Origin of the sequence: Corallococcus sp. AB049A (genome assembly GCF_003668885.1) — a bacterium.
GTDB lineage: Bacteria > Myxococcota > Myxococcia > Myxococcales > Myxococcaceae > Corallococcus > Corallococcus interemptor.
The window spans coordinates 1-57,671 of sequence record NZ_RAWL01000005.1 but is presented as its reverse complement, the minus strand read 5'-3'; the positions used below and the strand labels follow the sequence as shown (position 1 = coordinate 57,671).

42 protein-coding genes (1 of these 42 running past the window's edge) are annotated in these 57,671 nt (G+C 70.8%); 12 read left to right on the top strand and 30 right to left on the bottom strand.

The window, feature by feature from the left end:
* Both ligD and D7X55_RS01215 read left to right on the top strand, forming a co-directional pair.
* Positions 1 to 2,403, top strand: partial view of a DNA ligase D gene (gene ligD / locus D7X55_RS01220; protein ID WP_199746823.1) — the 3' portion only. The gene continues 159 nt to the left of window position 1, outside the view; 2,403 of the gene's 2,562 nt are visible here — the last part of the coding sequence; its start codon lies off the left edge, out of view; the stop codon is at positions 2,401 to 2,403.
* A gap of 74 nt (positions 2,404 to 2,477) precedes the next feature.
* The gene (locus D7X55_RS01215; protein WP_120546488.1) at positions 2,478 to 3,431 is read left to right on the top strand and encodes a DMT family transporter; all 954 of its coding nucleotides are present in this window, start codon (positions 2,478 to 2,480) and stop codon (positions 3,429 to 3,431) included.
* Position 3,432: 1 nt separating this feature from the next.
* Here the strand turns inward: D7X55_RS01215 and D7X55_RS01210 are convergent, their stop codons facing one another.
* From D7X55_RS01210 to D7X55_RS01190, 5 genes are read right to left on the bottom strand one after another with little or no spacing between them, the layout of a single operon-like run.
* Positions 3,433 to 7,161, bottom strand: coding sequence for an FG-GAP-like repeat-containing protein (locus tag D7X55_RS01210; RefSeq protein WP_121721960.1), 3,729 nt, complete (start codon positions 7,159 to 7,161; stop codon positions 3,433 to 3,435).
* Between the two features lie 36 nt (positions 7,162 to 7,197).
* Positions 7,198 to 8,760 (bottom strand): hypothetical protein, encoded by a 1,563-nt coding sequence (locus D7X55_RS01205; protein WP_233609454.1) that lies wholly within the window; start codon positions 8,758 to 8,760, stop codon positions 7,198 to 7,200.
* A gap of 6 nt (positions 8,761 to 8,766) precedes the next feature.
* Positions 8,767 to 10,170: a DUF1501 domain-containing protein gene (locus tag D7X55_RS01200; RefSeq protein ID WP_120546490.1), complete on the bottom strand. Its 1,404-nt coding sequence runs from the start codon at positions 10,168 to 10,170 to the stop codon at positions 8,767 to 8,769.
* 17 nt (positions 10,171 to 10,187) lie between these two features.
* Positions 10,188 to 10,859 (bottom strand): hypothetical protein, encoded by a 672-nt coding sequence (locus D7X55_RS01195; RefSeq protein ID WP_120546491.1) that lies wholly within the window; start codon positions 10,857 to 10,859, stop codon positions 10,188 to 10,190.
* Entirely contained in the window at positions 10,859 to 12,661 is a 1,803-nt protein-coding gene (locus D7X55_RS01190) for a DUF1585 domain-containing protein (RefSeq protein ID WP_233609453.1), read from the bottom strand. Before D7X55_RS01190 ends, D7X55_RS01195 begins: the two co-directional genes overlap by 1 nt.
* 333 nt (positions 12,662 to 12,994) lie before the next feature.
* On the opposite strand from D7X55_RS01190, the gene D7X55_RS01185 reads away from it, so the two are divergent.
* Entirely contained in the window at positions 12,995 to 13,564 is a 570-nt protein-coding gene (locus D7X55_RS01185) for a DUF420 domain-containing protein (RefSeq protein WP_121721959.1), read from the top strand.
* Between the two features lie 31 nt (positions 13,565 to 13,595).
* Here D7X55_RS01185 and D7X55_RS01180 read toward each other — a convergent pair whose 3' ends face one another.
* Genes D7X55_RS01180 through D7X55_RS01165 form a run of 4 tightly spaced genes read right to left on the bottom strand, consistent with a single transcriptional unit; the run spans position 13,596 to position 18,082 of the window.
* Positions 13,596 to 14,786: a hybrid sensor histidine kinase/response regulator gene (locus tag D7X55_RS01180; RefSeq protein ID WP_121721958.1), complete on the bottom strand. Its 1,191-nt coding sequence runs from the start codon at positions 14,784 to 14,786 to the stop codon at positions 13,596 to 13,598.
* Positions 14,783 to 15,220, bottom strand: a complete 438-nt coding sequence (locus D7X55_RS01175) for a response regulator (RefSeq protein WP_120546495.1) — start codon at positions 15,218 to 15,220, stop codon at positions 14,783 to 14,785. Before D7X55_RS01175 ends, D7X55_RS01180 begins: the two co-directional genes overlap by 4 nt.
* Complete coding sequence (locus D7X55_RS01170; RefSeq protein ID WP_121721957.1) at positions 15,217 to 17,493, bottom strand: ATP-binding protein; 2,277 nt, start codon at positions 17,491 to 17,493, stop codon at positions 15,217 to 15,219. Before D7X55_RS01170 ends, D7X55_RS01175 begins: the two co-directional genes overlap by 4 nt.
* Positions 17,474 to 18,082, bottom strand: a complete 609-nt coding sequence (locus tag D7X55_RS01165) for a biliverdin-producing heme oxygenase (protein ID WP_233609452.1) — start codon at positions 18,080 to 18,082, stop codon at positions 17,474 to 17,476. Before D7X55_RS01165 ends, D7X55_RS01170 begins: the two co-directional genes overlap by 20 nt.
* Positions 18,083 to 18,358: 276 nt before the next feature.
* On the opposite strand from D7X55_RS01165, the gene gltB reads away from it, so the two are divergent.
* Complete coding sequence (gene gltB, locus D7X55_RS01160) at positions 18,359 to 22,930, top strand: glutamate synthase large subunit (RefSeq protein WP_121721956.1); 4,572 nt, start codon at positions 18,359 to 18,361, stop codon at positions 22,928 to 22,930.
* 3 nt (positions 22,931 to 22,933) lie between these two features.
* Positions 22,934 to 24,394 (top strand): glutamate synthase subunit beta, encoded by a 1,461-nt coding sequence (locus D7X55_RS01155; protein ID WP_121721955.1) that lies wholly within the window; start codon positions 22,934 to 22,936, stop codon positions 24,392 to 24,394.
* 94 nt (positions 24,395 to 24,488) lie between these two features.
* Here D7X55_RS01155 and D7X55_RS01150 read toward each other — a convergent pair whose 3' ends face one another.
* The 11 genes from D7X55_RS01150 to D7X55_RS01100 all read right to left on the bottom strand — a co-directional run bounded on the left by D7X55_RS01150 (position 24,489) and on the right by D7X55_RS01100 (position 39,475).
* Positions 24,489 to 26,654, bottom strand: coding sequence for a hypothetical protein (locus D7X55_RS01150; protein ID WP_233609451.1), 2,166 nt, complete (start codon positions 26,652 to 26,654; stop codon positions 24,489 to 24,491).
* Positions 26,655 to 26,904: 250 nt separating this feature from the next.
* Positions 26,905 to 29,085 carry a hypothetical protein gene (locus tag D7X55_RS01145; RefSeq protein WP_233609450.1) on the bottom strand — a complete coding sequence of 727 codons (2,181 nt, stop codon included), beginning with the start codon at positions 29,083 to 29,085 and terminating at the stop codon, positions 26,905 to 26,907.
* A 237-nt stretch (positions 29,086 to 29,322) separates the two neighbouring features.
* Complete coding sequence (locus tag D7X55_RS01140) at positions 29,323 to 30,711, bottom strand: ammonium transporter (protein WP_121721952.1); 1,389 nt, start codon at positions 30,709 to 30,711, stop codon at positions 29,323 to 29,325.
* A 170-nt stretch (positions 30,712 to 30,881) separates the two neighbouring features.
* Positions 30,882 to 31,304 carry a hypothetical protein gene (locus tag D7X55_RS01135; RefSeq protein WP_121721951.1) on the bottom strand — a complete coding sequence of 141 codons (423 nt, stop codon included), beginning with the start codon at positions 31,302 to 31,304 and terminating at the stop codon, positions 30,882 to 30,884.
* Between the two features lie 22 nt (positions 31,305 to 31,326).
* Positions 31,327 to 32,001, bottom strand: coding sequence for a hypothetical protein (locus D7X55_RS01130; protein ID WP_121721950.1), 675 nt, complete (start codon positions 31,999 to 32,001; stop codon positions 31,327 to 31,329).
* A 108-nt stretch (positions 32,002 to 32,109) separates the two neighbouring features.
* Positions 32,110 to 32,544: a hypothetical protein gene (locus D7X55_RS01125; protein ID WP_147470000.1), complete on the bottom strand. Its 435-nt coding sequence runs from the start codon at positions 32,542 to 32,544 to the stop codon at positions 32,110 to 32,112.
* A gap of 221 nt (positions 32,545 to 32,765) precedes the next feature.
* Positions 32,766 to 33,503: a hypothetical protein gene (locus D7X55_RS01120; RefSeq protein WP_147469999.1), complete on the bottom strand. Its 738-nt coding sequence runs from the start codon at positions 33,501 to 33,503 to the stop codon at positions 32,766 to 32,768.
* A gap of 13 nt (positions 33,504 to 33,516) precedes the next feature.
* Entirely contained in the window at positions 33,517 to 34,224 is a 708-nt protein-coding gene (locus tag D7X55_RS01115; RefSeq protein WP_121721947.1) for a HEAT repeat domain-containing protein, read from the bottom strand.
* Positions 34,225 to 34,277: 53 nt separating this feature from the next.
* Positions 34,278 to 34,664 carry a hypothetical protein gene (locus D7X55_RS01110; protein WP_121721946.1) on the bottom strand — a complete coding sequence of 129 codons (387 nt, stop codon included), beginning with the start codon at positions 34,662 to 34,664 and terminating at the stop codon, positions 34,278 to 34,280.
* Positions 34,665 to 34,676: 12 nt separating this feature from the next.
* Complete coding sequence (locus D7X55_RS01105) at positions 34,677 to 34,937, bottom strand: hypothetical protein (RefSeq protein WP_121721945.1); 261 nt, start codon at positions 34,935 to 34,937, stop codon at positions 34,677 to 34,679.
* 194 nt (positions 34,938 to 35,131) lie between these two features.
* Complete coding sequence (locus D7X55_RS01100; RefSeq protein ID WP_199746822.1) at positions 35,132 to 39,475, bottom strand: DEAD/DEAH box helicase; 4,344 nt, start codon at positions 39,473 to 39,475, stop codon at positions 35,132 to 35,134.
* Positions 39,476 to 39,721: 246 nt separating this feature from the next.
* On the opposite strand from D7X55_RS01100, the gene D7X55_RS01095 reads away from it, so the two are divergent.
* Genes D7X55_RS01095 through D7X55_RS01085 form a run of 3 tightly spaced genes read left to right on the top strand, consistent with a single transcriptional unit; the run spans position 39,722 to position 42,465 of the window.
* Complete coding sequence (locus D7X55_RS01095) at positions 39,722 to 40,969, top strand: hypothetical protein (protein WP_120546505.1); 1,248 nt, start codon at positions 39,722 to 39,724, stop codon at positions 40,967 to 40,969.
* A 54-nt stretch (positions 40,970 to 41,023) separates the two neighbouring features.
* Positions 41,024 to 41,722 (top strand): TIGR02269 family lipoprotein, encoded by a 699-nt coding sequence (locus tag D7X55_RS01090; RefSeq protein ID WP_233609448.1) that lies wholly within the window; start codon positions 41,024 to 41,026, stop codon positions 41,720 to 41,722.
* Positions 41,722 to 42,465: a double-CXXCG motif protein gene (locus tag D7X55_RS01085; RefSeq protein WP_121721942.1), complete on the top strand. Its 744-nt coding sequence runs from the start codon at positions 41,722 to 41,724 to the stop codon at positions 42,463 to 42,465. Before D7X55_RS01090 ends, D7X55_RS01085 begins: the two co-directional genes overlap by 1 nt.
* Here the strand turns inward: D7X55_RS01085 and D7X55_RS01080 are convergent.
* Positions 42,448 to 42,774, bottom strand: a complete 327-nt coding sequence (locus D7X55_RS01080) for a hypothetical protein (RefSeq protein ID WP_121721941.1) — start codon at positions 42,772 to 42,774, stop codon at positions 42,448 to 42,450. The two genes, D7X55_RS01085 and D7X55_RS01080, sit on opposite strands and share 18 nt — an antisense overlap.
* Positions 42,775 to 42,898: 124 nt before the next feature.
* Between D7X55_RS01080 and D7X55_RS01075 the strand changes: the two genes are divergently transcribed.
* On the top strand, positions 42,899 to 43,834 hold the full coding sequence (locus tag D7X55_RS01075) for a pirin family protein (protein ID WP_120546509.1): 936 nt from the start codon (positions 42,899 to 42,901) through the stop codon (positions 43,832 to 43,834).
* On the opposite strand, the gene D7X55_RS01070 is transcribed toward D7X55_RS01075, so the two are convergent.
* Together D7X55_RS01070 and D7X55_RS01065 are read right to left on the bottom strand one after the other, a co-directional pair.
* The gene (locus D7X55_RS01070) at positions 43,825 to 44,433 is read right to left on the bottom strand and encodes a DUF2378 family protein (RefSeq protein ID WP_121721940.1); all 609 of its coding nucleotides are present in this window, start codon (positions 44,431 to 44,433) and stop codon (positions 43,825 to 43,827) included. The two genes, D7X55_RS01075 and D7X55_RS01070, sit on opposite strands and share 10 nt — an antisense overlap.
* An 83-nt stretch (positions 44,434 to 44,516) precedes the next feature.
* A complete protein-coding gene (locus D7X55_RS01065) occupies positions 44,517 to 46,019 on the bottom strand; it encodes an ATP-binding protein (RefSeq protein ID WP_304988864.1) in 1,503 nt (500 codons plus the stop codon).
* 132 nt (positions 46,020 to 46,151) lie between these two features.
* Here D7X55_RS01065 and D7X55_RS01060 point away from each other — a divergent pair, with 132 nt between their 5' ends.
* Positions 46,152 to 47,111 carry a PLP-dependent cysteine synthase family protein gene (locus tag D7X55_RS01060; RefSeq protein WP_121721938.1) on the top strand — a complete coding sequence of 320 codons (960 nt, stop codon included), beginning with the start codon at positions 46,152 to 46,154 and terminating at the stop codon, positions 47,109 to 47,111.
* A gap of 7 nt (positions 47,112 to 47,118) precedes the next feature.
* Here D7X55_RS01060 and D7X55_RS01055 read toward each other — a convergent pair whose 3' ends face one another.
* From D7X55_RS01055 to D7X55_RS01045, 3 genes are all read right to left on the bottom strand, one after another.
* Entirely contained in the window at positions 47,119 to 48,210 is a 1,092-nt protein-coding gene (locus tag D7X55_RS01055) for an aromatic ring-hydroxylating dioxygenase subunit alpha (protein WP_121721937.1), read from the bottom strand.
* 41 nt (positions 48,211 to 48,251) lie between these two features.
* Positions 48,252 to 48,665 (bottom strand): four-helix bundle copper-binding protein, encoded by a 414-nt coding sequence (locus D7X55_RS01050; protein WP_120546514.1) that lies wholly within the window; start codon positions 48,663 to 48,665, stop codon positions 48,252 to 48,254.
* Between the two features lie 100 nt (positions 48,666 to 48,765).
* Positions 48,766 to 51,288 carry a heavy metal translocating P-type ATPase gene (locus D7X55_RS01045; protein ID WP_407921757.1) on the bottom strand — a complete coding sequence of 841 codons (2,523 nt, stop codon included), beginning with the start codon at positions 51,286 to 51,288 and terminating at the stop codon, positions 48,766 to 48,768.
* 244 nt (positions 51,289 to 51,532) lie between these two features.
* Here D7X55_RS01045 and D7X55_RS01040 point away from each other — a divergent pair, with 244 nt between their 5' ends.
* On the top strand, positions 51,533 to 53,581 hold the full coding sequence (locus D7X55_RS01040) for a hypothetical protein (protein ID WP_147469998.1): 2,049 nt from the start codon (positions 51,533 to 51,535) through the stop codon (positions 53,579 to 53,581).
* 13 nt (positions 53,582 to 53,594) lie between these two features.
* Here D7X55_RS01040 and D7X55_RS01035 read toward each other — a convergent pair whose 3' ends face one another.
* Both D7X55_RS01035 and D7X55_RS01030 read right to left on the bottom strand, forming a co-directional pair.
* A complete protein-coding gene (locus tag D7X55_RS01035; RefSeq protein WP_121721934.1) occupies positions 53,595 to 54,167 on the bottom strand; it encodes an RNA polymerase sigma factor in 573 nt (190 codons plus the stop codon).
* A gap of 15 nt (positions 54,168 to 54,182) precedes the next feature.
* Positions 54,183 to 54,761 (bottom strand): hypothetical protein, encoded by a 579-nt coding sequence (locus tag D7X55_RS01030; protein WP_121721933.1) that lies wholly within the window; start codon positions 54,759 to 54,761, stop codon positions 54,183 to 54,185.
* A gap of 124 nt (positions 54,762 to 54,885) precedes the next feature.
* On the opposite strand from D7X55_RS01030, the gene D7X55_RS01025 reads away from it, so the two are divergent.
* Positions 54,886 to 55,350: a tetratricopeptide repeat protein gene (locus D7X55_RS01025; protein WP_233609446.1), complete on the top strand. Its 465-nt coding sequence runs from the start codon at positions 54,886 to 54,888 to the stop codon at positions 55,348 to 55,350.
* 10 nt (positions 55,351 to 55,360) lie between these two features.
* Here the strand turns inward: D7X55_RS01025 and D7X55_RS01020 are convergent, their stop codons facing one another.
* The gene (locus D7X55_RS01020; RefSeq protein WP_121721932.1) at positions 55,361 to 56,767 is read right to left on the bottom strand and encodes a sigma-54 dependent transcriptional regulator; all 1,407 of its coding nucleotides are present in this window, start codon (positions 56,765 to 56,767) and stop codon (positions 55,361 to 55,363) included.
* A partial coding sequence (locus tag D7X55_RS01015; protein ID WP_147469997.1) for a sensor histidine kinase occupies positions 56,764 to 57,671 on the bottom strand: 908 nt, incomplete at its 5' end. The genes D7X55_RS01020 and D7X55_RS01015, both read right to left, overlap by 4 nt.

Below are 57,671 nucleotides of genomic sequence, written 5' to 3'. Positions count from 1 at the left end.
CGGCTGGAGATTGGCGGCGTGCTGGTGAGCTGGGCCATCCCCAAGGGCCCCAGCCACGACCCCGCCGTGAAGCGGCTCGCGGTGCAGACGGAGGACCACCCCCTCTCCTACGGGGACTTCGAGGGCCACATCCCGGATGACCAGTACGGCGGCGGGGATTCGCTGCTCTGGGAGTCCGGCACCTTCGAGACCACCGGTTCAGGAGACGCGGAGGCGCAGCTGAAGCGCGGGCACCTGGAGGTCGTGCTGCACGGCGCGAAGCTCAAGGGGCGCTGGCACCTCATCCGCACGCGGCCGCGCGGCGGCAAGGCGCAGTGGCTCTTCTTCAAGGCGAAGGACGCGTACGCCAAGGCCGGCTACGACGTCACCGTGGAGCGCCCCGAGTCCGTGAAGAGCGGGCAGGTGGAGACCCAGGGGCCGCGCAAGCCCGGCGTGCTGCGGAACAAGAAGCCCGCGGCCCCCGTGCGCAAGGCCGCGAAGAGGAAGCTGGCCCGGGTTCCCGCCAGACCCGAGAAGCTGCTGGAGCGCGTGTGGCCGCCCATGCTGGCGCGGCTGGCGGTGTCCGACGAGGTGCACGACGAGACGCACGCCTACGAGGTGAAATACGACGGCTTCCGCGCCGTGTGCGCCCTCACGAACGGGAAGCTCGCCTTCCAGAGCCGCCGGGGCAACGACCTGTCCAGCCGCTTCGCCCGGCTCGCCGCCGCGCTGCGAGAGCTGCCCGCGAAGGACGTCGTCGTGGATGGGGAGATTGTCGCGCTCGACGCGAAGGGCCGCTCGCGCTTCCAGATTCTGCAGAACACGGAAGAGGGCGCGGAGCAGCGCTTCGTCGTCTTCGACCTCTTGTGGCTGGATGGCGAGGACCTGCGCGAGCTGCCCTATGAAGAGCGCCGCGCGCGGCTGGAGAAGCTGATGGCGAAGGCGCAGCAGCCCCTGCAGCTCTCCGAGAAGGTGGACCTGCCGCTGTCGCGCGCGCTGCTGGAGGCGCGGCGCAAGGGGTGGGAGGGGCTCATCGCCAAGCGCAAGGACTCGCCCTACACGGGCGCGCGCTCCGGGGACTGGTTGAAGCTGAAGGTCGTCGCGGGCCAGGAGGTCGTCATCCTGGGCTACCTGCCCATCAAGAACGAGCGGGCGAAGTCCGAGATTGGAGCGCTGCGCGTGGGCGTGCGCGGCAAGGACGGCTTCCACGACGTGGGCAAGGTGGGCACGGGCTACACGTCCAAGGACCGCCGCGAGCTGCGCTGGCTCCTGGACGCCACGCGCGTGAAGAAGCCCGCCGCCGTGGACGCGCCCTCGAGCTCCGACACCGTCTGGGTGAAGCCGAAGTACGTGGCCCAGGTGAACTTCACCGAGTGGACGAAGGACGGCCGGCTGCGCCACCCCGTGTTCCAGGGCCTGCGCAGCGACAAGGTGCCGCAGGAGGTCGTGCGCGAGCGCCCCGCCCCCATCGAGGGCGCCGCGCGCCGGGGCTCACGCCGCGCGCCGGTGCAGGCCGCCGCGCGCACCGCGAAGGCGCCCTCGGTGAAGACGGCCCGCGGGAAGTCCTCGCGCGCGCCGGAGGTGACCCTCACGCACGGCGACCGCGTGCTGTTCCCCGAGGACGGCCTGACGAAGGCGGACGTGTTCGCGTACTACGAGCAGGTGGCGCCGCTGCTCCTGCCCGTGCTCGCGGACCGGCCCCTGGCCCACCAGCAGTGGCCCGCGGGCATCCAGGCCCCGGGCTTCTTCCGGCACGAGCTGTCCGGCATCCCGTCATGGATGCCCACCCTGCGCGTGCGCCACGAGGACAAGACGCTGCGCCACGTGAACGTGAAGGACACGCCCGCGCTGCTGTGGCTGGCCAACCAGTCCGCGCTCACGGTGCACATGTGGCTGTCGCACGCGCCAAGGCTGGCGCAGCCGGACTTCGTGGTGTTCGACCTGGACCCCGGCGAGGGCGGCTGGAAGGACGTGGTGAGGGTGGCCACCCTGCTGCACGCGCGCCTGGATGAGCTGGGGCTCAAGTCCTTCCCGAAGACGTCCGGCAAGCGCGGCCTGCACGTGCTGGTGCCCCTGGCGCCGGGCCACACGTACGCGCGCACCCAGGCGTTCGCGGACGCGCGGGCGCGCGAGCTGGAGGAGGAGCTGGGGGACATCGCCACCACGGAGCGCTCCATCCGCGAGCGCGGCGGGCGGCTCTACATCGACGCGGGACAGAACGCGCGCGGCAAGACGGTGGTGGCGCCCTACTCCCTGCGCGCCGTGGAGGGCGCGCCCTTCTCCGCGCCGCTCGAGTGGAGCGAGGTGAACGGCCGCCTGGACCCGCACCGCTTCCGCCTGAAGACGCTGAAGAAGCGCCTGGATGCCGTGGGGGACCTGTTCGCCCCCGTGCTCCGGGTGAAGCAGGTGTTGCCGGACGAGTGAGCAGGCGGCTGACGCGCCGCACCCTGAAGGGAGGTCTCCCCGAAGGGGGCGGCGCGTGCTAGTGCCCGCGCGCCATGTCGTCCGTGACCGTCGTGACCCCGGCCGTGCAGCCCGCGCCGCGGTGGAAGGTGTCCCTGGCCTACGCCACCTGCTTCCTCCTGTGGGGCTCCACGTGGGCCGCCGTGAAGGTGGGGCTGGAGGACCTGCCGCCCCTGCGCTTCGTGGGCACGCGCATGCTCGTGGCCGGGGTGGCGCTGTTGCCCTTCGCGCGCTCGCGAGGCACGGCGCTGGGCGGTGGCACCGGGTGGCGCATCGCGGGGCTGGGCGTGCTCCAGCTGGCGGTGCCCTTCGGGCTGCTCTTCGTGGCGCAGCAGTGGATCCCCTCCAGTTGGTCCGCGCTCCTCTTCTCCACCTTCCCCGTGTGGCTGCTCCTGGTGGGGAGAATCGTCTTTCCGGATCAGCCGCTCACCGGGCGCAAGCTCTTCGCCGCGGCGCTGGGCCTGACGGGCGTGGTGGCGCTCCAGCACCAGGAGCTGGTGTCGCTCAGCTTCTCCGGACAGGTGGTGCTGGGCTGCATGATGACGCTGTTCGCGGCGTCGGTGGTGGCGGTGGCCAACGTGCTGGTGCGCCGGCACATGACGCACGTGCCGCCGCACCTGCTCACGCTGGTGCAGACCCTGAGCAGCGCCGCGTTGCTGCTGTCCGCGTCCGCGCTGCTGGAGTGGGACCAGCCGGCGCACTGGACGCCGAAGGCGATTGGCGCGCTGTTGTACCTGGCGTTCGGCGGGACGGTGCTCACCTACCAGTGCCTGTACTGGCTGCTGCCGCGCATCTCGCTGGCGGCGCTGGGGGCCATGGCGCTGCTGGACACGCTGGTGGCGGTGACGCTGGGCGTGGCGCTGCTGGGTGAGCCGCTCACGCCGTCCCTGCTCGCGGGCGGCGCGCTCATCCTCACGGCGGCGGCGCTCGCCAACCGCGACGAGGCCCCGGAGGCGAAGGCGCCTCCGGAAGCCCCGAGCGCGGGGTGAATCAGAACGGCAGGGGCAGCGCGTACGCCGTGCCGTTCTGCGTGCCGGTGCGGTAGCTCCTCGGCGCGCCGATGATGGCCGTGGGCGGCGAGCCTCCGGAGCCGGGGACGACGGAGAGGGACTGGCCCAGGAAGGAGCGCTCGGCGCCGTCGCCCACCACCAGGAGGAAGGGCGCCAGCGGGCCGGTGGACTTCGCGCCACCGGCGAAGAGGAACGCCGCGCCGTCGCCATCCGAGGCCACCGACGCGTTGGGCGCGCCCACCCACAGGTCCGGCACGCCGTCGCCGGTGAGGTCCCTGCCGCCCGACAGCGACGTGCCGAAGCTCACGGCGCGGGTGCGGTAGGTGAGGTTCAGCGGGGCCAGGTCGGCGACGTCCAGCAGCGTCTCACCGGTGGCGGGCGGGGTGAGCTTGCTGGTCTGGATGAGCAGCACCGCCTGCTGGCTCACGCCCTCCACCAGGTAGTTGTTGGCGCTCACCGCCAGGTAGTCCGCGCCGGAGGCTCCCAGGAACTTCCCCGCGCGCGTGGTGGCCACGCCCAGGTTCATCAGCGCGCGCCCCACCTCCGTGTCCGCGGCGATGCGCACGGTGGCGCCCACCGTGCGGCCCCCACACTTCGAGCCGCCCTTGTCGAAGCCGTAGGCAATCACGATGCCCGAGTGCGTGTTGTCCGAGTAGCGCCACGCCACCTCGTCGCAGCCGTCCCCGTTGAGGTCGCCCACCGAGGCGATGGCGGAGGTCGCCGGCATCACGGTGTCTCCCCAGTGCGGCGCGGGCATGGGGGCGCTGGGCCACGAATACGCCGCGTCGCAGGCCAGCGTCATCTTCGCGAAGGACGCGTCCTCCGGCGCGCGGCCCAGGAACACATCCATGCCGCGGTCGCGCAGCACGGCCACGTCCTCCTTGCCGTCGTTGTTGAAGTCGAAGCCGCCCACCACGCCCCGGCCCATGTTGGTGCGCTTGCAGCGGGTGTTCGCCGCGTCATGGCAACCGTCGACCACGGACGGCGCGAACACGCGGTAGGCCGGCTTGAAGGTGCCGTCCGCCTGGCCCACCGACACCAGCAGTCCGCCCAGTGACTGCGTGGCCGTCGTCATGCAGGCGTTCTGCACGTAGGGGTCGCGCTCCGTCGCGGCGGAGTTCGTGGCCGGGATGGTGAGCCCCGTGGCGCCCGCCACCAGGTCCGGCCGCCCGTCGCCGTTGAAGTCCGTGAACGCCACGTCCACGCCCACGTTGCGGCCGCCATACCAAGGCGAGCTGGCGCCCTCGCCGGACACGATGGCCTTGCCCGGCTCCGAGGTGTCGAAGGTGTACGCGCGGCCCACGGTCAGGTCCGCGCCGTCGTTGTTGGGGCCCGGGCCGGAGAAGCCTGGCGAGCCCACCAGGGCCATCACCTTGCCGTTGAGGCGCGACACCGCCACGGTCTCACCGAAGCGCTCCACGCTGGCCTTCGCCGTCACGTCCATGCCGCTGCGCGCCCAGTCCGCCACCGACGCGCCGGCCCGGGTGAAGACATCCACGCGGCCGGTGAACGCCCCCGACGCGGAGGACGCGCGGCCGGAGAAGCCCGCCAGCACCGGGCCGGACGGCAGCTTCCACGCCGCGAGGCCCGCGCCCAGCACCTCCGACTTCGCCGAGCCCCCCAGCGCCGCGAGCGGCTTGTTCATCACCGTGTTCTTGGACAGGCCCGTGAGCGGATACACCAGCACCTTGCCCGCGTTGCCCAGCGTCGTCGTGCCGGCCGTCACCGACGCATACGGCGCGCCCAGCAGCAGCTCCGGCCCCTGCGTGCCGTCCACGTCCATCACCGCCCAGCTCCGGGTGGCGTTGATGCTCCGCGCGTCGCCGTAGAAGCGCGCGAACGCGCTCGAAAGCGCCACCGTCGGAGGGTTCACCGCCGCCGGATCCGCCGCCAGCTTCGCGCCCCGCAGGTCGAAGAGGTACGCGCCGCCCGCGTCCTGCTGTGACGCCCCGCCGCCCGACGCGCTCAGGTTCGGCGAGTCCGCCCGGTCCGCCATCACCAGGAGGAACGGGGGACGGCTGCCCTCGCCGGGAATGGTCCCCAGGCGGAAGGTGCCCTCGTTGGCCATGGACTCCACGGCGGTGTTGGACACCAGCACGTAGAGGTCCGCGGCGGAGCGGTAGCGCGGCGCCGTGTCGCGCGCGAAGTACACCGCCACGGCCATCTGCTGCCCGTTGGTGGTGCCATCCGCGTTGAAGCGCGTCAGCCGGTGCAGCGCCGCCAGGTCCGGTCGGCCGTCGTCGTTGAGGTCCGCCACCGCGAGCGCGCGGCCCAGCTCCGTGGTGCTCTTCAGCGTGAACTTCCCGTCCTTGTCCAGGTCCTGGCCGCCCAGGCGCACCGCCGGCAGGTCCGGGAGGGCCTGTCCCTTGTTGAGGATGAAGATGTCCACGACGCCGCGCCGGCTGATGCCGGAGAGCGTGGACAGGTCTCCGCCGGGCGAGCCGACGAACAGATCCATGTCCCCGTCGCCATCCGCGTCCGCGATGGCCATGCCCGTGCCGAACCCGCCCCGGCCCAGGCCGGTGAGCGCGGGCCGCAGCAGCGCGGGCCCCTGCCCTGGCTTGAACGAATAGAGATACACCGCGCCCGAGTCACCGATGGTGACGTCCGCGCCCGGCGAGGACACCGCCAGGTCGGAGATGCCGTCGCCGTCCAGGTCGCCCACCGCCAGCATGTCGCCGAAGAGCGCGCCCTCCGTCTCACCCGTCAGCACCCAGGTGGGCTTCGCGGGCAGGCCGGAGGAAGCGCCCTTGTAGACGAACACCGCGCCGCCCGTGGGGCGCGAAAGCTCACTCTCGCGCTGGCCCACCGCCAGGTCCTGGATGCCGTCGCCGTCGAAGTCCGCGGTCACCAGCGTGGCCACGTCCGACAGCTTGCCGTGCGCCAGGAGGGGCCGCGTCAATTCATCCAGCACGCGCACCGACACCGGGGCCACGTCGCCGGTGAAGGCGTCCTTCGCCTCCAGCACGACCGTGCCCGTCGCGCCGGCCTCCACCACGATGCGGCCGTTCACCACGGAGCCCGGGCCGGACTTCTTCGTCCACGTCACGCGGTCGGTGCCGCCCGCCGCGGCCAGCGGCGCGGAGGAACCCGACGGCACGCCCAGGTACTGCGGGTCCCCCACCAGCTTCGCCGCCTTGCTCACGGTGTACTGGAGCGCCACGGTGTCGCCGGACTTCGTGTCGCGCACCGTGATGACGTCCTGCGCCTCCACCTGCCCCGCCGTGTAGACGCCCGTGTCGCTGAGCGTGGCGCCGGAGCCGTTGGTGGTGAGCGTGAAGACCGCCGTGCCCACCAGGCCCTCGATGAGGATCTGGAAGGACGTGCCCGGCCGCAGCATCGCGCGCGCGGGCGAGACGCCGAAGCCGGCGATCACCTTCACCCGCACGCTGGTGGCGCCGCCGCACTGGTCGTCCACGACCGTCAGCGTGTCCTCGCCGGGCGTGGCGCCCGCGACGAAGCGGTTGCCTCGCATGTCGCCGGAGGATCCGCCCGCCTCCACGCGGTAGGAGTAGTGGCCGCTGCCGCCGCCGGCCGTCAGCGTGGCCACGCTGCCGGAGCGCACCGTGGTGGGCTCCGCCGACAGCGTCAGCGGGGCCAGGCCCTCACAGGGGCCCACGTAGGGGAGCTGATCCGCGGGCTTCAGCTCGCCGTCACAGCCCAGGGTCAGCAGCGCGGCGAGGGGGGTCGCGCGAAGAAGACGTTTCATGGAGGGTGCCTCGGAAGCAGTCGTGACGCGGGGATTTCAGGGCAGCGCGCCGGAGGACACCCAGCGCTGGATGAGGGCGAGGCCCTGCTGATCCAACGGCCCGTCCGCGGGCATGCGCAGGTCGCGCACCGCCGCGTTGATGAGCTGGGCGTTGGACTTCCACAGCTCATAGGTGTTCAGCGGCCGGCCCGGGCTGGTGGTGTGGCACTTGGCGCAGCGGGCCTCGTGGATGGGCCGGATGTCGCGCGCCCAGCTGGGGACGGTGGCGAGCGGCTGGTACACGAAGGGCAGCTGCCGGCGCGCCTCCTTGCCGTCCTCGAAGCGGGACACGACGCTCAGCGTGTGCCCGCCCGGGGTCAGGGAGGAGAAGGAGAACGCCTTGAGCGTCTCACCGTCCGCCTCCAGGCCGCCCATGCTGAACGCGGGCCCGGTGGCTTCGACCTCCTTGCCCTCCAGCTGGAAGAGGACGCTCCTGGGCGCGGTCCCCGGGGGCAGGCGGGCCTGGACCACCAGCCCGTCCTCCACCACCAGCATGCCCTGGTGCATGCCCGTCACGCGCGGCACCGGCGTCTGGCTGATGGCCAGGGCCTGCTCGCCCACGCGGATCCACGCACAGCCGCTCTCGTCCGCGGCCAGCAGCGTCACGCTCCCGGAGGGCAGCCCCTCCGCGGAGCCCCACACCTTCGCGTCCGCGTCGTAGGTGAAGAGCCGGTTGCCGGCGCGGGCCCAGAGGAAGCGCCCCGCGCCCAGGAGCTGCTCGGGCAGCGCCGGCAGGTCCACCGGGCTCCAGCCCTCCGCGTTGCGGCGCAGGAGGCGGGTGCTGGTGAGCACCCAGACCTCGCCCGCCACGCCCGTGCCCGCGCTCAGCCCCGCGAGCGCCCGCACCGTCTCACCGCCGGCGAGCGGCGCGTCCGAGCCGCGCACCTGGTAGACGCCCGGCGCGGAGGCCACTACGACGTTGAGGCGGCCCTCGCGCGTGAACCACAGGCCCGCGAGGCCGTCCTCCGCGGGCGCGGCCGTCATGGCGGTGATGTTGTTGAGCGGCTGCCCGGACAGCTTCAGCGACGCGAGCACGCCGCCCTGGATTTGAAACAGGCCGGTGGGGTGGGCAATCCACGCCGCGCCGTCCGCCGTCTGCGCGGTGGCGACGATGCCGGTGCCCAGCACCTCCTGCCACAGCGGCTCGATGAGCCAGCCCTGGTCCGCGAGGAACAGGCCGCGGTCCGTCTCCACCAGGGCGCTGTGCGGCCCCAGGCGGAAGGTGGCGCGCACGGAGCCCAGCACCGCGGTGTTCTGCGGGTGGGCGGCGAGCGCTGCCCGGGTGCCGTCCAGGCGCAGGCGCACGGCCTCGCCGCCAGCGGTGGCGAAGATGCCGCCGCCGGACTGGTCCGCGAAGCCGGGCACCGCGGCCAGCGACTGCGCCGTGGTGACCTGGGTGGCCGTGAAGGCCGCGGGCTTCGCCGGGTCGCTGCCCGGGGGTGCGTCCTCGCCGCACGCGGAAGCCAGCGCCGCGGACATCAGCAGGAGCGAGGTGGACAGGAAGCGCGCCACGGCGGGGGAACCGTGGCGCGGATGGGGACGCAGGAGGGGAGTGCTCATCAAGGTTCAGGCAAGGATGAACCGCAGCGGGTCCACCCGGGTGATGCTGTAGTCCAGCTTCGCCGAGGCCAGCACCGTCGCGATGATGTGCTCGGGGAAGATGTTGGAGCCGTTCGGGTCGTTGGCGCCCGTGCGCAGGTCCACCAGGCCCGGCGACATGCCGATGTCACCGCTGCGGCCCACCACCCGGTTGTGCTTGATGCCCGCGCCCATCAGCAGGCAGCTGTTGGACAGGTGGTGGTCGCGCCCGCCCGTGGCGTTGATGGTGGGCGTGCGAGCGAACTCGCTGAACACCAGGATGGTGGTGTGGTCCATGAAGTTGCCGCCGCCGGGGTGCGCCGTCTGGCGCAGGTCATTCACCAGCAGGTTCAGCGCGTCGAAGCCCGCCCGCTGGTTGGTCGCGTGCGTCTGCTGCGTGCCGAAGTGGGTGTCCAGGCCGCCGGCCAGGTTGATGGACACGCACTGGCTGATGCCCTTCTTCAGGGCGGTGGCCACCATGGCGGCGCGGCCCGCGGCGCTGTTGTACGGGTAGGACTGGTTGTTGAGCCCGTAGAAGTCGCGCACGGACTGGTTGGCCGCCAGCTGGAAGCGGAACGAGTCCGACAGCTTGTTCTCCATCACCGTCTGCATCTGGCCGCGGCTGCTCTCATAGGCCGTGCCCACGCCCCGGGCGGTGAGCGCCTGCTCCTCGCAGGTGATGGGCTGGCCGTTGAGGTCGATGAGGCTCTTCTCGATTTCGCTGTCCAGCTGGCGCGACGCCACGGGCGGGTCCAGCGTGAGCACCAGGTCCGCCAGGCCGCTGACGCGCAGCGCGTTGGCGTAGCCGCCGTAGCGGTCGTTGTAGGACTCGACACCTTGAGCGATGGAGGGGATGGGCACCGCGGGCTTCATCTGGCCCACGATCTCCGTGGCGGTGGAGGAGCCGCGCGCCGCGCTGCCAATGGGCATCTTCCCGGTGAGGAAGTAGCGGTAGCCCACCTCGTGGGTGAGCGTGCTCATGTTGATGCCGCGCACCACCGTCATCAGGTCGTAGTGGTCCGACAGCGCGCCCACCGCGGGCCCGAAGGTCATGGCCGCGGGGCCGGCGCCCGCGCGCTCCTTGGGGACGATGGGCACCTGCTGGAAGCGCGAGTCGGTGAGCAGGCTGTAGCCCGGCATGATGCGCGTCTCGCTGACGCGGTCGGCGGTGAACACCGCCGGGTCACGCGGGTCCAGCGCGAGCAGCTGGTCCCACCCGCCGCTGAAATACACGAAGACGAAGCAGCGGTCCGGCGGGGCCAGGTTCGTCGCCTGGGCCACGGCCTTGAAGGGGATGCCTCCCAGCAGGAGCGAGCCCATGAAGCCGGCTCCGGCCTTGAGGAAGGTGCGGCGCTCGGGGCAGCAGGTGTCGTCTTGGCGCGTCTTCTTCATCGCGGGCACCGTCAAGGTCAGTAGGTGATGAAGCGCGAGTCCGTCAGCATGGCGATGCACACCACCGCCAGCGCCTGGTCGCGCTTCTTGAGGGTTTCGGCCCGGGCGGCGGCCTTGCGGAAGAACGTCGCGTAGCGCGTCAGCTCCTCACCGGACAGGGGCGCGCCCCAGAACCGCGTGGAGAGGTACACGAGCGTTTCGTTCACCTGCGCGTCCGTGAGCTTCGTCAAATCGCTCATGGGCGAGGGCAGCGTGCGCCCCAGGGTGCGCAAGCTCACGTCCGCCTGCGCGATGTCCTTCTGCGCCTGGGCGATGCAGACCTTGCGCGCGCCGTCGTCCAGGAAGCGGGCGAAGACGAGGTTGGGCTCCGTGTTCTCCGAGGTAATCAGCGCGTAGTCCGCGCGGCCCAGCGACTGGGCGCGCGACTCCAGCTCATCCCACTCCATGCCCACGGCGACGCGGATGGACTCCTTGAGCTGCGCGACGGTGAGGCGGCGGGGCGCGCGGCCCACGCTGCCCCCCTGGGCCTCCGGGTCCGGCAGCGGATCAATCTGGTCCGTGTTGCCGTGCGGGTTGGGCACCGGGTCCAGCTGGGCGTCCAGCGGGACGGGCTTGGCGGGGACGTCCACGGAGCCCTGGGTGCAGCCCGTGGCGAGCGCGAGCAGCGCGGTCAGCAGAAGGCGGCGCATCAGTCGATCCTCCGGTACGCGTCGGACATCACCACCTGCTCGATGAGGCCCTTGAGGCTGTGGTTGTTCTTGGCGAAGTCCTGCGACAGCTGCTGGAGGTAGAGGCGCTGCTCCTCGGCCGTCATGGCGCGGCCCAGGAACTCGTTCCAGACGCGCTTGACGGTGCAGCGCTCCAGGTCGCCCGTCTCCATCATGCGCTTGACCAGCGCCTGCGGACCGCCCTCGATGTTCTTCTCCTCGTCCGCGGTGCGGTAGAGGTAGGTCTTCAGGAGGCCCAGCGAGTTGGCGCCGTCGCCGTCGAAGGCCTGCATCACGTACTGGCTGCACTCGCCGCCGCAGCTGGTGTCACCGGCGATGGCGCAGTCGCGGCACTTCACGTCCAGGCGGGGGAACTGGTCCGGGGACAGGAACTGCGCGGAGCGCTCCGCGTAGCGGCCCCAGTGCGCGCCCGTGGGCTCGATGGTGGCGTGGCAGTAGTTGCAGCCGCAGCGCCTGGCCAGGTTGTTCTCGCGGTTGCAGGCGTCATCCGGGGGCGGCAGGTTCGCGTCCGCGGCCGGGGCGAAGTGCTTGCAGAGGAACGCCTCGTAGAACTCGTTCACGCGGGCGCGCTGCGTGGGGAAGCGGTAGAGGAACGCGGGCGTGGTGAGCACGCCGGAGTGGGTGCTGTCGCGGACGTACTCGTTCCACTGGGTGGTGCTGGCGTACGTCACGGTGGGCAGCACGGCGTTGTCCGCCGGGGCCTTGATGCTGAAGACGCCCACGCCCTGGCGCTGCTTGTAGAACTCCGACAGCGGGCCGTTCACGAAGGAGCGGCGGGTGGTGAGGATGTTGAAGTAGGGCTCGTCGTTGCGCACCACGGAGTCCGTGATGAAGAGCGGCTCCTCGTTGAAGGCGGCGACGCGGGCGTTGTGCACGTCGCTGATTTCGCAGCGGCGCATCTTGTCGCCGCAGCCGCAGGTGCGGTCGCCGTTGAAGCGGCCCGTCTCACAGGACTGGCCGTTGTACGGGTTCGTCGCGCGGTTCTGCGCCTCGATGGCGCACACCTTCACCGGCTCCGTGGTGGTGGACCAGTAGGGCTGCACCGTGGTGGTGACGTAGCCCTCGCGGTGCACGCAGCCCTGCTTCGGCGTCCAGGGGGTGTTGGCGTCCGTCGCGTCGAACTTGCAGCGGTTCAGCTTCAGCGAGCCCGTCCCGCCCGCCGGCTGCACCCAGGCGGTGATGACGCCCGTGGCCGGCTCCGGCACCAGCACGTTGGTGGTGTTCTTGTTCGGGTCCGGCAGGCAGAGGTAGCCCACGGACCTGCCCGCGGAGGCCAGGTAGCGGTTGTCGCAGAAGTTCACGTACCTGCCGTACGTCGGGCTGGCCTTCAGCGCGTTGCAGTCCGCGAACTTCAGCTCCGGCTCCGTGGCGTTCACGTCCAGCTGGCGGCACTGGTAGAAGTTCGTGTCGTAGTCGTAGCTGACCGGCATGGGCACGCCCTGCGCGTCGCGGCAGACGGAGGGCGTGGAGCTGTCCTGGTGCGGGTCCTGCGGGCTCGCCTTGCAGCTGTCCTGGGCAATCTCCCCGTCACAGCGCTGGCTCTGGCCGCCGCGCAGGCTGTTGGAGTTGTTGCCCGCGAAGCTCAGCGGCGTGCCGGACACGCGGTAGTCGCCGTTGCCCTGCACGCTGCCGCTGATGTTCGAGCGAAGCAGCGCGCGGTGGTAGTCGCGCATCCGCGCGTAGAAGGACTCGTCCTTCATCATCGCGCGGACGTCCTCCGCCGTGACGGAGCCCTTCGCCTGGAACGCCTTGTACTCCTCCATGGTCGGAGGACGTCCCAGCAAGTCGAGAGAAAGCTGTCTTAGATGCCGCTCCAAGGGAACCTTCGCCACGGGCGCGCACACCGCTTCTTCAGCGGCTGCGGGCAGGGCGAGCAGGAGGGCGGCGCTCGCCAGGGGGGCAAGGCAACGCACGCTGAACACGGGGAACCTCCGAGAGGGGGGGTCGGGGGTGACGCAGTGGTCCGAAGTATGAAGGAATTTCCGGTTTGATATCCAGTTGACCTAACCGATTCCATTCGACCGACATGTAGGCCTTCGCGGGATTCTGCTTGAGCGGCCTGTTGCAAGCGGCCCGGGCGCGGTCCAGAAGAAGGCATGTCCAACGCCGCTTCCGGGCTGACGCCCTCTCCCGCGTCCACGAATGACCGCTCCTTCTTCGTCGCGATCGGCGTGGTGTCCGCCGGCGCGCTGGCGCTCTTGGCGTGGCTGCTGCTCATCCGGCGCGGAGGCGCGGGGATGGGCATGGACCTGCGCTTCATGCCGGCGGTGAACGCGGGGCTCAACGCGACGGCGGCGGCGCTGCTGCTGTCCGGGTGGGTGGCCATCAAGCGGGGCGCGCGCAAGGCGCACCAGAACCTGATGGTGAGCGCGTTCGCCGCGTCCGCGCTGTTCCTGGTGGGCTACCTCGCGTACCACTACGTGCACGGGGACACGCGCTACGTGGGCGGCTTCCGCGGGCTGTACCTGACGCTCTTGGCCAGCCACGTCATCCTGTCCATGCCGGTGCTGCCCATGGCGCTGGTGGCCTTCTACTTCTCCTGGCGGCAGCAGTTTGGCCGGCACCGCAAGGTGACGCGGTGGCTGGCGCCCATGTGGCTCTACGTGAGCGTGACGGGCGTGGTGGTGTTCTTCATGCTGCGCGGCAGCGTGCCCGCGGTGCCCTGAGGTTCCGGACGCCGCGCCCCGGCTCCGGCACCTACGGCGCCAGCTGTTCAGGCGTGGAGCGCACGGACTCCGTGGGCAGCGCGATGCCCCGGGGCAGGCGCACGGTGAAGGTGGAGCCCTGACCCTCCACGCTGCGCACGGCGAGCGAGCCGCCGTGCAGCTCCACCATGCGGCGCGCGCTGGCCAGGCCCACGCCGCTGCCGGACACGTCCCGGGACACGTTGCGGCCGCGGTGGAAGCGCTCGAAGACGAAGGGCAGGTCCGCGGCCGGGATGCCAATGCCCTGGTCCGTCACGGCGAGCAGCACGAACTGCTGCGCGTCACCGTCCTCCACCGTCAGGCGCACGGTGACGGTGGAGCCCGCGGCGCTGTACTTCACCGCGTTGCCCATCAGGTTCTCCAGCACGCGCTCCAGGGCGTGCGCGTCCCACTCGCCGGTGAAGTCGCGCCCCTCCGGCACCTCCAGGACGAAGTGGTGGCGGGAGGCGTTGGCCTCCAGCTCGCGCACCTTGCCGCGCACCATGGCCAACAGGTCCAGGGGCTCGCGCTTGAGGGGGCGCTCCTGGCCGCGCGTCACCTCCAGGAAGTGGTCGATGAGTTCCCCCATGCGGTGCGCCGCGCGCACGATGTGGCCCAGGCGCGTCTCCAGCGCGGGCGTCATCGCGGCGGTGGGAATCTGCCGGCGCAGCACCTGGGCGTTGAGCGTCATGATTTGAAGCGGGCCCTTGAGGTCGTGCGTCGCCAGCGAGAAGAGCTCGTCGCGCACGGCCAGCGCCTCGCGGGCGGCGGTCTCGGCGCGCTCGGCGCGAAGGCGGCGGTCCTCCAGCTCGCGCGTCATGAGCACCGTGTCCACCGCGGTGCGCAGGCTGATGCGCAGGCGCTCCGGGCTGAAGGTCTCCTTCACCAGGTAGTCCTGGGCGCCGGCCTTCATGGCCTCCACCGCCACGCGCTCGTTGCCGCTGCCGGTGAGCACCACCACGGCGGGCACGCGGGGCAGGCCCAGCTCCGTGACCTTCTGGAGCAGGGTGACGCCGTTCATGCCGGGCAGGTGGTAGTCCAGCAGCATCGCGTCCACGGCGTTGCCCTCCAGGTATGCCAGCGCGTCCTCCGCGTTGGACATGGGCACCACTTCCCACTGCATGTCCGGGTCCTTCGCCAGCGCGCGGCTGACCGCGAGGCGGTCCGCCATGCCGTCGTCCACCAGCAGCACGCGCAGGCTCATGCCTCCGGCTCCTGGGGCTCGGGCAGGCGCGCCGCCTTGAACCAGAAGGCGTGGAGCGCCTCCGCGGTGGCCTGCAGCTGGGGGCCAATCTCCGGCTTGAAGAGGTAGCTGTTGGCGCCGTCCGCGTACGCCCCCTGCACGTCGCCCACATCCAGCGAGGAGGAGAAGATGATGACGGGGATGCTGCGCAGGTCCGGATCCGCCTTCAGCGTGGCCAGCACGTCGCGCCCGCTGATGCCGGGCATGTGCATGTCCAGCAGGATGAGCGTGGGGCGCTCCGCGTCCTCGTGGGCTCCACGCCGGTAGAGGTAGTCCAGCGCGTTCTCGCCGTCGCGCACGCGCACCACGGGCACGGGCAGGGGCAGCCGCTTCGCGATGCGCATCAGCGCCTCCGCGTCCGGATCACTGTCCTCCACCAGCAGCAGCGGGTTCATGACCTCGGCTCCTCGCCCAGCGTGAAATAGAAGGTGGAGCCCTGCCCCGGCGCGGAGTCCAGCCAGAGCGCACCGCCATGCAGTGACACCAGCCGGCGCGCGATGGCCAGCCCCGCCCCCGAGCCGCCACCATAGGCCTGCGAGGGATGCAGGCGGCGGAACAATTCGAAGACGGCCTCATGGAACTGGGGCGCGATGCCGATGCCGGGGTCTTTCACGTAGAAAATGTAGGGTGCTTTCACGTGACGCGCCGCCGCGGGGCGGGATTCCCCGGGCCCGAGGAAGCCCACCTCCACCCAGCGCGGCTCGGCCGCCTGGTACTTGGCCGCGTTGCTGATGAGGTTGGCCCACACCTGCCGGATGCGGACGCCGTCACAGGCCACGGTGGGCAGGCGGCGGGGCAGGCGGACCTCCACCCTGCCCCCCTCCAGCCGCGCGCCCAGCGTCCGGAGCACGTCCTCCACCAACGCCTGATGATCCGTCTCCTCCCACGCCAGCTCCAGTCGGCCCAGGCGGCTGAACTCGAAGAGGTCGTCGATGAGGGAGTGCGTGCGCTTCGCCAGCCACGCCAGGGACTCCAGCTGCTTGCGTCCCTCCGCTCCCAGCGTGGCGCCGAAGTCCTCCTGGAGGAAGGAGCTGTACTGGAGGATGCCGCGCAGCGGCTCCTTGAGGTCGTGCGCCACGGAGCCGCCGAACGCGTCCAGCTCCGCGTTGGAGCGGGCCAGCTCCCGCGACAGCCGGGCCAGCTCCTCCGCGTGCCGCAGCACCACGCCCACCAGCGCGCCCTTGAGCGCGCGCGCGGCCTCCAGGTCCTGCGTGGACCATGGCGTGGAGGCGCCGCGCATCTCCTCGCGCCACACGTCGAAGGACGCGCGGGGACGCAGCCGCGCATGGCCCGGCTCCGGGCGCACGGGCTTGTTCGGGTTGCCGGCCCACGCCACGGTGCGCGCCACCTCCGGGCGGAACCACAGCGCATAGTGCGGCACGGACGGATCCAGCCGCACCGCCAGCAGGCCCGCGGCCACGTCCGCGCGCGAGGCCAGCGGCGGATACACGTCCCCCAGCCGATCCACGTGGAAGACCTCGCCCGGCAGCTCGCCCATCGAAAGCCACGCCACCAGGGCGTGCACCTCCTCCGCGGATGGCGTGGTGCCAAGGAGCAGCGGCGAGGACTCCGGGCCCGCGCTCGCGCCCAGCACCAGCGCCACGCCGTGAGCGCCCGTGAGCTCCATCAGGAGCGGGGCCTGGGTCTCCAGCGCCTTCGCGGGGCTGCGGTCGCCCAGGTTCGGCAGGACGAGCATGTTGAGCAGCGACGCGCGGCGCGCCTGGGCGGCGGCCTCCTGGCTGCGCTCCTCCGCGGACAGCTGGAGCGACAAGAGCCGCGCCAGCACCTCGCACGCCTGGCGCCGCGCGGCGGACACCATGCGGGGCGACAGGTGGTGGCAGGCCATCAGCCCCCACAGCTGTCCGTCCTTCAAGAGCGACACGCTGAAGGACGCGCCCACGCCCATGTTGCGCAGGTACTCCAGGTGGATCTCCGACACGCTGCGGAGCGCGGAGCCGGACAAATCCAGCGGACGCTGGGTGCCGGGCAGCACCGGCGGCACCAGCGCCACGGCCTTCGCGTCCACGTCCGCGATGAGCCGCACGGGGTTCCGCGTGTAGAGGGCGCGCGCCTGCACGGGGATGTCGCTCGCCGGGTAGTGCAGGCCCAGGAAGGAGTCCACGCCCTCGCGCACGCTCTCCGCCACGACCTCGCCATGGAAGTCCGCGTGGAAGCGGTAGACCATCACCCGGTCGTAGCCGATGAGCGCCCGCACCGCGTCCGCGGCCTCGTTGAGCAGCGCGACCGTCCCCTTCGCGTACGCCAGCGGCGACACCAGCCGCTGCACCGCGGAGAGCGCCGTCTCCTCCGCGCCCACGTCCCCGTCCCCGTCGATGACCGGCTCCAGCTCCAGCACGCGCAGGCCGTCGCTCTCATGCAGCAGCGCGAAGCAGCGCTGTCCGGACACCTCCACGGTGACGGGCCCCGGCCCCACGCCCGCCTCCACGCGCGCGAGCAGCCCGTGCGGCAGCACGCCGGAGACAGGCTTGCCCAGGAGCGCGTCCGGCCCGGCGCCCAGCAGCGCGGCCGCGTTGGCGCTCACGACCGCGACGGACTCCGAACCCGGGTGGAAGGCGACGAGCACGCCCCGGGGTTGGATGCCGCCCAGCAGGTGGATGGGTTCGCGATCGCAGACGCTGAGGTCTGCATCAGAGACGGACGGGGACATCGTGCTCTCGCATCAACCAGGCGGCGAAGGTGTCGAAGGTCTCGCGGGCGCCCTGCACCACGGCCGCGTCGAAGGTCTCGGAGGACGCCCGTTCGGACGCCTGGGTCAGGGCCGCGCCGAAGGCACGCCACATGGGGCCCACCCGGTCGCCATAGGCCCGGAAGAAGGCGAAGTTCCCCACGCGCGCGTCCGGACCGAAGTGGCGCGTCAGGTGGCGCAGGATGAGCTGGCCGCCCAGCGTGGAGCCCTCCAGCACGTACGCGCAGCCCAGCGCCTCCGCCAGTCCCGGCAGCGACGGCAGGGGAGAGGCGCGCGGCAGCCGCGCGAGCGAGGCCGTGTCATGCCCCATGGCGCGCAGGTCCTCTTCCAGGAGCGCCGTCTTCCAGCGCGACTCCAGCTCCAGCGCCGGCTCCAGCGCCGCCAGGGGCCCGGCGAGCCGTGCCTCCACCGGCAGGTAGAAGCCATGGAAGGCCTCCAGCTGGCGCCGGTAGCCCTCGGGCGTCAGGTCCGCGTCCATCAGGCGCACCACGCCCTCCGTCCGCTCATGGTGGGGACGCGTCTCCGCCTTCAGTCGCCGCAGCAGGTCCAAGGTCCAGGGAGGATCGGGATCGACGCGGCGCGTGGAAAGAACCAATCGCGCTGAATGTTGGCCGTTCATCGCAGGCGACTGTTGACCAGTGACAGCTGCCCGAACCCGAGGGCGCACGCGGCGTGAGGCTTCACGGTGGGCCTGTTTCCCCGGCACCACTCCACGCGGTGACTCGACCCCCTGAGTCACCCTGTCTTTACGGGCCGCGACACGCCGCGTTAGCCTGACTGCTCAACAGCTTGGCTTCCCGCGTCATGCGGGAAAGGGGTCCCGACGATGCCGCTCACCCTCCCTCCGCGCTACGGGCTGTATGAGCCGGAGACCGAGCACGACGCCTGCGGCGTGGGGTTCGTGGCCCACATCCGGGGTCAGCGCTCGCGGGGCATCGTGGAGGACGCGCTGGAGCTGCTCAACCGGCTGAGCCACCGCGCCGCGGCAGGGCGCGACCCGGAGACGGGCGACGGCGCGGGCATCCTGGTGCAGCTGCCGCACCGCTTCTTCAACCACGAGGCGCCGAGGCTGGGCTTCGAGCTGCCGCCGCGCCGCCAGTACGGCGTCGCGCAGGTGTTCCTGCCGCAGGAGCCGGAGGCGCGGCGCGCGTGCGAGGCGCTGTTCGAGGACGTGGTGGAGGAGGAGGGGCAGCGGCTGCTCGGCTGGCGTGACGTGCCGGTGGCGCCCCAGGAGCTGGGGCCGCTCGCGCGCGAGGCCGCGCCGGTCATCCGTCAGCTCTTCATCGCGCGCCGCCGCGTGGTGCCCAGCGCCTTCGAGCGCAAGCTCTACCGCATCCGCAAGCTGGTGGAGAACCGCGTGCTGGCGCGCGGCGTGGATCCGCAGGGGCGCTTCCACGTGGCCAGCTGTTCGTCGGAGACGCTCATCTACAAGGGGCTGCTGCTGCCCCGGCAGCTGCCGCGCTTCTACGCGGACCTGCGGCACCCGGAGTTCGTCAGCGCGCTGGCGCTGGTGCACTCGCGCTTCTCCACCAACACCTTCCCCACGTGGGAGCTGGCGCAGCCGTTCCGCTTCATCGCGCACAACGGCGAAATCAATACATTGCGTGGCAACCGCAACTGGATGACGGCGCGGCGCGGGCTGCTCCAGACGGCGAAGCTGGGCGGGAGCCTGGAGCCGCTGTGGCCCATCATCGTCCCGGGCAAGAGCGACTCCGCGCAGTTCGACAACATGGTGGAGCTGCTCTACCTGGGCGGCCGCACCCTGCCCCACGCGATGATGATGACCATCCCGGAGGCGTGGGAGGGCAACAAGGAGATGGGCGACGAGCGCCGCGCCTTCTACGAGTACTCCGCGTCCCTGCTGGAGCCGTGGGACGGCCCCGCCGCCATCGCGTTCACGGACGGACAGCTCATTGGCGCGACGCTGGACCGCAACGGCCTGCGCCCCGCGCGCTACCTGGTGACGGAGGACGACCGCATCATCCTGGCGTCGGAGGCGGGCGTCATCGACGTGCCCCCGTCGCAGGTGCGCCGCAAGGGCCGGCTGACGCCGGGCCGCATGCTGCTGGTGGACACCACGGAGGGGCGCATCCTGGAGGACGAGGAGGTGAAGCGCGAAATCACCTCGCGCTGGCCCTACCGCCGCTGGCTCCAGCGCAACGTCTTCACCTTCGACGACCTGCCCCAGGTCCCCGCCCCCGCGCGCGTGAAGGGCGAGGCGCTGTGGAGGCTGCAGCGCGCGTTCGGCTACACGGACGAGGACGTCCGCACCACGCTCATCCCCATGGCGGAGACGGGCAAGGAGCCCACGGGCTCCATGGGCACGGACACGCCGCTGGCGGTGCTGAGCGACCAGGCCCCCACCCTCTTCAACTACTTCCACCAGCTCTTCGCGCAGGTCACCAACCCGCCCATCGACCCGCTGCGCGAGGCGCTGGTGATGACGCTGGCCACCGCGCTGGGCCCGGAGGGCAACACCTTCGAGGAGACGCCGGAGCAGTGCCACCGGCTGTCCCTGCCCGGCCCCATCCTCACCAACGGGCAGCTGGCGCGCCTGGCGAACCTGCGCGGCGACACGGGCCTGTTCGAGCCGCGTCCCTTGAGCCTGCTGTACCCGCACGCGGGCGGCGCGGCCACGGCGCTGGAGGTCGCGGTGGAGCGGCTGTGCACGGCGGCGGTGGACGCCGTGGACGCGGGCGCGAGCATCCTCGTGCTGAGCGACCGGGGCGTGGACGCGGCGCACGCGGCCATCCCCGCGCTGCTGGCCGTGTCCGCGGTGCACCAGCGCCTGGTGCGCGACGGCACGCGCATGTACACGGGCATCGTGCTGGAGACGGCGGAGGCGCGCGAGGTGCACCACTTCGCGTGCCTGTTCGCCTACGGCGTGTCCGCGGTGAACCCGTACCTGGCGCTGGACACGCTGCGCGCGCTGGCGGACGCGGGTGAGCTGAAGGCGGACGCGGACAAGGCGCAGGCGCAGTACCTCCACGGCCTGGAGGAGGGGCTGCTCAAGGTGATGTCCAAGATGGGCATCTCCACGCTCCAGTCCTACCGAGGCTCGCAGCTCTTTGAAGCCGTGGGCCTGCAGCGAAGCCTCATCGAGAAGCACTTCACCGGCACGTCGTCGCGCGTGGAGGGCGTGGGCCTGCCGGAGCTGGGCCGCGAGGTGGCGGAGCGGCACGCGCGCGGCTTCGGCCCGGGCGCGGACGGCGAGGAGCACCTCTTGCCGGTGGGCGGGCAGTTCCGCTGGCGCCGGCAGGGCGAGCGGCACAAGTGGAACCCGGCCACCGTGGCGAAGCTCCAGGCGGCGGTGCGCGCGAACGACCCGGTGCAGTTCCAGGAGTACTCGAAGCTGGCGGACGACGAGACGCGCGAGCACAGCAACCTGCGCGGCCTCTTGGACGTGGTGACGGACGGCTGCACGCCGGTGCCCTTGGATGAGGTGGAGCCCGCGCTGGAGCTGGCGCGGCGCTTCGTCACCGGCGCCATGTCCTTCGGCTCCATCAGCGCGGAGGCGCACGAGACGCTGGCCATCGCGATGAACCGGCTGGGAGGCAAGTCCAACAGCGGCGAGGGCGGCGAGGAGTCCCGCCGCTACACGAAGGACGCCAACGGCGACTCGCGCCGCAGCGCCATCAAGCAGGTGGCCAGCGCGCGCTTCGGCGTCACCGCCGAGTACCTGGTCAACGCGGACGAGCTTCAAATCAAGATGGCCCAGGGCGCCAAGCCCGGCGAGGGCGGCCAGCTGCCGGGCCACAAGGTGGACGAGCGGATTGCGCGCGTGCGCTGGAGCACGCCGGGCGTGACGCTGATTTCGCCGCCGCCGCACCACGACATCTACTCCATCGAGGACCTGGCGCAGCTCATCTACGACCTCCAGTCCGTGAACGCGAAGGCGCGCGTGAGCGTGAAGCTGGTGAGCGAGGTGGGCGTGGGCACCATCGCCGCGGGCGTGGCCAAGGCGGGCGCGGGCTGCGTGGTGGTGGCGGGCTACGAGGGCGGCACGGGCGCCTCTCCCCTCTCCAGCCTCCAGCACGCGGGCCTGCCGTGGGAGCTGGGGCTGGCGGAGACGCAGCAGGTGCTGGTGCACAACGGCCTGCGCTCGCGCATCCGCGTGCAGGTGGACGGCGGCCTGCGCACCGCGCGCGACGTGCTGGTGGCGGCGCTGCTGGGCGCGGAGGAGTTCGGCCTGGCCACCGCGAGCCTCGTGTCCGTGGGCTGCATCATGCTGCGCAAGTGCCACCTCAACACCTGCTCGGCGGGCATCGCCACGCAGGACCCGGCCCTGCGCGAGCGCTACCAGGGCACGCCGGAGAACGTCGTCAGCTTCTTCCTCCTGCTGGCGGAGGACCTGCGCCGGCACATGGCGGGCCTGGGCGTGCGCAAGCTGGAGGAGCTGGTGGGCCGGGTGGACCTCTTGCGCCAGCGCGCGGCGGTGGACCACTGGAAGGCGCGCAAGCTGGACCTGTCCGCGCTGCTCACCGCGCCGGCCGCGCCGGCCACCGAGCCGCGCCACTGCCAGGCGCCGCACCGCAAGGACGTGTCGGACCACCTGGACCACGAGCTGCTGTCCAAGGCGCAGTCCGTGCTCGCGGGCGGGCCGCCGCTGATGCTGTCGCTGCCGGTGGCGAACACGCACCGCGCGGTGGGCGCCATGCTGTCCGGCGAGATTGCCCGCCGTCACGGCGCGCAGGGACTGCCGGACGGCAAGCTGCGGGTGAAGCTGAAGGGCTCCGCGGGCCAGAGCTTCGGCGCGTTCCTCGCGTCCGGCGTGACGCTGGAGCTGGAGGGCGACACCAACGACTACCTGGGCAAGGGGCTGTCCGGCGGACGCATCATCGTCTACCCGCCGGAGGGCAGCCGCTTCACGCCCGAGGAGAACGTGCTCGTGGGCAACACGGTGCTCTACGGCGCCACGGCCGGCGAGGTGTACCTGCGAGGCCTGGCCGGTGAGCGCTTCGCGGTGCGCAACAGCGGCGCGCAGGCGGTGGTGGAGGGCGTGGGCGACCACGGCTGCGAGTACATGACGGGTGGCGTGGTGGTGGTGCTGGGCCAGACGGGCCGCAACTTCGCGGCCGGCATGAGCGGCGGCACCGCGTACGTGCTGGACCGCGAGCGCTCCTTCCGCGAGCGCTGCAACCTGGAGATGGTGGAGCTGGAGTCGCTGGTGGACGAGTCCGAAATCTGGCTCGTGCACGGGATGATTGAGCGCCACCTGCACCACACCGGCAGCGCGCTGGCGCGGCGGGTCCTGGACAACTGGGAGCTGATGGTGCCGCAGTTCATGAAGGTGATGCCGTCCGACTACAAGCGCGTGCTCCAGGCGCGGAGGGCGGCGCGAAGGCCGCCACCCGCCACGAGCGTCCAGCAGCTCCACGTCGTCGGCGGGGGGACCTGAGCCATGGGCAAGCCCACGGGTTTCATGGAGTGGCAGCGCGTGCCCGCGCCCAAGCGGGACAAGGTGGAGCGCCTGGAGGACTGGCGCGAGCTGCACCTGCCGCTGGCGGCGGACGAGGCGAAGCGGCAGGCGGGGCGCTGCATGGACTGCGGCATCCCCTTCTGCCACCAGGGCTGTCCCCTGGGGAACCTCATCCCGGACTTCAACGACGCGGTGTACCGGGGCCAGTGGAAGGAGGCGTACCAGGTGCTCAGCCGCACCAACACCTTCCCGGAGTTCACCGGACGGCTGTGCCCCGCGCCGTGCGAGGCCGCGTGCGTGCTGGCCATCGACCGGGACGCGGTCACCATCGAGCAGATGGAGAAGGAGATCTCCGAACGCGCCTTCGCGGAGGGCTGGGTGAAGGCGAGGCCTCCGGCGCGCCGCACGGGCAAGCGCGTGGCGGTGGTGGGCTCCGGGCCCGCGGGCCTGGCGGCGGCGGCGCAGCTCAACGCCGCGGGACACAGCGTGACGGTGTACGAGAAGGACGCTCGCGCCGGAGGCCTGCTGCGCTACGGCATCCCGGACTTCAAGCTGGAGAAGGCGGTGCTGGACCGCCGGCTCGCGCTGATGGAGGCGGAGGGCATCGTCTTCCGCACGGGCGAGGACGCGTCCGTGACGCCGGGCTGGCGCGCGCTGCGCGAGCAGTACGACGGCGTGGTGCTGGCCCTGGGCGCGCGCAAGGCCCGCGAGCTGGACGTGCCGGGCCGCGAGCTGTCCGGCGTGCTGCAGGCCATGGACTACCTGGAGCACCAGAACCGCGTGGTGACGGCGGGCGCGGCGCCGGACGCGCGGCTGGAGGCGCGGGGCAAGCGGGTCATCATCCTGGGCGGCGGCGACACGGGCTCGGACTGCCTGGGCACGGCGCTGCGTCAGGGCGCCGCGAGCGTGATGCAGGTGGAGCTGCTCCCCGCGCCGCCGCAGGTGCGCGCGAAGGAGAACCCGTGGCCGCGCTGGCCGCTGGTGTTCCGCACGTCCACCAGCCAGGAGGAGGGCGGCGAGCGCGCCTTCGCGATGATGACGAAGCGGCTGGAGGGCGAGGACGGCCAGCTCCAGCGCCTGCACGCCGTCCGCGTGGAGGTGCAGCGCGAGCCGGGCGGCGCCGTGAAGCTGGTGGAGATGCCGGGCTCCGAGCAGGTCTTCGAGGTGGACCTGCTGGTGCTGGCCATGGGCTTCACCGGCCCGAACACGGACCGGCTGGCGGAGGAGCTGGGCGTGGCGCTGTCGCCGCGCGGCACGGTGCGCGTGGACGCGAAGTTCGCCACCACCGCGGCGGGCGTGTACTGCGCGGGCGACGCCAGCCGGGGCGCGAGCCTCATCGTCTGGGCGCTCGCGGACGGCCGTGAGGCGGCGCGCGCGCTGGACTCCTGGCTGTCCGGCACCGCCTCCGCGCTGCCCACGCGCGGACAGGACTGCGCCTTCTGACCCAGGCGCGTCGAGCTCCCGACACGGCCCTCTTCCTGGAGGGCCGATGGGGAGACACTCGACGGGCTACATCGTCCATTCCCACTGCGCGCCATCAGTGGACGAGGGCCGCGGGCGGCTGGAGGAAGTCGAGCGGCAGCTCCCGCGACTGCGCCTTGAAACCGCCGCGCGCCTCCAGCAGCTGCTTCACCACGCCCACGTCACGGATGGGGCCCACCGTGAGCCCCGGCTCGGGGGAGCCGGGCGGCAGGTCCAGGGGCACGCTCCCGGACAGCGTCTCCATCCGGGACAGGTAGCCCGCATCCAGGCCGATGAACCAGCCGCACGTGGTGCAGCTGGCCAGCTCCTGGAGCCGCTGGTGCCGGCGCAGCAGGTCCGCGAACGGCCATGACGTCAACTGCGCCCCGAACTGCGCGTCCGGCACGACGTACATGAAGCCGCTGCCGCCACCCGTGAGGAACTTGGACAGCCGCGCCGGGATGCCCGACGTGGGACTGACGTGGGTGAAGGCCAGGTTGTCCGTGCCGGAGACGTCATTCGTCCCCGTGTCCTTGAAGTGACAGCCATTGCAGGTGTTCACGGAGAACTCCTTCCGCGCGCAGACCTCCGTGGCATCCGTGGGTGTCACGCTGAAGCCCTCCCAGTGGGTGGGAGGCCCCACCAGCGAGTTGGCGCCCACGAACGGTCTGCCATTGACGGCGCGAGGCATCGCGAAGCGCGCGGTGCACCGGGTGGAGACGGTCACCGGCTGCTCGACGCCGTTCTTGACGTGCGTGCGCACGAAGGCGTCGATGTCCGGGTCCGTCTGGGAGTCGTGGTTCGCGTCATCGGGGGTCCGCGCCATCGTGTGGACGCGCAGGAGTCCGTTGGAGGGTTTGTCCTTGCCGCTGACGGGGTTCTCGTCCGCCAGCCGGAACTCCCGCAGCTCCCACGGAAACCCCAGGGCGCTCTCGTTGGTGCGCAGCTGGTTGAGCGCGTTTCCATTGCCCTTCCCCGGAGCCCTTCCCCGCAGGACGACGCTCTGGGTCATCTGCTGGAGCTGCGCCTTGTAGGCCACGTTGAAGGAGCCGTACGTCCCCAGCACCGCCCACTGCCGGGCCCAGGCGATGACCGGCGCGCACCCATCCCCTGGCACGCCGTACTCGAAGATGACGGTGAAGGGCTTGAGGTTGCACGTCGCCTCCGTGCCACCGCCCCACGGCGAGGGGCGCGTCAGTCCGAAGAGGAACCGCAGCTCCCCTGGGTCGCTCGGCTTGCCGTCGGAGTCCCGGATGCCCGCCAGGTCGATGCGGTTGACGATGGCCAGCAGACGGAAGGGCGCGAGGTCCAGGTCCAGCGGCTTGCTCAGCGCCACCTCCCAGCGGCCCGTCGTGGGGTTCTGCTGGAGGGTGGACGTCGCGCCGCTCGCGGTGGCCCAGGGGGCAATCACTTCGTCATGCATCTTGCGGCGCGCGGGCACCGTGTCGCCGTTGGCCTGGAAGTCATTGAGCCACAGCGACAACCAGCTCAGCACGAAGGCCTCTGGCCGCGCGCCGGAGCCCTGGGCCATCTCCCGCATCAGGTGCGCGAAGGTCCACACCCCGCCTTTGGTTCCCTCGCCGGTGCACGGGTCCCACGTGCGCGCCGGGTCCAGCACCACGGCCGGGTCGCGGATCATCAGCGTCCGCTCCCACGAGGACTGGGTGGAGGCCGGCAGCAGGGGGCAGCTCGTGACCGGCACCTTGGAACCCCACCCGAAGGACTCCGCGTCCATGGGGAGCCCCTGGTAGCGGGCGACCGGGTGGCGGCCGTTGAAGAGGACCGTCTCCCGGGTGGTCACGCCGAGCTCGCCCGAAGCCAGCCGGCGCTCATTCTCCTGACGGCGCTCCAGCTCCGAATCCGGGAGCCGCGCGAAGAGCGTGAAGAAGTCCGGGCCGGGGCTGGAGGGAATCGCGCCCAGCCGGGCCAGCGTGTCGGAGTGGAACAGGACCGTGGGCCGCGCCGGGTCTCCCTCCACGCGCACGAGGCTGTCCGAAAGCAGCGGATCCACCGGGGGCGGCAGCTTCACGTGCACCGCCGTCGTCTCTCCCAGGGCCGTGGGCCGCGCCAGCTTCTGGGCGAAGGTGCTGGCGACGGACGCACCGTCCACGAAGGGCAGCTCACCCAGGCGCGCCGTGGCCCCCCGGGACGCCTCCGCGGCGTCCTGACGCCCGGGCTCCTGTACCGGCTCCTTCGCGCAACCGCTCACCGCCAGCACGGCTCCCAGGACGGCGATTCTCAACTCCTCGCACTTCCGAAACATACATTTCCCCCGGCAATGCCAGCCTTTGCATGGACTGGCTGGCATTGACTCAACGTCGCGGGGATGAAGGGCGCGCACGGACGTCCAATCCCAGACGGGCCGCAGTCCGGCCCCGGACAGGGCGCTGCCCACTCGAATGATCCACGAGGTCCGCGCCCATTCCCTTCCCGACAGGCTCACGGCCTCGCGGGGTCCACACACTTGGAGGCCCAACGCATCACGAGGCCCGTCAGTGGACGCGGGCCGCGGGCGGTTCAATGAAGTCGAGCGGCAGCTCCCGAGGCTTCATCCTGAAGTCGGGGCGCAGCTCCAACAGCTGCTTCACCACGCCCACATCGCGGATGGGCCCCACCCTGAGCGACGTCGCGGGCGAGCCGGGCGGCAGGTCCAGGGGCACGTTCCCTGCGATGGCCTCCATCCGGTTGAGGTAGCCCGCGTCCAGGTCGATGAACCAGCCGCAGGGGGAGCAATGGGCCAGCTCCTGGAGCCGCTGGTGGCGGCGCAGCAGGTCCGCGAACGGCCACGACGTCACCTGCGCTCCAAACTGGGCGTCCGGCACGACGTACATGAAGCCCTCGCCCCCACCCGTGAGGAATTTGGACTGCCGGGCCGGGATGCCGGACGTGGGGCTGACGTGCGTGAAGGCCAGGTTGTCCACGCCCGTGAAGTCGTTGGTGCCCGTGTCCTTGAAGTGACAGCCATTGCAGGTGTTGCTGGAGAACTCCTTCCGCGCGCAGACCTCCGTGGCGCTGGTGGAGACCGCGGTGACAGCCTCCCAGTGGGTGGGCGGCACCACCAGCGAGTTGGCGCCCAGGAAGGGCCTGCCATCCATCTCACGAGGCACCGTGAAGCGGGCGGTGCAGTGGGTGGGGACGGCGACCGGCTGCTCGACGCCGTTCTTGACGTGCGTGCGCACGAAGAAGTCCACGTCGGGGTCCGTCCGGAAGTCGTGGGTCGCGTCATCCGGGGTCAGCGCCAGCGTGTGGACGCGCAGGAGCCCGTTGGAGGGGAGGTTCCTGCCGGTGCCGGGGTCCTCGTCCGCCAGGTGGAACTCCCGCAGCTCCCATGGGAATGCCAGCGCCACCTCGTTGGTGCGGATCTGATTGAGCGCGTTGCCGTTTCCCTTGCCCGGCGCCCGTCCCCGCCGGACGACCCCCTCCGTCATCTGCTGGAGCCGCGACCGGTAGGCTTCATCGAAGGTGGAGGACAGCCCCAACCCCACCCACTGCCGCGCCCAGCGGGTGAGGGCCTTGCACCCCTGGCCCGGCACGCCGTACTCGAAGATGACGGTGAAGGGCTTGAGGTTGCACGTCGCCTCCGTGCCACCACCCCACGGCGAGGGGCGCGTCAGCCCGAAGACGAACCGCAGCTCGCCGGGGGTGGAGGACCGGCCTCCGTATTCCGGGCTGCCCGCCAGGTCGATGCGGTTGACGATGGCCAGCAGACGGAAGGGCGCGAGGTCCAGGTCCAGCGGCCTGCTCAGCGCCACCTCCCAGCGGCCCGTCGTGGGGTTCTGCTGGAGGGTGGACGTCGCGCCGCTCGCGGTGGCCCAGGGGGCAATCACTTCGTCATACATCTTGCGGCGCGCGGGCACCGTGTCGCCGTTGGCCTGGAAGTCATTGAGCCACAGCGACAGCCAGCTCAGCACGAAGGCTTCCGGGAGTGCGCCGGAGCCCTGGGCCATCTCCCGCATCAGGTGCGCGAAGGTCCACATCCCGCCCTTCGTCCCCGCGCCAGTGCACGGGTCCCACGTGCGCGCCGGGTCCAGCACCACGGCCGGGTCGCGGATCATCAACGTCCGCTCCCACCAGGCCTGGGTGGAGACCGGCACCCATGGGCACGTCGTCTGGGGCACGAGCGCGCCGTGCGCGAAGGCGTCCGCGTCCATGGGGAGCCCTTCGTAACGGGCAGCCGGGTGGCGGCCGTTGAACAGGACGGTCTCCCGGCCAGGCATCCCGAACTCGCCCGAGGCCAGCCGTCGCTCGTTCTCCTCGCGGCGCTCCAGCTCCGAGTCCGGGAGCCGCGCGAAGAGCGTGAAGAAGTCCGGGCCAGGGCTGGAGCGGACCGCGCCCAGCCGCTCCAGGGTGTCGGAGTGGAACAGGACCGTGGGCCGTGCGGGGTCTCCCACCACGCGCACGAGGCTGTTGGTGAGCCCCCGGTTGGCGGGCGGCGGCAGCTTCACGTGCACCGCCGTCGTCTCCCCCAGCGCCGTGGGCCTTTTCAGCGTCTGGGCGAAGACGTCCACGACGGACGCGCCCGGTACGGCGGGCAGCTCCGCCAGGCGGGCGGTGCGTCCTGGACCGGACTGCATGCCCGCCGGCGCCTCCTGCACTGGCGGCGGCGGCGCGGACGCGGGCTCCTTCGAGCAGCCCCCCACCGCGAGCACGATTCCCAGGACACCGATTCTCAATTCATTGCACTTTTGAGACATGCGCTCCCCCCACGCGAAGCGACAGCCCCGTCATCCGATGACGGTCCTTGTCTCAACGCCGAGGGCGCGCATGCATGACCGGAGGCCCACCGCACGGCAGGTCGCAGTCAGGCCCCGGACAGGGCGATGCCCGCGTGAATGATCAGCGGGCACCGCGCGCATCCCCTTCCCGACAGGTTCCCCGCCTCGCGGGGTCCGCACGCCTGGGCCCCGGCTTTACGCGGGCACGGGCGCCACGGGCTCCGGCGAAGCGGCGTGCTCCGGGACGGAGGGCGCGGGCGGCGTGGGCACGGCGAGCGCGGCGGTGGGGACCTCGCCCACGGTCTCGCCGTGCTGGCTCAGGTCCAGGCCCAGCTCCTCCTGCTCACGGGTGACGCGCAGCGGGACGATGCGGTCCACGAGCTTGTAGAGCAGGTACGAGCCCACGAAGGAGAAGACGGAGACGACGACCAGCGCCAGCATGTGCATGAGGAAGGTGCGCGTGGTGCCGTGGATGAGGCCCACGTCCTTGGCGAGCACGCCGGTGAGAATCATCCCGACGATGCCGCCCAGGCCGTGGCAGGGGAACACGTCCAGCGTGTCGTCCAGGGCGGTGCGGCTCTTGAAGTGCACGGCGGCGTTGCTGACGAAGCTGGCGACCAGGCCCACCACGATGCTCTGCCCCACGGTGATGAAGCCCGCGGCGGGCGTGACGGCGACCAGGCCCACCACCGCGCCCACGCAGGCGCCCATGGCGCTGGGCTTGCGGCCGCGCAGCCAGTCAAAGGCGATCCACCCGAGCATCGCGGCGGCGGAGGCGGTGTTGGTGGTGGCGAAGGCCAGCGTGGCCAGGGACGACGCGGACAGGGCGGAGCCCGCGTTGAAGCCGAACCAGCCGAACCACAGCATGCCCGTGCCGAGCATCACGAAGGGCACGTTGGCGGGAGCGTGCGTGGCGTGCGTCAGGTGCACCTGGCGGCGGCCGAGCACGATGGCGCCCGCGAGCGCGGCGAGGCCCGCGGACATGTGCACCACGGTGCCGCCGGCGAAGTCGAGCACGCCCCACTGGCGCAGGAAGCCCTCGGGGTGCCACGTCCAGTGGGCGAGCGGCGCGTAGATGAAGAGGCTGAAGAGCACCATGAAGAGCAGGTACGCCTTGAAGCGCACGCGCTCCGCGAACGCGCCGGTGATGAGCGCCGGGGTGATGATGGCGAACTTGAGCTGGAAGAGCGCGAAGAGCAGCAGCGGCACGGTGGGCGCCAGGTCCGGGTGCGTCTCACCGCCCACGCCGCTGAACATGAAGAAGGTGCGCGGGTCGCCGATGAAGCCGTGGAAGCTGTCGCCGAAGCACAGGCTGAAGCCCACCACGACCCAGAGCACGCTGATGACGGCCATGGCGATGAAGCTCTGCATCAGCGTGGAGACCACGTTCTTCAGCCGCACCATGCCGCCGTAGAAGAACGACAGGCCGGGCGTCATCAGCAGCACCAGCGCGGTGGCGGTGAGCAGCCACGCGGTGTCCGCCGGGTTGATGGGACCGCCCTGCTTCACCTGCGCCGCCGGGGTCACCAGCAGGCCCGCCACCCCCACCGCCACCAGCAGGACCATCGCCATCCACTTCTGCATCGCCGCACCTCTCCAGAGAGCTGACGCAATGCAGTGTAGGTCTGAGAGGGGCTAACTTCAATCCATCGGAGGATAAATCCGCATGAAACAAGCCTAAATTCTTCAATTCTGAACCTAAAAACCCGCTGCCGATGCTTTAGGCAGCAACCATCAAGGCAGGCCCCTGGCGGCTACCTCCTGTCCAGGATGCGCCCCTGTCCGTCGATTGCGTACACGGCCCCCCCATCCAGGATGGGCTCATTCAAGCCACAGCGTGAGGGCCGCGGGGAGAACCACACAAAGAACAGGTCGGACCCCGATTGGAGCACATGGGTGTCGTAGGTGCTCCGCCTGGAGAGACACTGCGCCATGCGCTTGTCGGGATCCTCGGTCTGGACCTCCGAGCCCGGGGGCAAGAACTCGTTCATCGCGACCTCGAGGGCGGCCATCACGGGCCCCTCCAGGTGGATGCCCTCCTTGAACGAGTTCGGAAACACCACGGCAGCGGCCTCTTCGGGAGGCGCCCACGAAGCCTTCTTCACCTTGTGGTACCCGAGCAGCGAACACCCAGTCAGTGGGAGGCAGAACAGGGCCATCCCCGTGAGCATCTTCATCGCGAGACCTCCCCGCGAACAGCTACGGCAACCATGACTGCCCCTCGAACAAGTCGAAGCTGAAGTCCCCTGCCGTTCCAGAAGCCTTCCCAATAGGGATCCACTTTCCAGCTCGCAGTGCCGACACGACCCGGGAGGAGTAGTTGTAGTCGTACGCAAGGCATCCGCCATTCCTGGGGCCATGGAAGAGGAGCAGTTCGTGCTCCCAGATCCTCCCGGACTTGTCCACGAAGCGAGCGGAGCCCCACGGCGACCAATCCGGCGCGTGGTTCGCCCCCATGTCCTCGCGAGAGAACTCCCAGTTGTGGGGGTGCGGATGCGCAGGCCCCAGGATGACGGGGTCACGGGTGCTGGCATCCCGGAGCGCCAGCGGCACCTTGCAGTACTTCCTGCCTCCAGGCCCGTCTCCGCCCAGGTCCGAGAAGTAGCTGAGGAAGTAAGCCTCCGCTTGGGGCGAGTAGTACCAGAGGGCGCAGTACTCCTTGCCTTGCCGTCCATGCAGGGTCGACGCGCCGGGCATCTGGATCATCCGCACACAGGCCGCTTGCGCCAGTTCCTCCCGCGTTTTGAAGGGACCCGCCAGGGGGCCCTCGACCTCGTACATGCCGTTGGCGAGCTGGCGGACACGGATATCCGGATGCGGCGCCGAGCACCCCAGCGCCACGAACAACACCGTCCAGTAGAGGTTCGCTGGCATCCGCAGTCCAATTTCAAGGAGACCGCAGACCTATATCAAACCGCGTTCGCCTGACTCCAGATCCTGAATCGGGGCATTGACCTTGCCCATCAAAATCACGGCCTCCGCCTAATTTCGATTCCCTGGCGGCAGAGGCGTCGTGTCCGGGCAGCCTCCCTGGGCCTTTGTGTCGATCTTGGGCTGTCTCCCCGGACAGCGGTACCGGCACCACCAATCCTGGCCTGACTGGGAGAACTCCTTCCCTTTCAACCAAAGCCGGCAGACCTCCGGGGTCTGGAGCAAAAAGACACCCCACTGCATCTCATTCCGCAGACCTTCACTGGTGCGGGACATCAGCTCTTGAAGCACCGGGATGGCAGCAGGATGGGCCATGCGGATCAGGAACGCGACCATGTCCCAACGCGTCTCGCCATCCGCCTGATACCTCGTCCGGATCGCCCCCAGCACCTCGCTTTGCGCATCCGGCGGAAGGACGACCATTCCCGGCTCCAACGCGGAGAACGGCACCTTTGCATCCACCACCAGTTCCCGCAGCAGCGGCAATGCCGAAGCCCCCTCCACCCTGATCAACCCCTCAACGGCGGCAGCAAGCTCACGGCTCTCATCGGAGTCTCTTGGGTGTCGCAGTTCCTTGATGACGCTTCGGTAGAGAGCACTTGCGTCACGTCCATGCTTGCTCGCGGTCTGCGTCCGGCATCCCGCGCAGAGAGCGATTCCCCCGAGCATCGCCAGGAGCCACAGGGCCCTGCCGCGTTGGCGTCCTTCTATCGGCGGTCGTTCGGTCGCGACGGGATTGTGTCCGGACATTCTCCCTCGACATTCGTGGTGTTGGACTGCCGCTCACCAGCGCAGCGGTAGTTACACGACCAGTACCAGCCCGACTCCTTGAGGATTCTCTGCGCCCCAGAAAACCTGCAGACCTCCGGGGTCTGGAGCACCAGGGCTCCCCACTTCATCTGATCCCGCAGCCCCGCATCGGTCTCCCGAGCAGCGAACTCCCGCAGCATCGGAATGGCCGCGGGATTGGCCAGACGGCTCAGGAAATAGACAATCTCGACTCGCCCCTGACTGTCCGTCTCGTGCTCGAACCTCGTTCGGAGCGCTCTCAGCACCTCACCGTGGGCATCTGGCGGCAGGAGCAGGATCCCCTGTTTCAGCGTCCCCAATGACACGTCCGTATCGGCCACCAGGTCCAGCAGGAGCGGCAACGCGTCAGTCCCCTCCACCCTGGCGAGCCCCTCGACGGCCACCTCGAATTCGCACTGCTCGAGGTAGCTTCGGGGATACCTCAAGTCCGCGATGACGCTTCGATACAGCGGAGCAACCTCTCTCCCATGCTGGCTCACGAAGCGCCGGATGTGCGCTGTCTCTCCGTCTGACGGGGGAAGATCTGAAGGTTCATACTGATACACCAGGAAGGCCCGATCGAACTCCTCCCGGAGAGGGTGCTGCTTCATGCAGCCCGCGCAGAATGCGGTCCCTCCGATCACCGCCAGGAGCACCAGCACACTCCGCCTATCGGGCCTGATCATTCAGCTCGACCTCACTCTCCATCAGCGGTCGCAAGGAGTTGGCCTCCTTGACCATGCTCTCGAAAACACATGGGTCCTGATGCCGCAGACGGCAGGCATCGCGAATCATCTGCCTGCGAACCGGCTCATCGGTCTCTCGCTTCGCGGCGGCGTCCAGGTGTTCGGCACCTCGCGGGTCCTGGATTGCCACGAGGGCAAGCGACAGCCCTGAGCGGGGCCCCGGATGGGGCTCCATCTCCAGGCGCTTCACGACTGCCCAGAATTGTTTTTCCGGAGCCAGCCTCCCGATGAAATAGACGGCCTGACAAGCGACGAACGAGTCGGAGGGCGATTGGAACGCCACCCATTCCAGCAAGGCCAGGGCCCGCGCGTCACCGCTCGCCACAACACAGCGGAGCGCAAGGTCCGCCGTGCGATACGCCTCATCACTGGCTGGACGCAGATGTTTCTCCAACGCGTCCGCGCAAACGCCATATGCCCCACCAGGATTTCTTCCAACGAACTCCTCGACGGGGTCAGGCGGCTCAGGGTTCAGGATGGGCTCATGGCTTCGCATCCCTTCCCTCTTGACCATCGCGTGGAACTCCCGGTGCGCACATCCTTCCAGGCAGGCGACCGCGACCATCGCCAGAGCCACCGCCACGCGATTCATTTTTCGAGAGGCCCCGGACAGCGAGAGTGACACCGCCATCTCCACTCCAAGATTGTAGCAGGAGGACGCGGAGCCAGGCTGCCCCACGGGGGTCAATCCTCCTCCGACCCCATCGCGTTCAGTTCTTCTGGCAGCGGGGCGTTCATCAGGGTGAGTCGTCCTGGCAGTTGCACCACCAGGAAGCCCTTTCCGTCGATCCGGATGTGCATGCCGTGTGCGGCCGTACCTTCCTTGAGCCACGCCTCCGCTTCAGCCCGGGTCGCGAAGTCCCGTTCGACCTTGATCTTGAAGTCTGGGCTGAGGATCTCGCGGTAGTAGCGGGTGAAGTCGTCCAGCTTGTTCATGTGCCGGACGTAGACAAGGCAGATCGCCGCGACCTGGAGGGCGTTCCATTCTCGTGAGCCCTTCTCGTGGCGCCGGGTCTCGTCCCCCAGGACAGCGAGCACATCCTCCACATCGACTTCCGGCTCCTTGCTCACGGGTACGTCCTTTCAGATGGGGCTCAACACCAACAGCCCGGCAGGAGCCACGGCGAGCGAGAAAGCCACTCCCGCGACGACGACCACAGTTCCCAATGCCACCTCGGACTTGTGCTCCCGGAGCCAGTCCAACGCGGCAGCCATGTCAGGGAATCGCAGCTCCCGTTTCGCGCCCTGTTGCTCCAGTGACTCCTGCTCCTTGATGCATTTCATGAACGCTTCAAGGCATTGGCTCGTGCAGAGCCGGTGGTGGGGTTCTGAGTGCTTCTCCATGTCTTCCACTGTCGGCTTCCGTCTCCAGCACTTCTGGAGTAGGTCTTCCGCTCGGGACGTTGGGTGTGCCCGCAAGCAGTCGCCATCATCACCGTGAGGACGATCCAGGCACATGACCGGGCGTTCATGCCCGGGAACTTCACCAACGCTCCCGGCACGGCTTCAAGCCGCGCCGGACCTCTGTCCTGCGCCGGTCAGTTCACCTGCGCGAGCGGTCCATCGACTTCCGCGTCCTCGTTCTCCGGCGCGTCCTCCACTGCGTCCACGCCCTGCGGAATCCCGTCCACGTAGGTGACGACGTTGTTCGGCAGCGCGGCCACTCGCGGGCCCGGTGTCACCACGCCCGTGAGGTTCAGCGGATCCACTCCGGACAGCTGGATGCGCACGCCGGACGGAGGCGCGCGCCGCACCGCTCGCGCCATGTCCACCGCTTCTGGCAGCGCGAACTGCTCACCCACGAAGCCCGATACGAAGCGGCCACCTCGCAGCTCGCCTCGCGCTTCCATGCGCCGGTAGACGAACAGCAGCTCGCGCCACGTGGGCGCCAGCGACTCGCGCATCACCAGGTCGCGCCAGACGATGCCGTAGCGCTGGAGGAACAGCTTCGCCAGCGACTCCGTCACCTCCTCCTGCGACTTCGGCTCCGACGGCGCCAGCAGGGTCCAGCGGCCCGGGCCACCCCGGTTGAGCAGCTTCTGGCGCTTGCGGTGCGCCGGGCTCTGCAGGATGCGCAGGTTCTGCACCGCGTCCGCCGTCACCAGCCCCTTCGCCACCAACTCCCACAGCGCGTCCTCCACCTCCGCCGGCAGCCTGCGCGCCCGCGTCACCAGGTCCTGGAAGAAACACGCGCCCCGCCGCTCCAGCACGCCCACCACGTCCTTCGCCGCCGCGCTCAGGTCCGGCGGCGTCCACACGCCCCCGTCCGCCAGCACCGCGTGCGGACGCGCCGCCGCCAGCATCCACTCCAGGTCCTCGCGCACCGTGAACGTCAGCGGCGCGTTGCGCGTGGGCGACGAACGCTTCGCCACCACCGGCTCCGGCGCCTCCACCGGCGCGCCCCGGCGAGGGCCCGCGGGCTTCGGCGGATCCTTCAGCGTCACCCTCCCCCACGCGACCTCGCCCGCGTAACACGCGCGCTCCATCAGGTCCGGCGTGTAGCCCCGCATGCGCGCGGGCAACAGGAAGCGCTCCCACGCGGAGGCCGGCGCCTCGTAGCCCTGCAACAAGCGCACGGCCTTGAGCAGCCCCGTGGAGCCTCGCAGCGCGTCCATGTCCTCCAGGTGGTGCCACCGGAAGAGGAAGCGCATGAAGTCCTGCGGGCTCAGCGGCTCAATCTCGCGGCGCAGCCGCCCCACCGTCAGCCGGTGGATGCGCTGGAGCAGCCGCCGGTCGCACCACTCCAGCACCGGGCTTCCGTCCGCGTCTTGCGCGACCGGCACGTCCTCCCGCGCGCGGAACTGGCCTCGCAGCACGCTGCCCTGGCTCTCCAGGTTGTGCAGCGCCAGGTTGATGTCGTCCGCGTCCAAGAGCGTCAGCCGCGCCAGCTCCGTCACCGTGGTGGGCCCCACCAGCTCCATCCGCCCGCGCACCACCTGGAGCACCGCCGCGTCGCGCTCCACCGGCCGGTCGTACTCCAGCACCGGCAACACCGGCTGCGTCCGCGCGTCCGGGAACAGCGCTCGCACCGCGTTGCCCCGCTCCGCTGACACCAGGAACCGCGCGCCCTGCCGCTCCAGCCAGGCCACGCGCCCCTGCTTGAAGAGCCCCGTCTCCAGGCCCTTCGGCACCTCCGACGCCCGCACCAGCACCAGCTGCAAGAGCGCGTCGTGCAGCTCGTCCTCGTCGCGCATTGGCTGCGCGGCGTCCTCCACCACCTGCCGGATGGCGTTCGCGTCCAGTGCTCCGAACGCCGCCGCGTCCTCCGCGGGCATCGCGCGGCGCAGGGCCACGTTGCGCACGCGGCGCTCCTCGGCCGGCGCGTCGTCCAGGAAGGTGTAGGGCTGGCTGTTGATGAGCGCGTGCGCGAAGACGCTCGGCTCCGGGACGTCCCGGGCGACCAGCTGGATGCGCCCGTCCTTCATGCGCCGCAGCACCTCGCGCAGCCCGTCGATGTCCATCGCCTCGCGCAGACAGTCGTCCATCGTCTGCTTCACCAGCGGATGGTCCGGCAGCTCCACGTCCCCGCCGCCGTGGTTGTCCTGGCAGCCCACCTGCGCGGGGAACACCGCCGCCAGCAGGTCCTCGCTGCGCGCGCGCTGGAGGTTCGGCGCCACGCGCTTGCCGCCCATCATCCGGTGCAGCGTCAGCGCCCGCGACGCCACCCACCGGAAGCGCGTGCCGAAGATGGGCGCCTGGAGGATGGCCTGCACCAGCACCTCCTCCACGTTGTCCGGGTGCAGGAAGTCGAAGATGTCCGCCAGCGGGAACGAGTGCTGTTCCCCCAGGCTCAAGAGGATGCCGTCCTCCGTGGCCGCCGCCTGCAGCTCGAAGTCGAACGAGCGGCAGAAGCGCTTGCGCAGCGCCATGCCCCACGCGCGGTTGATGCGGCTGCCGAACGGCGCGTGGATGATGATCTGCATGCCGCCCGCTTCGTCGAAGAAGCGCTCGGCGACGATCTGCGTGTGGCTGGGCACCACGTCGCCCAGCATCTTCTTCCCCAGCCGCAGGTAGCCCAGGAGCGCGTCCACCGCGGGCGGCGGCACGCGCAGGAGCTTCTCCAGGAAGCCCGCGGGGTCCTCGTGGCGCAGCAGCTCCTCACGCAGCCGGCCCACCTGGAGGCTCAACTCATCCGTGCGGCCCGGCGCCTCGCCGCGCCAGAAGGGCACGTTGGGCGGAGCGCCCCTCGCGTCCTCCACCATCACCGTGCTGCCCACGACGCGCTGGATGCGCCACGCGGTGCTGCCCAAGAGGAAGATGTCCCCCGGCGAGGACTCCACCGCGAAGTCTTCATCCAGCGTGCCCACCACCTTGCCTTCCGGCTGCGCGGTGACGCTGAAGTTGAACGTGTCCGGGATGGCGCCGCCGTTGGTGAGCGCGGTGATGCGCACGCCCCGGCGCCCCTTGAGCCGCTGGTTCACCCGGTCCCGGTGCAGGTGGATGCTGCCCCGGCCGCGGCGCTCGGAGACGCCTTCCGACAGCATCTCCAGCACCTGCTGGTACTCCTCCCAGGTGAGGTCCTGGTACGGGTACGCGCGCTGGAAGATGCTGAAGAGGGCGCGCTCGTCCCACTCCTCGCACGCGCACGCGGCGACGATCTGCTGGGCCAGCACGTCCAGCGGCTTCTTGGGGATGCGGACCGCGTCCAGGTCGCCCTCGCGTACGGCGTTGAGGAGCGCGACGCACTCCACCAATTCATCGCGCGTCATCGCGAAGAGGATGCCCTTGGAGATGCCCGCCTTGTGGTGGCCCGCGCGGCCCACGCGCTGGAGCAGCACGGAGATGGCCTTGGTGGTGCCCAGCTGCACGACCAGGTCCACGTTGCCCACGTCGATGCCCAACTCCAGTGACGCGGTGGCCACCATCACGCGCAGCTGGCCGGCCTTGAGGCGCTCCTCCGCGGACAGGCGCATCTCACGGGACATGCTGCCGTGGTGCGCGGCCACCCACTGCTGGCCCAGGCGTTCACCGAGGTCGTGCGCCACGCGCTCGGACATCTTGCGCGTGTTGACGAAGATGAGCGTGGTGCGGTGCTCGCTGGAGAGTTGGATGAGCCGGTCATAGACCTGCCCCCACATCTCGTGGCTCGCGATGGAGGACAGCTCCGCGTCGGGGATCTCGACCTTGAGGTCCCACGGGCGCTGGTGGCCCACCTCCACGCGCTTGCACTCGGTGAGGGACGCGCCGGTGAGGAAGCCGGAGATGGCGTCCAGCGGCTTCTGCGTGGCGGACAGGCCGAGCAGCTGGGGGCGCACGTCGGTGAGGGCCTTGAGGCGCTCCATGGACAGCGCGAAGTGGCTGCCGCGCTTGTCGCGGGCGAGCGCGTGGATTTCGTCCACGATGACCGTGCGCACGTGGCGCAGGGTGGCGCGGGCGCGCTCGGCGGTGAGGTAGAGGTAGAGGGACTCCGGCGTGGTGATGAGGATGTGCGGCGGGCGGCGCACCATCTGGGCGCGCTCGCCGGCGGGCGTGTCGCCGGTGCGCACCTGGACGCGCAGGGCTTGCGGTTCGTAGCCCTCCTCGCGCGCCAGGGTCATCAGCTCCTCCAGCGGCTGGAGGAGGTTCTTCTGCACGTCGTTGCCCAGGGCCTTGAGGGGCGACACGTAGAGGACCTGGGTGCGGTCGGTGAGCGTGCCGTCGAGCGCCAGGCGGAACAGCGAGTCCAGCGCGGCGAGGAACGCGGTGAGCGTCTTGCCGCTGCCGGTGGGCGCGGCGATGAGGACGTCATGGCCCGCGTGGATGAGGGGCCAGCCTTCAATCTGCGGACGGGTGGGTTCGCCCAGGCGGGAAGCGAACCAGCGCCGCACCACCGGGTGGAAGGCGGCGAGCGCCGGGTGGGCCGCGGACTCCGACGAGAAGGCGAGGGCGATTTGAGGGGACATGGCGGGCTCCCAGAGGGCCAGCCTGAACACAGGTACAGCGCGCCGTCAACGGACAGGGGGTGCCGCCGTTGGACGTCAGGTCAGGGGATGTCGGAGGCCCTGGGTGTTCCTCCCCAGCAGGACGCAGAGCCATCAGGCGGGCAGGCTTCACATCGTAGTGGGAGGCCTCATCCAGCGCGCAAGAAGGCCCGCTGACATCCCGGTGCCGAGTCCCGGAGCTGAAATGCGGTGCGATAGCATCGCTCCGTGACCACGCTCTTCTACGATGACCTCCGCGAGACATCGCCCAGCGGGCGGTTCGTGCTCACGGCCTATTCGCCCGACAACGCGACGGCTTCTCACCAGGCGGGACGGCCTCCGTCCGCCAAGAAGTTGCCCTTCGGGCGTCCCGCCTTTCAGGGCTCGTTCCAGTACCGGTTGCTCGAACATGTTCCAGGCAGCGTCGAGCCACGCGTCGTCTGGGAGCGGCAACAGACGCGTCGAGAGAACTCGCCAAGTGAAGTGATTGTCTCGGATGGGGGCTGGTCCGTGCTTCGGACCCACGGGTTCGCTCCGGAGGTGATTGCCATCTCACCTTCTGGCCAGGAGGTGCTCCGAGTGCGAATCCTGGGACCGACCGCGGAGGCCCAAGGAGCTGGCCTCATCTGGCGGCCACAGTTCCTCATCTGGACGACTGCGGGAGTCTTCTGGTCCGGCGCCTCATGGCCCTACTTCTTCCACGATGAGGGCACGGACTTCTTCGTCTGGCGGACGCGTTGGGGGCAGCGGCTGGTGCTCGACCTGACCCATGCGGCCCTCCTCCCGGAGCAGGAGGCGCCTGTTCACGCCATGGATGCCACCGAGAAGCAGGAGGTATCCGTCCTGCTGTCAGAGCTGACGGAGCACCTGGACGAGGTCCGGGAGTTCTTCACGGCCTCCGGTGCAACACGGCACCGCCTCCTGTCAAAGGCCCGCCGCGCAATCGCCGCCATCCATCTGGTCGGTGTGCACCGGATCCAGGCGTGCTTGCCACTGCTCCAGCAATGGGAGTCAGTGGACCTGCTTGGGTTCGCCATGTCGAGCGCTGCTTTTCCGGGGGCGATCTTGGAGGCTCAGCGCTTTCGCCCCATCGTCCAGCACTCGATGCGGCTGCTTGGGGCGGAGCCTCGGGGTCTCGCGCCTTACCGGTTCCTCGGCGCCCGCTGCTCCGTGCCCGAGTCCGTTCCGGACCGGCGTGAGCGGGCCCGTGCGCTGAAGCAGAACATGCGGGCCCAGGACGTCCTCCTGCAGATGGGAAATCCAGACTCCGTCATCAAGCAATCACGAACGGTCGACGGAGATACCCTTTGGACCGAAACCTGGGAGTACGACTTCCTGGTCGAAGGACAATGGAAGACGCTGCAGCTGGTCTGGGAAGAGCGGCAGTCCCGAAGCCGCATCACCCACATGGAGGAAATACCCGCGCCCTGGCTCCTGTCAGATGCTCGCGTGCGGGAGTTCCTGGACCTCAGCTAACGTCTGACGGCCAAGGCCAGTCCGTCCGGCCAATCACCGACGTCGATGTGGCCGGTGACCACCATCCACATGAAGGGCTGCCCCATGCGCACAGGGTTCCTGTTTCTGGTTGCCTGGCTCGCGGGTTGCGCCTCGTCCCATGTCCCGGTGACGGAATGGAGTGCGGCGGAAGAAGCCCCGCATGATGACGACGCATGCGTCCTCTCGCTCCGATGCGAAGGCGATGTCTGCGGCCTCTACGCATGTCAGGACGACTCGTCAGGACGGGTTGTCCGCACGTTCAGCAATGCTCCCGTATTCGTCGCTCCAGGTGGCACCGCGCAGCGCAACTGGGGAAGCGCACAAGGACTCCCGGGCGACTCCCTTCCCGTCCTGGTCTTCCGTTGGTATCCGCGAGAGACGCTGCCCAGTGAACTGAAGCGACGCCAGGCCATGGCGGAATGGGCATCCCGCCCGAAGGAGAGGCACCACATCTTTCCGCAAGCCATGAAGGCCTACTTCCAGTCGAAGGGAATCAACGTGCATGACTACGTCATCGCCATCGATGCGGAGGTCCATAAGCGCATCCATCGCGAAGCGGACCGAGGTCCCTGGAACACGGAGTGGTCGGCGTTTCGTGAACGGACCCGGGGACGCGCCACCAAGCCCATGCACTTCGAACAGGCCTCCCTGATGATCCAGCGATTCGACCTCTTCGGGCTGACGATGACCTACTGGCAGGGCGTCGACCTCGCCCCCATTCCCGAGCCGTGATGCCGATGCGCTTCTACCAACTCCAACGTCCGGGCCCCTCCACTCCAAGACACTGGAGCGGCAGCCTCTCCGCCGAGCACATCTGGAGCCTCCCTGGCGTTGAGTGCCCCACCTGTCATGAGACGTGGAGTGGCCAGTTCGCGCTTCCCAGCGTCGATCTTTCTTCGTTGCCCGAACGCGACCTGCTGTTGGAGCCACGAGTCGAACCTCACACGGAATACGCACGCCTTGCGTCCCGTGTGCAGCCCTTCCTTCCGTCAGGCATGACCTCGGAACCCGGCATGCAGTTCGGCCCGCTTCGAGGTACGGCACACGGAGCCTTTGGACCTGTGAGCGCGCGCCACGGCTGGGAGGTCCTGGTCACGCAGGACGCATTGCGACACCTCCAGGCCGTGGGGATCCGGGGGCTTGTTCCCGTGCGCGCGGAGTTGCAGGGGCTCGATGCAGGGGTCGTGCTGTACGAGTTGGAGCTTCCGTCGCGCGGGCTTCTGCACCGGGACGCAGTCCTGACAGGTCCCCAGTGCCCGACCTGCGGATGGCAGGAGACGCGGATCTCGCCGGAGCCCTGGCTGGATGGGGACGCGCTGCCCCATGACGTGGACATCTTCCGTCCCACGAATGGCTCCACGTACACCTTCGTCAACGCGCGCTTCGTCGAAGCGCTCGCCGCGCTGGGGCCCGGTGACGTGACGTTTCGCGAAGCCAATGTAGTACCGGAGTCGCGCTCAGGTTCGGTTCACTGAGGCAGCAAGCGCCTGGCGCTTCGAGACGCCCCACCGCTGGGGCGTCAGGGCGAAGCCCTCCGGCAGCCGTGCATCCAGGAGGAGCCGCAGCCGCGAGCCCCCCGTGCGAGGCAGGGACACCTCCACCGGATGCCCCCGGTGGCTGCCCACCAGCACGTGCCGCGTGGGAGCCACCGACGGGGCCAGCTCCAGCTTCGGCGCCAGCGCCCGCCAGCGACGCCGGAGCCGTTCACGACGCCAGGCCCGCAGCTGGATCCGTGACAGGAACAGGACCGCCGCGACGGCGAGCATCGTGAGCCAGGGGGACATGCACGGCGCAGGTTATGTCCGGGCCCGCACGACGGAAAACCCCGGGTGCGGCCGGGCATGACGAAGCGCGGCGCGCGGCGGAATGAAGTGGGGCACACTGCCCTCCTCGCAAAGGAGCCACACCATGAGCTGGGAAGAAGACCTGCAGGGCCGTGAGCCCCCGCCCTCCCTGGAGACGCTCATCGTCCCGCGCGTGCGCGACCTGGGCGATGGCTTCCACGTGCGCCGCGCCCTGCCCTCCGCGCGCCGCCGCATGGTGGGGCCCTTCATCTTCCTGGACCAGATGGGCCCCGCGGACTTCGACCCCGGCCGCGGCCTGGACGTGCGCCCGCATCCGCACATCGGCCTGTCCACCGTCACCTATCTCTTCCAGGGCGAAATCCTCCACCGCGACTCGCTGGGCTTCGTGCAGCCCATCCGCCCCGGCGCCGTGAACTGGATGACCGCCGGCCAGGGCATCGCCCACTCGGAGCGCACCGCGCCGGACACGCGCGCCGCCGGTGGCCGCCTCTTCGGCATCCAGGCCTGGGTCGCCCTCCCCAAGAAGCACGAGGAGGTCGCCCCCGCGTTCGTCCACCACCCCGCGGACACGCTCCCCGTCATCGACGGCGAGGGCATCCACCTGACGGTCATCGCGGGCCAGGTGCACGGCGGCAAGTCGCCCGTGCGCGCCCACTCCGACCTCTTCTACGCGGACGCGAAGATGGAGGCGGGCTCCCGCCTGAAGCTCTCCACGGAATACGAGGAGCGGGGCCTCTACCTGGTGGAAGGCACCGTGGAGGTGGAGGGCACACGCTTCCAGCCCGGCGAACTGCTGGTGTTCAAGCCGGGCAGCGAGATTGTCCTCAACGCGGAGTCCAAGGCGCGGATGATGCTCCTGGGCGGCGAGCCCATGGACGGCCCGCGCTACCTCTTCTGGAACTTCGTGTCGTCCTCCAAGGACCGCCTGGAGGCCGCCAAGGCGGACTGGAAGGAGGGCCGCTTCGCCGCCGTGCCCACGGAGACGGAGTTCATCCCCCTGCCGCCGGATGATCCGCCCGCGCCCGTGCGCTACCCGTAGAGCCGGCGCACCGGCGCCAGCGTGCCCGCGGGCCGCTGCGACTTCGCCTGCGACCACGTCAGCCGGTACGTCGCCGCCGTCCCGTCGAAGGCGATGGGCTTCACCTCCGGGGAGCCCGCGCCCGACGCGCGCAGCGTCTCCGCCAGGAAGCCGCAGGCGAAGAAGGGGTTGTCCGCCAGCACGTCCTTCACCCACAGGGTGGCGTCCTGCGTGGACAGCTCCTCCACGCGGACTTCGTTGAAGTTGTTGCCCGCGCGCAGGTTGTACGGCACGCGCTCCAGCGTCTTCCGCGGGCCCAGGTGCGTCACGAGCTGCATGCTCGCCCGCCCCACGGACGTCTGCTGGAAGCCCTTCAGGTAGCGGGCGCCCAATTCCAGATACGCCGTCTCCAGGGGCTGGCCGGGGAAGACATCCCGCGCGGCCACGTCCAGGAAGGCGCGCCACTGCTCCAGCGAGTAGTGGGGGCGCAGCGGTTCGGACAGGTTCAGGCCGGCGGCCTTCAGCTTCTGGCGGCCGTCACGCGTGAGGTAGGGCCCCAGCGCACGCACGAAGAGGGCTTCCACGCTCTGGGCGAAGATTTGCTTTTCGGATGGGACCATGCCCCCAGGGTGGAGTCGCCCCTGGGCATGCGGAAGGGTGGACGCAATGCATCCGTCCACGAGTCGTCAAACCCGTAGCTTTTTCAGCCTCGGGGCAGCCGCACGGTGAAGGTCGTCCCCTGGGCTTCCGTGGAGGTCACCTTCACGGAGCCGCCGTGGGCCCGGACGATCTGGTCGGTGATGTAGAGCCCCAGCCCCAGCCCTCCGGCCGAGCCGCGCTCCCGGTCGCTGCGGCCGGCGCGGCGCCACGCGGCGAACAGGTGCGGCAGCTGCTCTGGCGGAATGGGCGCGCCCAGGTTGTGCACCCGCAGCACGGCCTCGCCGTCCTGCCCCTCCGCGCTCACGCGCACGGGTGAATCCGGCGGGCTGAACTTGAGCGCGTTGGACACCAGGTTGCCCACCACCTGCTCCAGCCGGTCCGCGTCCCACGCGCCGCGCCCGTCGCCCCGCACGTCCAGCATCACCTCGCGCTGGGGCTGGCTGGCGCGCGCTTCCTCCACCGCGCCGCGCACCACGTCGAACAGGTCGCAGCGCGAGCGCACCACCGGCAGCCCCGCGCCCAGCCGCGCCCGAGCGAAGTCCAAGAGCTGGCGGATCATCCGCTCCATGCGCTCGGCGCTGGTGAGGATGCGCTCGGTGAAGACGCGCTGGCGGTCGGACAGCTCGCCCTGGCGCTGGAGCTGCTGCGCGGACATGGACAGCGCGTTGAGCGGATTGCGCAGGTCGTGGCCCAGGATGCCCAGGAACTGCTCGCGGAAGTCCTCCGCGTTGCGCGTCTCCGTGATGTCCTGGCCGGTGGCGATGATCGCCTCCACCGCGCCCGTGGGGCCCGTGGCCGGCGACATCGTGTACTCGAAGTGGCGCGGGCCCTGGTCCGAGGACAGCGTGACGCGGCCGCGCTGCACCCGGCCCGTGCGCCGCGCCGCGTCCAGCGACTGCGCGTAGGACTCCAGCTGGGGGTCCATGGCCCGCAGCGCGTCCATGTTCCTGCCCGGCACGTGCACGTGGTGCGAGCCGCGCGACGCGGCCACCGCCTGGTTGGCGTAGATGAGCGTCCCGTCGCCGTCATAGAGCGCGATGGGGTCCGCCGCCGCGCCCATGGCCAATTCCAGCAGGCGGCGCTGCTGCTGCACCTGGTCGGAGAGGACGCGCACCTCGCGCTCCGCGCGGCGCAGGCGCAGGAGCGCGTGCACCTGGGCCACCAGCTCCTCCGGGTCCACCGGCGCCACCAGATACGCGTCCGCGCCGTGCTCCAGCCCCTGGGCCCGGTCCGCGGGGCCCACCGCCTGGGCGGACAGGTGCAGCACCAGCGCGCCGCGCGTGCGCGGGGAGGCCTTCAGGCGCCGGCACACCTCCAGGCCGCTCATGTCCGGCAGGCGGACGTCCAGGATGACCAGGTCGGTCTGCTCGTCCGCGAGCGCCAGCGTTTCGCCGCCCGTGCCCGCCTCCAGCACCTGGAAGCCCGACAGGGACAGCACGCGCGACGTGACGTAGCGGCTGGCCAGGTCGTCGTTGACGTTGAGGATGATGGGCGCGGAGGACATGCGTGCGGATGAAGCGGTGGCCTCCTTCGTAATGGCTGGCACGGGGCGCGCCAAGCCTTGCACGTGGGAAAATGTCTTCTCTGAATGAACAGCCAGGGAAACGGGCGTCCGCCGACGCTCGCTGGACGACAGGGTGGGCTCCCCCGCCAGCGCGTTTCGCGGTAGGGATGACCCATGCGCCCTCCCTGCCGCCCGCTCCCCGCCGATGGCCGCTTCCTCCAGGCCGTGGGGCCCACGCCGCTCGTCCCCGTGCGGCTGGACCCGGAAGGACCGACCATCTGGTGCAAGCTGGAGTTCCTCAACCCCAGTGGGTCCACCAAGGACCGCATCGCCCGGTACATGCTGGAGAAGGCGTGGCGGCTGGGGGAGCTGAGCCCGGGCGGTGACGTGGTGGAGGCGTCCAGCGGCTCCACCAGCATCGCCATGGCGCTGGCGAGCGCGCAGATGGGCTGCCGCTTCACCGCGGTGATGCCGGAGGGCGTGACGGAGGAGCGGCTCATCGCCATCCGCGCCTACGGCGGCGAGGTGGAGCTGGTGCCACGCTCGGAGGGCATCCGGGGCGCCATCGCGAAGGCGGCGAGCCTGGCGAAGGAGCGAGGCGGCTTCGCGCCCCGCCAGTTCGAGAACCCGGACAACGCGGAGGCGCATCGCGTGTGGACGGGGCAGGAGATTCTGGCGCAGGTGCCAGGCGGCCTGGTGCACGGCGTGGTGAGCGGCGTGGGCACGGGCGGCACCATCGTGGGGCTGTACCAGGCGTTCGCGGAGGCGGGCTGTCCGGTGACGCCCTTCGTGGCCCGTCCCATCGCCGGGCTGGGCTGCGACATCGAATGTTGCAGCTTCAGCGCGCGCGTGCCGGGCGTGGTGGACGGCCTGTCGCGGCTGTACCGCGAGGCGGACATGCCGGGCCGGGTGGAGCTGGACGTGTCGGACGACCTGGCCATGGGCACCGCGCGGGCGCTCATCCGCCGGGGCTTCCCGGTGGGGCCGTCCTCCGGTCTCAACTACGCGGCGGCGGTGGAGGCGGCGAAGCACCTGGGCCCGCAGGCCCAGGTGGTGACGGTGTTCCCGGACCGCATGGAGCGCTACTTCTCCACGGAGCTGGTGCACCGGCCCGCGGCGCCCAAGGCCGGCTGAGCGGCCCTTACGTGCGCATGCGCACGCGCGTCTCGTGCACCGTGTCCGGAGGCGGCGCGGTGCGCTCGCGCTCCTGGGCGCGCATCAGGCGCAGGATGCTGGGGCCCAGGACGTCGATTTCGGTGGAGGCGTAGGCCTCCGTGCCGAAGCGGCGGATGGAGTCCGTCTGCTTCGACAGGATGCGCGCGTCCTGTCCGAAGATGTGCAGGCCCACGGGCAGCACGAAGGGCACCGCGGCCTTGAGCAGCCAGCGCGGCACGGGCAGCTTCACCGTCACCACCGCGTACACGAGCGTGTCCCAGTCACTCACCGGCGTCATGGCGGAGTTGACCAGGATGTGGCTCTTGTCCCCCAGGCGGTACTCCACCTGCGCGATGGACGGCATGAGGAAGCGGTCGAAGTGCTGCACCACGCCGCCGCCCGGCGCGAGCAGCCTTCCCACGAGCCCCTTGGGCGCGGGCTCGCCCAGGTACTCCGCCTCCACGCGGTCCGCGCCGCGGCGCACCACCACGTCGATTTCGTTCTTCTTCTCTTCCGTGCGGAACAGGCCGCCGTGGAGGAAGGCGGTGTGCGGCACGTCCAGCGTGTTCTCCAGCACCGCGTGCAGCGACCCGGGCGCGCGCAGCACGCGGCGCACGGTGGTGTAGTCCGCCGCGTCCAGCAGCGGGAAGCGGAAGGGCTCCGTCGTGGGCTCGACGCCGGGCGTGGAGTAGACCCAGACGAAGCCGTCCTGTTCGCGCGTCGCGTGGGAAGAAGCGCAGCGGGAGCGGGCCTCGGGTTCGCCCAGCAGGCCCGGGATGAGCCGGCACTGGCCCCCGGTGTCGAAGCGCCACCCGTGGTAGCCGCACTCCAGCTGGCCGTTCTTCACGCGGCCCAGCGACAGCGGCACGTTGCGGTGCGGGCAGCGGTCCACCAGGGCGCCGGGCTTGCCGCCCTCGCCCCGGAAGAGCACCAGGGGCGTGCCCTGCAGCGTGCGCGCGAGCGGCTTGTCCCCCAGCTCCCCCGACGTGCAGAGGATGAACCAGGAGTGGGGGAGCCGGACGACGGAGATGTGACTGGGGGACGCGCTCGGGGCGCGCCCCTCCTCGCGGGCGTTCATGGGCCCAGTCTAATGGCCCCGGGCGTCCGTGCACGCCCCCTTCAGGCGGGCAGGTCGGCGGCGCGCTGGGCGGCCTCCGGGTTGAGGGGCTGGGGCATCACCCCGCCGCTCATCCTCCGGCAGGACTCCTCGCAGCGGCGGCAGGCCTCCGCGCAGGCCTTCATCAGGCCCTCGAGGCCCGTCTCTTCGCAGGCGGTCGCGCAGGCGGCGCACACCTCCGCGCAGGCGAAGCAGGTGCGGGAATGCAGATCCGAACCTCGGAGCATGAAGCGCGCGCTCGTGTCGCAGATGTCCGCGCAGTCCATCAGCAGCCGCAGGTGCCCGGGTTCCGCGAGCTTGCCTCCCCGCTGGAGGCCGTCCGCCAGCGCCTCCAGGCAGACGCGGTGACAGGACAGACAGTTGTCGATGCATTCCCGCATCTCGTCGTCGCTTCGCATCACTTCGGCGTTCGCCATGGTGGGTGTCCTTTCGGTTCCTTGAAGTCCACCCCTCACGGTGGGCACGCGTGAGGCCGCGGCCCGTCATCCCGCATGCCCGGACGGCCGGCTGCCGGGTCTAGACCTTCAGCCTCCGCAAGCGCAGGGCGTTGCCGATGACGGACACGGACGACAGGCTCATCGCGGCGCTCGCGAACAGCGGGCTCAGGAGCAACCCGAGGACGGGGTACAGCACGCCCGCCGCCAGCGGGACGCCCAGCAGGTTGTAGACGAAGGCGAAGAAGAGGTTCTGCCGGATGTTGCGCAGCACGCCCTGGCTCAACCCGCGCGCCCTCGCGATGCCTCGCAGGTCGCCCTTCACCAGCGTCACGCCCGCGCTCTCCATCGCGATGTCCGTGCCCGTCCCCATCGCGATGCCCACGTCCGCCAGCGCCAGCGCCGGAGCGTCGTTCACGCCGTCGCCCGCCATCGCCACCACGCGTCCCTGCGCTTGCAGCGCCTTCACCACGTCGCCCTTCGCGTCCGGCTGCACTCCAGCAATCACCTCCGTGATGCCCAGCCGGCGCGCCACCGCGTGCGCCGTCGTCGGGCTGTCGCCGGTGAGCATGACCACTCGCAGGCCTTCGTCCCGCAGCCGCGCCAGGGCCTCCGGCGTGGAGGTCTTCAGCGGATCCTCCACGCCCAGGAGGCCCGCCGCCCGGCCGTCCACCGACACCAGCACCACGGTCTGTCCCTCCTGGCGCAGCGCCTCCGCGCGCTCCGTCAGCGACTCCGCCTCCACGCCCAGGCCGCGCATCAGCGCCGCGTTTCCGAGCGCGACCTCGCGTCCTTCCACGCGGCCCCTGACGCCCTGCCCCGTGATGGACTGGAAGTCCTCCACGCGTCCGGGAGACACACCGCGCTCCCTGGCTCCCGCGACCACTGCGGCGGCCAGCGGGTGCTCACTGCCGCGCTCCAGGCTCGCGGCCAGACGCAGCAACCCGGACGCGTCGACTCCCGGCGCGGGCTCCACCGTCACGAGGTGCGGACGCCCCTCCGTGAGCGTGCCCGTCTTGTCCACCACCAGCGTGTCCACCGCCGCCATCCGCTCCAGCGCCGCCGCGTCGCGGATGAGCACGCCCATGCGCGCGCCCTGCCCTGTTCCCACCATCACGGACATGGGCGTGGCCAGGCCCAGCGCGCACGGGCAGGCGATGATGAGCACGGCCACCGCGTTCACCAGCGCGTGCGCGAGCCTCGGCTCCGGTCCCCACACGCCCCAGATGACCGCCGTCACCACCGCCACCGCGATGACCGCGGGCACGAAGATGCCGGCCACCCGGTCCGCCAGCCGCTGGATGGGGGCTCGCGTGCGCTGCGCCTCCGCCACGCGCTGGACGATGCGCGACAGGAGCGTGTCCTTCCCCACCCGCTCCGCCCGCATCACCCACGACCCCGTGCCGTTCACCGTGCCGCCCGTCACCTTCGCGCCCGGCCCCTTCTCCACCGGCACCGGCTCTCCGGTGACGAGCGATTCGTCCACCGCGCTCGCGCCCTCCAGCACCTCGCCGTCCACCGGCACCTTCTCACCGGGACGCACGCGCAGGCGCCATCCCACGTGAACCTGGGACAACGGCACGTCCTCCTCGTGGCCATCGTCCGTGATGCGCCTGGCCGTGGCGGGGGCCAGCGACAGCAGGGCCCGCAGCGCTCCGGACGTCGCGTGGCGGGCGCGCAATTCCAGCACCTGCCCCAGCGCCACCAGCGTGAGGATGATGGCGGCGGCCTCGTAGTACACGGGCGCGGTGCCGCCATGCCCCGTGCGCGCGCCCTCCGGCAACAGGTGCGGGAACAGCGTCGCCACCACGCTGAAGGCGTACGCCGCGCCCGCGCCCAGCGCGATGAGCGTGAACATGTTCAGGTGCCGGTTCCGCACCGACGCCCAGCCCCGCTGGAAGAACGGCGCCCCCACCCACAGCACCACCGGCGTCGCCAGCGCGAACTGCACCCACACGTTCGCGGAAGGCGACAGCGCGGGCCGCACCGGCAACATGTCCGACATGCCCAGCAGCATCAGCGGCACGCTCAGCGCCAGCCCCACCCAGAACCTCCGCGTCATCGAACGCAGCTCCGGATCCGGCGGCTCCTCCACCGTCACCGTGCGCGGCTCCAGCGCCATGCCGCACTTCGGGCAGGTGCCGGGCCCGTCCCGCACCACCTCCGGGTGCATGGGGCAGGTGTATTCGACGCGCGTCTGAAGGACGGGCGGCGCCTCGGGCTCCAGCGCCATGCCGCACTTCGGGCAGGCCCCCGGCGCGTCCTGGCGCACCTCCGGATCCATGGGGCACACGTACACGGCGCCCGGCGCGGCGGGCGGTGGCGGGGTCTGGGGCTGGAGGAAGTGCCCGGGGTCCGCCTGGAAGCGCTGGCGGCACTTCGGATTGCAGAAGAACCAGGTGTGCCCCTCGTGCTCCCAGCTGCCGCCCCGGGGCGCGCGGGGGTCCACCTCCATGCCGCACACGGGGTCGATGGCCGGCCCTGCTCCGCCCTCTTGGGGCGGCGGCCGGGAGAAAGGCGAAGCAGGGGGATGCCGATGGGAATGCGTCACGTGAAGCCTCCTTTTCCCGGGCCAACGCGGCACCCGTCGAGCTCTTACACACATGCGCCATCCCCCCTCCCGGCGCCTCCGAACCGTCCGCGCTCCTCCCACTGGCGGGCAGGGCGCCAGGCAGGCCGGGGCCCTGTCCGCGCGGGGCATTTTCCGGTAGGAGGCGGCGCCGGCGGCCTGGAGTTCCAGGGGCTTGCGCGCCCGGACGCGGTGGACTCGCGGCGAAACAGCCTGGAAAATCCCACCGCTCCGTATGGCAAGGGAAGCAAGGTCGGGGCCCGACCAGAGAGAGCACCGAATGCGACGCATGTGGGGCACGTGGGGGGCGATGCTCGCCCTGCTCGCGAGCGGCTGTGATGCCATCGACCTGTCGAGCATCACCCAGCGCGACGCGAAGACCCGGGTGCGCCCGGAGCCCCCTGGCGGGCACTGCGAGTTCGGCGGCGACCGGGTGGACTCCGGCCTGGACCGCGACCGCGACGGGGAGCTGGACGACTCCGAGGTGACCGACACCGAGTACGTCTGCGACGACCCCACGCCCAAGGTCCGCACCCGCATCCAGGCCGAACCCCACGGCGCGAACTGCGCGCTGGGAGGCCAGGCGGTGCAGTCCGGCCTGGACCGGAACTTCAACGGGCAGCTCGAGGACGGGGAGGTCACCCTCACCGACTTCGTCTGCGCCACCTCGGTCACCAACGTGCTGCTGCGCACGCGGCAGGTGACTCCGGGCGAGAAGTGCGCCCTGGGCGGGCAGGTGTCCCACGCCGGCCATGACGCCAACGGCAACGGGCTGCTGGAGGACGAGGAGATTTCGCAGGAGGTGTACGCCTGCGACGATCCGGCCCCCGTCCTGTCACGGCTGCGCACGCTGCCCCCCTTCACCGCGCCGTGCGACGGGGACGACCAGGGCGGCCTCGTGCTGGAGGCCGGTGGCGACCAGAACGGCGACGCCGTGCTCTCGGCGTCCGAGGTCGAAGCCACGGCCTATGCCTGCGGCCTGGAGCCCTCCGACCTGAAGGTCTACCACGACGGGGAGGGCCCCGGTCCGAACTGCGCCCGGGGTGGCATCCGCGTGGACGCCATCCAGGACCGGGACCGCGACGGAGACCTGGACCCGCACGGCTTCGCGACGGCGGTGTTCGTGTGCCAGACCGCCCGCGTGCATGACGGGGACTTCACGGTGACGGGCCCCGTGGACCTGGTGGCGCTCGAGGGCGTCACCCACCTGCGGGGCGAGCTGATCATCTCCGCGCCCACGCTCACCGACGCGGTGCTCCCCTCGCTGGCGGTCATCAACAAGAGCCTCACGGTGCGGGGCAACGCCAGCCTGCGCCGGCTGTCCATGCCCGCCCTGCGCTTCGTGGGCGGCAGCGCGGAGGTGACCTCCAACGCCCGGCTGGACGTGCTCACGCTGGGCACGGCGCCGGACACGATGGTGCAGGTCCAGCGCAGCCTCCTCGTGGAGGACAACCCCATGCTCCCCACGCTGGAGGGGCTGGCGGCGGTGCAGCCGGAGGACAGCATCTCCCTGCGCGCGAACAACGCGCTGGTGGAGCCGGGCCTGCTGCCCTACGTCCACGTGCTCAAGGGGTCGCTCACCATCGAGGACCACCTGCGGATGGACCGCACCCCCTTCATCCAGCTGACCCAGGTCCACGGGAACGTGCGCATCGCGAACAACCCCGCGATGGGGGGCCCCTTCGGCCTGGAGCAGCTGACCTCCGTGGACGGCGGCCTGGAGCTGCGGGACAACGCGCTGCTGGAGCGGCTCCACCCGCTGGCTCGGCTCACCTCCGTGGGCGAGCTGTTCATCTCCGGCAACCCCCGGCTGACGGACACGACGGGGCTGGAGCAGCTGGCGTCCGCGGGCCGCATCCACATCCAGGGCAACAAGGAGCTGGTGAGCGTGGGGGACATGCCCGCGCTGGCGCAGGCCGGGGCCTTCTCCGTGAAGTTCAACGAGAAGCTCCAGCGCGTGCGCGGCCTGCCCCTGCTTCGCACCACGGACACGCTGTCCGTCGTGGGCAACCCGCTGCTGACGTCACTGGAGGGCTTCCAGCGGCTGACCCGGCTGACCACGCTGGAGGTGCTGGGCAACGCGGCGCTCACGAACCTGGGCGGCCTGGCGATGCTGCGCGAGCTGGACGTCCTCAGCCTCCAGGGCAACGCGGCGCTCACGGGCTTTGGCCTGACGGAGCTGGCGCGCGTGTCGCTGGCCTTCGTCGTCGTGGACAACCCGAAGCTGCCCACGTGCCTGGCCACCGCGCTGGCGGGGGACGTGTTCATGGGCGAACCGCTGTCGGGCATCAACATCGACCAGAACGACAACGCGGCGACGTGCCCTTGAACTCAGGCCGCCTTCAGCGGCGGGGCTTGCAGGAGCAATCCAGGCAGCCGTGCGCCGCGCACGCGCCGCAGCCCCGCTCCAGCGACCGCTTGAGGGCAAGCCTGGCGCGGTGCAGCCGCACGCCCGCGTTGTTGGAGGTGATGCCCACCTCGCGCGCCACGTCCGGCACCGCGCGCCCCTCCAGGTCCACCTGGCGCACCAGCTGCGCGTACTCGGGCTTGAGCGTGGGCAGGAGGTCCGTGAGGCACGCGCACACCGTGGACTCCAGCTCCAGGTCCACGGTGGCGTCCGCGTCGCGGGCCTCCACCTCCAGCGCGCGTCCCTCCGCGGACTGCCGGCGATGGTGGTCCACCAGGGCGTTGCGCAGGAGGCGGTAGAACCACGCCACCGCGCCCTCGCCGTCCTTCAGCGCCCCGCCCTTCTCCAGGGTGCGGGCGAAGGCCGTCTGGAAGAGGTCCTCCGCGACGGCCCGGCTGCCCACCCGCCGCTCCAGGAAGGCGAGGAAGCGGCGCTGGTGGGCCAGGAGCGCCGCCACCACGTCCTCGCGGTCCGGGGGCAGCGCCGCTTCTGTCCCTTCAGCGTCCATACGACGCTTTGAGTACTACGGAGGGCCGTAGCCCTGCACGCGGGAGTTCAGCTCCACCGCGGTGGCGTAGATCTGCGCCCAGGCGCGGTACTTGAACTTCGCCACCCCGCCCTTCTGGTCGTTCGCGTAGTCGAACATGTCCTGGCGGAACTGCGCGTCCGCGGCCTTGCGGGCCTCCGGCTTCAGCGGCGTGCCCTTGCGGTCGTAGTAACGCAGCAGGTCGTAGCCGTAGTCGTGCGTCTTGGCCGCCGGATCGAACTCCTTGTCCGGGCCAATCTTGCCGGGGACGGAGGCGTAGCCGAGCGGATCCTGCATGCGCTGGCCGTGCGGTGTCTGGATGGCGTAGGGCTTGTAGCCCATCACCTGCTCGAAGTCCGCCGGGGGCGGGCGCGCGCCGGTGAGGTACTCGCTCATCAGCTTGCCGTGGTCGCCCGGGGGCGCCTTGCCCACGGCGCCCGTGCGCTGGGCGGCGTTGGTGCCGGAGGCGAAGGAGTCCTTCACCACGTTGCGAGCGGCGGGGGCGGCGGGACGCGCTGCGGTGGACTCCGTACCGGAGGTCTGCGGCGGGCGGACGGGCGTGTTGCGGATGATCATTGGGGGGACCTGGGGGAGAAGTCTTCTCGATTTTTCGGAAACCGCCTGCCCAAAGTTGCGGCCCCCCACCCAAACTCGCGCAGAATGCGCCATCAACGCACCGCGTGGTGCACTGGAGGACACCGTGGCGAACTACCTGTATTCCGAGGGCATCAAGGAACTGCGCGCTGGCAACTTCGAGAACGCGCAGCGTCTGGTGGAGCAGGCGAAGAAGCAGGGGGACGCCACCGTGGAGGAGCTGCACGCCATGGCGTTCGCGATGGACGGGCACGGCCAGCGCGGCTTCGCGACGGAGCTCCTGCAGGAGGCGCTGAAGCAGCAGCCCTCGGCGGTGGAGCCCGCCTGTGTGCTGGCCATGTTCCACCTGGAGAAGCAGGAGGACGCGCAGGCGGAGGCCGTCCTGAAGCCCGCGCTGGCGGCAGCTCCGGATCACCCCAAGGCGAACCTGTGTATGGCCATGGCGCTGGCGAAGACGGAGGCCGCCCGGGCCCGCGCGCACCTGGCCAAGGCCGCGAAGGACACCGACCCGGACGTCCGCGCGCAGGCGGAGGCGCTGGACAAGGTGCTGTCGCAGCACGAGCCCCGCTAAGGGCCCTGCTTCAGTCCCCGCGCTTGAAGTCCTCCGTGCGGACGCCGTAGCGCTTGAGCAGGCGGTGCAGGCTCTCGCGCTCCATGCCCGCGCGCTCGGCCGCGTGGGTGACGTTGCCGGAGAACTCCTGCATCAGCGCGGTGAGGTAGTCGCGCGACACGGCGTCGCGCACGCGGTCCACGGCCTCGCGGTAGGGCTGCTTCGCCAGTGCCTCGGCGGGCAGCGGGCCCGGGACCACGGGGACACGCGCCGTGCCCAGCTCAGGCGGCAGGTCCTCCGGAACGATGCGGGGGCCCGCCGCCACCGCCGCCGCGCGCGCCACCGCGTTCTGCAGCTGCCGCACGTTGCCGGGCCAGGGCGCGTCCGTGAGCGTGCGCAGGGCCTGGGGCGTGAAGCCCTCCAGCTCCGGCCGGTTCGCGCCCGCGAGGAAGTGCATGGCGAGCAGCGGGATGTCCTCGCGGCGCTCGCGCAAGGCGGGCATGCGCACCGTCACGCCGCCCAGCCGGTAGTAGAGGTCCTCGCGGAAGCGCCCCGCTGAGACCTCCTGCGCCAGGTCCCGGTGCGTCGCCGCCACCACGCGCACGTCCACCGTCACCGGCGTGGTGGTGCCCACGCGGCGGATCTCCTTCTCCTGGAGCGCGCGGTTGAGCTTCACCTGCACGGGCAGGGGCAGGTCCCCCACTTCGTCCAGGAAGAGCGTGCCGCCGTGGGCCTCCTCGAAGAGGCCGGCCTTCGCGCCGGTGGCGCCGGTGAAGGCGCCCTTCGCGTGGCCGAAGAGCTCGCTCTCCACCAGCTCCGCCGGCAGCGCGCCGCAGTTCACCGCGACGAAGGGCCTGTCGCGGCGCGGGCTCTCGCGGTGCAGCGCGCGGGCGGCCAGCTCCTTGCCGGTGCCCGTCTCGCCGGTGAGCACCACGGTGAGCTCGCGCGAGGCCACCTGCGCGAGCAGCGCGTGCGTCTTCTGGAGCGCCGGGCTGGTGCCACGCAGGCCGTGGAAGTCCGGCATGCGGGATGCGCGGGCGGCCAGCCCCCGCGCGTCACGGGACTGGCGCTGGCGCTCCAGGGCGCGAGCGACGACCAGGGCCACCTCATCCGGGTCGAAGGGCTTGGACAGGTAGTCGTACGCGCCTTCCTTGATGGCCTCCACGGCCTTGGGGATGCTCGCGTAGGCGGTGACGAGGACGACCTCCGTGTCCGGCGCGCGCCGCTTCACCTCGCGCAGCACCGTGAAGCCGTCCGCGCCCGGCATCTGGATGTCGGTGACCACCACGTCGAACGCGCGCGCGGAGAGCAGCGCCAGGGCCTGGAGGCCGTCGGGCGCGGTCGTCACCGCGTACGCGTCCCCCAGGATGCGCGCGAACAGCTTGAGCATGTTCTCCTTGTCGTCCACGACGAGGACCGAGGGCTTGCCGCTGCTCATGCCGCCTCCTGTCGCGCGGGCAGCGACAGCGTGAAGCGCGCGCCGCCCAGGGCGCCCGTGTCCACGTCGATGCGGCCGCCGTGCGCCTCCGCGATGGCCTGGCTCACCGCGAGCCCCAGCCCCGTGCCGGAGGGCTTCGTCGTGAAGAAGGGCTCGAAGAGCTGGGCCCGTGCCTCCGGCGTCACGCCGGGCCCGGAGTCGGACACCGCCACGCGCGCGGCTCCGTCCGCGTCCCCCGTGATGCGCACCTCCACCCGTCCTCCCTCGCCCGAGGCCTCCGCCGCGTTCTTGATCAAGTTGAGCAGCACCTGCCGCAAGCGCGGGGCCTGCGCCCACGCGGTGCCCTCGCCGTGCACCTCCACCGTCACCGCGCCCAGCTTCGTGGCCTCGCGCAGGCGCAAGACGACCTCCTCGCACGCGTCGCGCAGCGCCACCGGCTCCAGCGGTCCCCGTCCCGGACGCGCCAGGTCCAGCAGGCCCTCCACGATGTCCTGACAGCGCACTGCCTCCTCCTCCACCACGCGCAGGTCCTCCGCGAGCGCGCCCTCCGCCCGCCGCTGCAACAGCCGCACGTACCCGAGGATGACGCCCAGCGGGTTGTTGATTTCGTGCGCCACGCCCGCCGCCAGCCGGCCAATGCCCGCCAGCTTCTCGTGCTGGACGAGCCGCGCCTGGTGCTCGCGCAGCGCCCCCGTCATCCGGTTGAGCTGCGCGGCCAGGTGCCCCAGCTCCCCCGGATCATCTTCAGGAATGCGCACGTCCAGGTCCCCGCGAGCCAGCCGCGCCGCGCCCTCGGACAGCCGCGCCACCGGCCGCGCCACCGAGTTGCCGATGTACACCCCCACCCCGGCCGCGAACAGCGTGGCCCCGCCCAGGAGGAGCAGCGCCCAGCGGAAGCTGTCGC

Bases quoted from the DNA above. Each gene is read 5' to 3' on its own strand.
- D7X55_RS01055 (WP_121721937.1), bottom strand. From the start codon at position 48,210: ATGAACGCCCGCGAGGAGGGGCGCGCCCCGAGCGCGTCCCCCAGTCAC.
- D7X55_RS01205 (WP_233609454.1), bottom strand. From the start codon at position 8,760: ATGAGCACTCCCCTCCTGCGTCCCCATCCGCGCCACGGTTCCCCCGCC.
- D7X55_RS01070 (WP_121721940.1), bottom strand. From the start codon at position 44,433: ATGGTCCCATCCGAAAAGCAAATCTTCGCCCAGAGCGTGGAAGCCCTC.
- D7X55_RS01060 (WP_121721938.1), top strand. From the start codon at position 46,152: ATGCGCCCTCCCTGCCGCCCGCTCCCCGCCGATGGCCGCTTCCTCCAG.
- D7X55_RS01080 (WP_121721941.1), bottom strand. From the start codon at position 42,774: ATGTCCCCCTGGCTCACGATGCTCGCCGTCGCGGCGGTCCTGTTCCTG.
- D7X55_RS01215 (WP_120546488.1), top strand. From the start codon at position 2,478: ATGTCGTCCGTGACCGTCGTGACCCCGGCCGTGCAGCCCGCGCCGCGG.
- D7X55_RS01135 (WP_121721951.1), bottom strand. From the start codon at position 31,304: ATGAAGATGCTCACGGGGATGGCCCTGTTCTGCCTCCCACTGACTGGG.
- D7X55_RS01035 (WP_121721934.1), bottom strand. From the start codon at position 54,167: ATGGACGCTGAAGGGACAGAAGCGGCGCTGCCCCCGGACCGCGAGGAC.
- D7X55_RS01020 (WP_121721932.1), bottom strand. From the start codon at position 56,767: ATGAGCAGCGGCAAGCCCTCGGTCCTCGTCGTGGACGACAAGGAGAAC.
- D7X55_RS01040 (WP_147469998.1), top strand. From the start codon at position 51,533: ATGCGACGCATGTGGGGCACGTGGGGGGCGATGCTCGCCCTGCTCGCG.
- D7X55_RS01210 (WP_121721960.1), bottom strand. From the start codon at position 7,161: ATGAAACGTCTTCTTCGCGCGACCCCCCTCGCCGCGCTGCTGACCCTG.
- D7X55_RS01140 (WP_121721952.1), bottom strand. From the start codon at position 30,711: ATGCAGAAGTGGATGGCGATGGTCCTGCTGGTGGCGGTGGGGGTGGCG.
- D7X55_RS01170 (WP_121721957.1), bottom strand. From the start codon at position 17,493: ATGTCCCCGTCCGTCTCTGATGCAGACCTCAGCGTCTGCGATCGCGAA.
- D7X55_RS01195 (WP_120546491.1), bottom strand. From the start codon at position 10,859: ATGCGCCGCCTTCTGCTGACCGCGCTGCTCGCGCTCGCCACGGGCTGC.
- D7X55_RS01185 (WP_121721959.1), top strand. From the start codon at position 12,995: ATGTCCAACGCCGCTTCCGGGCTGACGCCCTCTCCCGCGTCCACGAAT.
- D7X55_RS01175 (WP_120546495.1), bottom strand. From the start codon at position 15,220: ATGAACCCGCTGCTGCTGGTGGAGGACAGTGATCCGGACGCGGAGGCG.
- D7X55_RS01045 (WP_407921757.1), bottom strand. From the start codon at position 51,288: ATGTGTGTAAGAGCTCGACGGGTGCCGCGTTGGCCCGGGAAAAGGAGG.
- D7X55_RS01105 (WP_121721945.1), bottom strand. From the start codon at position 34,937: ATGGAGAAGCACTCAGAACCCCACCACCGGCTCTGCACGAGCCAATGC.
- D7X55_RS01085 (WP_121721942.1), top strand. From the start codon at position 41,722: ATGCCGATGCGCTTCTACCAACTCCAACGTCCGGGCCCCTCCACTCCA.
- D7X55_RS01200 (WP_120546490.1), bottom strand. From the start codon at position 10,170: ATGAAGAAGACGCGCCAAGACGACACCTGCTGCCCCGAGCGCCGCACC.
- D7X55_RS01075 (WP_120546509.1), top strand. From the start codon at position 42,899: ATGAGCTGGGAAGAAGACCTGCAGGGCCGTGAGCCCCCGCCCTCCCTG.
- D7X55_RS01115 (WP_121721947.1), bottom strand. From the start codon at position 34,224: ATGGCGGTGTCACTCTCGCTGTCCGGGGCCTCTCGAAAAATGAATCGC.
- D7X55_RS01050 (WP_120546514.1), bottom strand. From the start codon at position 48,665: ATGGCGAACGCCGAAGTGATGCGAAGCGACGACGAGATGCGGGAATGC.
- D7X55_RS01180 (WP_121721958.1), bottom strand. From the start codon at position 14,786: ATGAGCCTGCGCGTGCTGCTGGTGGACGACGGCATGGCGGACCGCCTC.
- D7X55_RS01030 (WP_121721933.1), bottom strand. From the start codon at position 54,761: ATGATCATCCGCAACACGCCCGTCCGCCCGCCGCAGACCTCCGGTACG.
- D7X55_RS01130 (WP_121721950.1), bottom strand. From the start codon at position 32,001: ATGCCAGCGAACCTCTACTGGACGGTGTTGTTCGTGGCGCTGGGGTGC.
- gltB (WP_121721956.1), top strand. From the start codon at position 18,359: ATGCCGCTCACCCTCCCTCCGCGCTACGGGCTGTATGAGCCGGAGACC.
- D7X55_RS01100 (WP_199746822.1), bottom strand. From the start codon at position 39,475: ATGTCCCCTCAAATCGCCCTCGCCTTCTCGTCGGAGTCCGCGGCCCAC.
- D7X55_RS01155 (WP_121721955.1), top strand. From the start codon at position 22,934: ATGGGCAAGCCCACGGGTTTCATGGAGTGGCAGCGCGTGCCCGCGCCC.
- D7X55_RS01190 (WP_233609453.1), bottom strand. From the start codon at position 12,661: ATGGAGGAGTACAAGGCGTTCCAGGCGAAGGGCTCCGTCACGGCGGAG.